The organism is Symbiobacterium sp., from assembly GCF_040797425.1.
GTDB lineage: Bacteria > Bacillota > Sulfobacillia > Symbiobacteriales > Symbiobacteriaceae > Symbiobacterium.
This window is the reverse complement of sequence record NZ_JBFNEH010000008.1, coordinates 1-55,954: the sequence shown is the minus strand read 5'-3', so window position 1 is coordinate 55,954 and position 55,954 is coordinate 1. Positions and strand designations below refer to the sequence as shown.

Annotated in this window: 60 protein-coding genes (1 of these 60 cut by a window edge); 52 read left to right on the top strand and 8 right to left on the bottom strand. The window is 69.5% G+C overall.

The genetic code is table 11. The annotated features are described in order from the left end of the window. From tdh to AB2385_RS04210, 16 genes are all read left to right on the top strand, one after another. Positions 1–800 carry the 3' portion of an L-threonine 3-dehydrogenase gene (gene tdh, locus AB2385_RS04285; protein WP_367653699.1) on the top strand. 256 nt of this gene lie to the left of the window's left edge, so only the last 800 of its 1,056 coding nucleotides appear in the window; its start codon lies off the left edge, out of view; its stop codon occupies positions 798–800. Between the two features lie 24 nt (positions 801–824). Next, positions 825–2,006, top strand: a complete 1,182-nt coding sequence (locus tag AB2385_RS04280) for a glycine C-acetyltransferase (RefSeq protein WP_367653698.1) — start codon at positions 825–827, stop codon at positions 2,004–2,006. 57 nt (positions 2,007–2,063) lie between these two features. Beyond that, on the top strand, positions 2,064–3,266 hold the full coding sequence (locus tag AB2385_RS04275; protein ID WP_367653697.1) for a rhomboid family intramembrane serine protease: 1,203 nt from the start codon (positions 2,064–2,066) through the stop codon (positions 3,264–3,266). A gap of 91 nt (positions 3,267–3,357) precedes the next feature. Further along, positions 3,358–3,801, top strand: coding sequence for a type II 3-dehydroquinate dehydratase (aroQ, locus tag AB2385_RS04270; RefSeq protein WP_367653696.1), 444 nt, complete (start codon positions 3,358–3,360; stop codon positions 3,799–3,801). A 12-nt stretch (positions 3,802–3,813) separates the two neighbouring features. Beyond that, a complete protein-coding gene (locus AB2385_RS04265; protein WP_367653695.1) occupies positions 3,814–4,887 on the top strand; it encodes a M24 family metallopeptidase in 1,074 nt (357 codons plus the stop codon). 78 nt (positions 4,888–4,965) lie between these two features. After that, a complete protein-coding gene (gene efp / locus AB2385_RS04260; RefSeq protein WP_367653694.1) occupies positions 4,966–5,523 on the top strand; it encodes an elongation factor P in 558 nt (185 codons plus the stop codon). A gap of 118 nt (positions 5,524–5,641) precedes the next feature. Beyond that, complete coding sequence (locus tag AB2385_RS04255) at positions 5,642–6,046, top strand: CD1247 N-terminal domain-containing protein (RefSeq protein ID WP_367653693.1); 405 nt, start codon at positions 5,642–5,644, stop codon at positions 6,044–6,046. 130 nt (positions 6,047–6,176) lie between these two features. Further along, positions 6,177–7,139: a stage III sporulation protein AA gene (gene spoIIIAA, locus AB2385_RS04250; RefSeq protein WP_367653692.1), complete on the top strand. Its 963-nt coding sequence runs from the start codon at positions 6,177–6,179 to the stop codon at positions 7,137–7,139. Next, positions 7,136–7,657 (top strand): stage III sporulation protein SpoIIIAB, encoded by a 522-nt coding sequence (gene spoIIIAB, locus AB2385_RS04245; RefSeq protein ID WP_367653691.1) that lies wholly within the window; start codon positions 7,136–7,138, stop codon positions 7,655–7,657. The genes spoIIIAA and spoIIIAB overlap by 4 nt, the downstream gene beginning before the upstream one ends. A 16-nt stretch (positions 7,658–7,673) precedes the next feature. Then, positions 7,674–7,871: a stage III sporulation protein AC gene (gene spoIIIAC / locus AB2385_RS04240; protein ID WP_367653690.1), complete on the top strand. Its 198-nt coding sequence runs from the start codon at positions 7,674–7,676 to the stop codon at positions 7,869–7,871. Between the two features lie 42 nt (positions 7,872–7,913). Further along, a complete protein-coding gene (gene spoIIIAD, locus AB2385_RS04235; protein ID WP_367653689.1) occupies positions 7,914–8,300 on the top strand; it encodes a stage III sporulation protein AD in 387 nt (128 codons plus the stop codon). A gap of 11 nt (positions 8,301–8,311) precedes the next feature. Next, positions 8,312–9,511 (top strand): stage III sporulation protein AE, encoded by a 1,200-nt coding sequence (spoIIIAE, locus tag AB2385_RS04230; protein ID WP_367653688.1) that lies wholly within the window; start codon positions 8,312–8,314, stop codon positions 9,509–9,511. 4 nt (positions 9,512–9,515) lie between these two features. Continuing rightward, positions 9,516–10,169 carry a stage III sporulation protein AF gene (gene spoIIIAF, locus AB2385_RS04225; protein WP_367653687.1) on the top strand — a complete coding sequence of 218 codons (654 nt, stop codon included), beginning with the start codon at positions 9,516–9,518 and terminating at the stop codon, positions 10,167–10,169. 4 nt (positions 10,170–10,173) lie between these two features. Continuing rightward, positions 10,174–10,806, top strand: a complete 633-nt coding sequence (gene spoIIIAG, locus AB2385_RS04220; RefSeq protein ID WP_367653686.1) for a stage III sporulation protein AG — start codon at positions 10,174–10,176, stop codon at positions 10,804–10,806. Next, entirely contained in the window at positions 10,796–11,446 is a 651-nt protein-coding gene (locus AB2385_RS04215) for a SpoIIIAH-like family protein (RefSeq protein ID WP_367653685.1), read from the top strand. Before spoIIIAG ends, AB2385_RS04215 begins: the two co-directional genes overlap by 11 nt. A gap of 231 nt (positions 11,447–11,677) precedes the next feature. After that, on the top strand, positions 11,678–12,538 hold the full coding sequence (locus AB2385_RS04210) for a hypothetical protein (protein WP_367653684.1): 861 nt from the start codon (positions 11,678–11,680) through the stop codon (positions 12,536–12,538). Here AB2385_RS04210 and AB2385_RS04205 read toward each other — a convergent pair. After that, on the bottom strand, positions 12,493–13,488 hold the full coding sequence (locus tag AB2385_RS04205; RefSeq protein ID WP_367653683.1) for a polysaccharide deacetylase family protein: 996 nt from the start codon (positions 13,486–13,488) through the stop codon (positions 12,493–12,495). The genes AB2385_RS04210 and AB2385_RS04205 overlap by 46 nt on opposite strands. 267 nt (positions 13,489–13,755) lie before the next feature. Between AB2385_RS04205 and AB2385_RS04200 the strand changes: the two genes are divergently transcribed. The 13 genes from AB2385_RS04200 (at position 13,756) to AB2385_RS04140 (ending at position 24,423) form a co-directional block, all read left to right on the top strand. After that, complete coding sequence (locus tag AB2385_RS04200; RefSeq protein WP_367653682.1) at positions 13,756–14,157, top strand: Asp23/Gls24 family envelope stress response protein; 402 nt, start codon at positions 13,756–13,758, stop codon at positions 14,155–14,157. Between the two features lie 14 nt (positions 14,158–14,171). Next, positions 14,172–14,717: an alkaline shock response membrane anchor protein AmaP gene (gene amaP / locus AB2385_RS04195; RefSeq protein WP_367653681.1), complete on the top strand. Its 546-nt coding sequence runs from the start codon at positions 14,172–14,174 to the stop codon at positions 14,715–14,717. 15 nt (positions 14,718–14,732) lie between these two features. Then, positions 14,733–14,957: a DUF2273 domain-containing protein gene (locus tag AB2385_RS04190; protein WP_367653680.1), complete on the top strand. Its 225-nt coding sequence runs from the start codon at positions 14,733–14,735 to the stop codon at positions 14,955–14,957. A gap of 20 nt (positions 14,958–14,977) precedes the next feature. Then, a complete protein-coding gene (gene nusB, locus AB2385_RS04185) occupies positions 14,978–15,439 on the top strand; it encodes a transcription antitermination factor NusB (RefSeq protein ID WP_367653679.1) in 462 nt (153 codons plus the stop codon). Next, positions 15,411–16,379 carry an O-sialoglycoprotein endopeptidase gene (locus AB2385_RS04180; RefSeq protein WP_367653678.1) on the top strand — a complete coding sequence of 323 codons (969 nt, stop codon included), beginning with the start codon at positions 15,411–15,413 and terminating at the stop codon, positions 16,377–16,379. The genes nusB and AB2385_RS04180 overlap by 29 nt, the downstream gene beginning before the upstream one ends. A gap of 54 nt (positions 16,380–16,433) precedes the next feature. Continuing rightward, positions 16,434–17,294, top strand: coding sequence for a bifunctional methylenetetrahydrofolate dehydrogenase/methenyltetrahydrofolate cyclohydrolase FolD (gene folD, locus AB2385_RS04175; protein WP_367653677.1), 861 nt, complete (start codon positions 16,434–16,436; stop codon positions 17,292–17,294). Positions 17,295–17,325: 31 nt separating this feature from the next. Beyond that, positions 17,326–18,708 carry an exodeoxyribonuclease VII large subunit gene (gene xseA / locus AB2385_RS04170; RefSeq protein WP_367653676.1) on the top strand — a complete coding sequence of 461 codons (1,383 nt, stop codon included), beginning with the start codon at positions 17,326–17,328 and terminating at the stop codon, positions 18,706–18,708. Then, positions 18,705–18,932: an exodeoxyribonuclease VII small subunit gene (gene xseB / locus AB2385_RS04165; RefSeq protein WP_367653675.1), complete on the top strand. Its 228-nt coding sequence runs from the start codon at positions 18,705–18,707 to the stop codon at positions 18,930–18,932. The genes xseA and xseB overlap by 4 nt, the downstream gene beginning before the upstream one ends. Before the next feature lie 3 nt (positions 18,933–18,935). Beyond that, positions 18,936–19,838, top strand: coding sequence for a polyprenyl synthetase family protein (locus tag AB2385_RS04160; RefSeq protein ID WP_367653674.1), 903 nt, complete (start codon positions 18,936–18,938; stop codon positions 19,836–19,838). 893 nt (positions 19,839–20,731) lie between these two features. Continuing rightward, positions 20,732–21,340 carry a hypothetical protein gene (locus AB2385_RS04155; RefSeq protein ID WP_367653673.1) on the top strand — a complete coding sequence of 203 codons (609 nt, stop codon included), beginning with the start codon at positions 20,732–20,734 and terminating at the stop codon, positions 21,338–21,340. Position 21,341: 1 nt separating this feature from the next. After that, complete coding sequence (dxs, locus tag AB2385_RS04150) at positions 21,342–23,276, top strand: 1-deoxy-D-xylulose-5-phosphate synthase (protein WP_367653672.1); 1,935 nt, start codon at positions 21,342–21,344, stop codon at positions 23,274–23,276. A gap of 112 nt (positions 23,277–23,388) precedes the next feature. Beyond that, a complete protein-coding gene (locus tag AB2385_RS04145) occupies positions 23,389–24,159 on the top strand; it encodes a TlyA family RNA methyltransferase (RefSeq protein ID WP_367653671.1) in 771 nt (256 codons plus the stop codon). 18 nt (positions 24,160–24,177) lie between these two features. Further along, entirely contained in the window at positions 24,178–24,423 is a 246-nt protein-coding gene (locus AB2385_RS04140; protein WP_367653670.1) for a hypothetical protein, read from the top strand. A gap of 75 nt (positions 24,424–24,498) precedes the next feature. On the opposite strand, the gene AB2385_RS04135 is transcribed toward AB2385_RS04140, so the two are convergent. Further along, positions 24,499–24,675, bottom strand: a complete 177-nt coding sequence (locus tag AB2385_RS04135) for a hypothetical protein (RefSeq protein WP_367653669.1) — start codon at positions 24,673–24,675, stop codon at positions 24,499–24,501. Positions 24,676–24,697: 22 nt separating this feature from the next. After that, positions 24,698–24,907: a hypothetical protein gene (locus AB2385_RS04130; RefSeq protein ID WP_367653668.1), complete on the bottom strand. Its 210-nt coding sequence runs from the start codon at positions 24,905–24,907 to the stop codon at positions 24,698–24,700. A 768-nt stretch (positions 24,908–25,675) separates the two neighbouring features. Here AB2385_RS04130 and AB2385_RS04125 point away from each other — a divergent pair. From AB2385_RS04125 to AB2385_RS04060, 14 genes are all read left to right on the top strand, one after another. After that, on the top strand, positions 25,676–26,527 hold the full coding sequence (locus tag AB2385_RS04125; protein ID WP_367653667.1) for an NAD(+)/NADH kinase: 852 nt from the start codon (positions 25,676–25,678) through the stop codon (positions 26,525–26,527). A gap of 126 nt (positions 26,528–26,653) precedes the next feature. Beyond that, on the top strand, positions 26,654–27,100 hold the full coding sequence (gene argR, locus AB2385_RS04120) for an arginine repressor (protein WP_367653666.1): 447 nt from the start codon (positions 26,654–26,656) through the stop codon (positions 27,098–27,100). Positions 27,101–27,116: 16 nt separating this feature from the next. Then, entirely contained in the window at positions 27,117–28,907 is a 1,791-nt protein-coding gene (locus AB2385_RS04115) for a DNA repair protein RecN (RefSeq protein ID WP_367653665.1), read from the top strand. Between the two features lie 155 nt (positions 28,908–29,062). Then, positions 29,063–30,412: a SpoIVB peptidase gene (gene spoIVB, locus AB2385_RS04110; RefSeq protein WP_367653664.1), complete on the top strand. Its 1,350-nt coding sequence runs from the start codon at positions 29,063–29,065 to the stop codon at positions 30,410–30,412. 96 nt (positions 30,413–30,508) lie between these two features. Further along, positions 30,509–31,285, top strand: a complete 777-nt coding sequence (gene spo0A, locus AB2385_RS04105) for a sporulation transcription factor Spo0A (protein ID WP_367653663.1) — start codon at positions 30,509–30,511, stop codon at positions 31,283–31,285. Between the two features lie 109 nt (positions 31,286–31,394). After that, positions 31,395–33,461, top strand: coding sequence for a sigma 54-interacting transcriptional regulator (locus tag AB2385_RS04100; RefSeq protein WP_367653662.1), 2,067 nt, complete (start codon positions 31,395–31,397; stop codon positions 33,459–33,461). Positions 33,462–33,746: 285 nt separating this feature from the next. After that, positions 33,747–34,820: a Glu/Leu/Phe/Val dehydrogenase dimerization domain-containing protein gene (locus AB2385_RS04095; RefSeq protein WP_367653661.1), complete on the top strand. Its 1,074-nt coding sequence runs from the start codon at positions 33,747–33,749 to the stop codon at positions 34,818–34,820. Between the two features lie 94 nt (positions 34,821–34,914). Next, positions 34,915–35,982, top strand: a complete 1,068-nt coding sequence (locus AB2385_RS04090) for a Glu/Leu/Phe/Val dehydrogenase (RefSeq protein WP_367653660.1) — start codon at positions 34,915–34,917, stop codon at positions 35,980–35,982. 62 nt (positions 35,983–36,044) lie between these two features. Further along, the gene (locus AB2385_RS04085; protein WP_367653659.1) at positions 36,045–36,569 is read left to right on the top strand and encodes an NUDIX hydrolase; all 525 of its coding nucleotides are present in this window, start codon (positions 36,045–36,047) and stop codon (positions 36,567–36,569) included. Continuing rightward, positions 36,547–37,782, top strand: coding sequence for an endonuclease Q family protein (locus AB2385_RS04080; RefSeq protein ID WP_367653658.1), 1,236 nt, complete (start codon positions 36,547–36,549; stop codon positions 37,780–37,782). Before AB2385_RS04085 ends, AB2385_RS04080 begins: the two co-directional genes overlap by 23 nt. A gap of 57 nt (positions 37,783–37,839) precedes the next feature. Further along, positions 37,840–38,484: a stage II sporulation protein M gene (spoIIM, locus tag AB2385_RS04075; RefSeq protein WP_367653657.1), complete on the top strand. Its 645-nt coding sequence runs from the start codon at positions 37,840–37,842 to the stop codon at positions 38,482–38,484. Between the two features lie 164 nt (positions 38,485–38,648). Beyond that, positions 38,649–39,767: an alanine dehydrogenase gene (gene ald, locus AB2385_RS04070; RefSeq protein ID WP_367653656.1), complete on the top strand. Its 1,119-nt coding sequence runs from the start codon at positions 38,649–38,651 to the stop codon at positions 39,765–39,767. Positions 39,768–40,012: 245 nt separating this feature from the next. Beyond that, a complete protein-coding gene (xerD, locus tag AB2385_RS04065) occupies positions 40,013–40,897 on the top strand; it encodes a site-specific tyrosine recombinase XerD (protein WP_367653655.1) in 885 nt (294 codons plus the stop codon). A gap of 152 nt (positions 40,898–41,049) precedes the next feature. After that, positions 41,050–42,222, top strand: coding sequence for a phosphopentomutase (locus tag AB2385_RS04060; RefSeq protein WP_367653729.1), 1,173 nt, complete (start codon positions 41,050–41,052; stop codon positions 42,220–42,222). A 247-nt stretch (positions 42,223–42,469) separates the two neighbouring features. On the opposite strand, the gene AB2385_RS04055 is transcribed toward AB2385_RS04060, so the two are convergent. Beyond that, positions 42,470–44,020, bottom strand: coding sequence for a hypothetical protein (locus tag AB2385_RS04055; RefSeq protein ID WP_367653654.1), 1,551 nt, complete (start codon positions 44,018–44,020; stop codon positions 42,470–42,472). Continuing rightward, positions 44,017–44,781 (bottom strand): ABC transporter ATP-binding protein, encoded by a 765-nt coding sequence (locus tag AB2385_RS04050; RefSeq protein WP_367653653.1) that lies wholly within the window; start codon positions 44,779–44,781, stop codon positions 44,017–44,019. Before AB2385_RS04050 ends, AB2385_RS04055 begins: the two co-directional genes overlap by 4 nt. 146 nt (positions 44,782–44,927) lie before the next feature. Here AB2385_RS04050 and AB2385_RS04045 point away from each other — a divergent pair, with 146 nt between their 5' ends. The 9 genes from AB2385_RS04045 to AB2385_RS04005 all read left to right on the top strand — a co-directional run bounded on the left by AB2385_RS04045 (position 44,928) and on the right by AB2385_RS04005 (position 53,327). Then, entirely contained in the window at positions 44,928–46,223 is a 1,296-nt protein-coding gene (locus AB2385_RS04045) for a D-alanyl-D-alanine carboxypeptidase family protein (RefSeq protein WP_367653652.1), read from the top strand. Positions 46,224–46,401: 178 nt separating this feature from the next. Further along, positions 46,402–46,740 (top strand): anti-sigma F factor antagonist, encoded by a 339-nt coding sequence (gene spoIIAA / locus AB2385_RS04040; RefSeq protein ID WP_367653651.1) that lies wholly within the window; start codon positions 46,402–46,404, stop codon positions 46,738–46,740. Between the two features lie 30 nt (positions 46,741–46,770). Further along, positions 46,771–47,220 carry an anti-sigma F factor gene (gene spoIIAB / locus AB2385_RS04035; RefSeq protein WP_367653649.1) on the top strand — a complete coding sequence of 150 codons (450 nt, stop codon included), beginning with the start codon at positions 46,771–46,773 and terminating at the stop codon, positions 47,218–47,220. A gap of 6 nt (positions 47,221–47,226) precedes the next feature. Then, positions 47,227–47,994, top strand: a complete 768-nt coding sequence (sigF, locus tag AB2385_RS04030) for an RNA polymerase sporulation sigma factor SigF (RefSeq protein ID WP_367653648.1) — start codon at positions 47,227–47,229, stop codon at positions 47,992–47,994. 71 nt (positions 47,995–48,065) lie between these two features. Continuing rightward, a complete protein-coding gene (locus tag AB2385_RS04025; protein WP_367653647.1) occupies positions 48,066–48,248 on the top strand; it encodes a hypothetical protein in 183 nt (60 codons plus the stop codon). Further along, positions 48,245–48,793 (top strand): stage V sporulation protein AE, encoded by a 549-nt coding sequence (locus AB2385_RS04020; protein ID WP_367653646.1) that lies wholly within the window; start codon positions 48,245–48,247, stop codon positions 48,791–48,793. Before AB2385_RS04025 ends, AB2385_RS04020 begins: the two co-directional genes overlap by 4 nt. Positions 48,794–48,942: 149 nt before the next feature. Next, a complete protein-coding gene (gene lysA, locus AB2385_RS04015) occupies positions 48,943–50,274 on the top strand; it encodes a diaminopimelate decarboxylase (protein WP_367653645.1) in 1,332 nt (443 codons plus the stop codon). A gap of 156 nt (positions 50,275–50,430) precedes the next feature. After that, on the top strand, positions 50,431–52,125 hold the full coding sequence (locus tag AB2385_RS04010) for an efflux RND transporter periplasmic adaptor subunit (protein ID WP_367653644.1): 1,695 nt from the start codon (positions 50,431–50,433) through the stop codon (positions 52,123–52,125). Further along, positions 52,122–53,327 carry an ABC transporter permease gene (locus AB2385_RS04005; RefSeq protein ID WP_367653643.1) on the top strand — a complete coding sequence of 402 codons (1,206 nt, stop codon included), beginning with the start codon at positions 52,122–52,124 and terminating at the stop codon, positions 53,325–53,327. The genes AB2385_RS04010 and AB2385_RS04005 overlap by 4 nt, the downstream gene beginning before the upstream one ends. A gap of 164 nt (positions 53,328–53,491) precedes the next feature. On the opposite strand, the gene AB2385_RS04000 is transcribed toward AB2385_RS04005, so the two are convergent. From AB2385_RS04000 to purE, 3 genes are read right to left on the bottom strand one after another with little or no spacing between them, the layout of a single operon-like run. Next, positions 53,492–54,097 (bottom strand): tetratricopeptide repeat protein, encoded by a 606-nt coding sequence (locus AB2385_RS04000; protein ID WP_367653642.1) that lies wholly within the window; start codon positions 54,095–54,097, stop codon positions 53,492–53,494. Further along, a complete protein-coding gene (locus tag AB2385_RS03995; protein ID WP_367653641.1) occupies positions 54,067–55,347 on the bottom strand; it encodes a 5-(carboxyamino)imidazole ribonucleotide synthase in 1,281 nt (426 codons plus the stop codon). The genes AB2385_RS04000 and AB2385_RS03995 overlap by 31 nt, the downstream gene beginning before the upstream one ends. Beyond that, positions 55,344–55,841 carry a 5-(carboxyamino)imidazole ribonucleotide mutase gene (purE, locus tag AB2385_RS03990; RefSeq protein ID WP_367653640.1) on the bottom strand — a complete coding sequence of 166 codons (498 nt, stop codon included), beginning with the start codon at positions 55,839–55,841 and terminating at the stop codon, positions 55,344–55,346. Before purE ends, AB2385_RS03995 begins: the two co-directional genes overlap by 4 nt. Between the last annotated feature and the right edge of the window lie 113 nt (positions 55,842–55,954).

Genomic DNA, 55,954 nt, shown 5'->3' with positions numbered 1-55,954 from the left:
GCGACTACGTGTCGGCGGAGAGCCACATCGTCTGCAACCAGTGCCCCCGCTGCCGGGTAGGGGAGTACCACCTCTGCGAGCACACCCGGATCCTGGGCGTGGACACCGACGGCGTCTTCGCCGAGTATGTGGCTATCCCGGAGCAGAACGTCTGGGTCAACGACAAGGACATCCCGTTCGAACTCCAGTCCATCCAGGAGCCGCTGGGCAACGCCGTCCACACCGCCCTGAGCGGCGACCTCACCGCCCGGTCGGTGCTCGTCACCGGCTGCGGCCCCATCGGCATCATGTCCGTGCCCGTGGCGAAGATGGCCGGGGCCGAGATCGTGATCGCCATGGACGTGAACGAGTACCGGCTGGAGCTCGCGGGCCGGCTCGGCGCCGACCTGCTGATCAACCCCATGCGGGAGGACCCGGTGGAAGTGGTCCGGGGGGCGACCCGGGGCTACGGCGCGGACGTGGTGCTGGAGATGTCCGGCAATCCCTCGGCCATCCGGCAGGCCCTGAAGGCGGCCCGCAACGGCGCCCGCATCTCGCTCCTGGGCCTTCCCGGCCGGCCGCTGGAGCTGGACCTGGCGGCGGACGTGATCATGCGCGGCCTGGTGCTGCAGGGCATTACGGGGCGCCGGATGTGGCAGACCTGGTACCAGGTGCGCTCGCTCTACCGGGCCGGGCTGGCGGAGCGGCTGCGCCCGCTCATCACGCACCGGCTGCCGCTGGAACAGGTGGATACCGCCATGGAGCTGATGGGTTCGGGCCGGAGCGGCAAGATCGTGCTCGTGCCCGACCTGAAGGCGTGATACCCGCACAGGAGGTGGATCCGCATGGCGCTGACCGATTTCCTCGTCGAGGAGCTGAACAGCCTCAAGCAGGCCGGGCTCTACCGCCCCCTGAAGGAGCTGCAGTCGCCCCAGCGGCCCCGGTCGGTCATCGACGGGCGGGAGGTCATCAACCTCTCCAGCAACAACTACCTGGGCCTGGCGGACGACCCGCGCCTCAAGGAGGCGATGATCGCCGCGACCGAGAAGTACGGCGCCGGGTCGGGCGCGGTGCGCACGATCATCGGCACCATGACGATTCACAATCAGCTGGAGCGGAAGCTGGCGGAGTTCAAGCACACCGAGGCCGCCGTGGTCTTCCAGTCGGGCTTTACCTGTAACTCCGGCGTGATCCCGGTGCTGGTGGGCGAGGGCGACGCCGTGATCTCGGACGAACTGAACCACGCCTCCATCATCGACGGCTGCCGGCTGTCGAAGGCGAAGATCCTGCGGTACAGGCACGCCGACATGGACGACCTGGCGCGGGTGCTGAAGGAGAGCGACGGCCAGTACCGGCGGCGGCTGATCATCACCGACGGCGTCTTCTCGATGGACGGCGACATCGCCCCGCTGCCCGCCATCGTGGAGCTGGCCGAGAAGCACGGCTGCATGACCTACGTCGACGACGCCCACGGCTCCGGCGTGCTGGGGCAGAACGGCCGGGGCACGGTGCACCACTACGGTCTCAGCGACCGGGTGACCGTGCAGGTAGGCACGCTGTCGAAAGCCGTGGGCGTGCTGGGCGGCTACGTGGCCGGCCCGCGGGCGCTGATCGAGCTGCTCTGGCACAAGGGCCGTCCGTTCCTGTTCTCGACCTCCCATCCCCCGGGAGTGGCGGCGGCCTGCCTCAAGGCCATCGAGATCATGGAGCAGGAGCCGGAGCGGATCGAGCGGCTGTGGGAGAACACGCGCTACTTCAAGCAGGGGCTGATCGATCTCGGCTTCGACACCGGCCATTCCCAGACCCCGATCACGCCCGTGATCGTGGGCGACGAGGTGAAGGCCATGCGCTTCTCCGACCGGCTCCTCGAAGAGGGCGTCTTCGCGCAGGGCATTGCCTATCCGACCGTGCCGCGGGGCAGGGCGCGGGTCCGCACCATCGTCACCGCGGCGCACACCCGGGCCGACCTGGACGAGGCCCTGGCCGCCTTCGCCAAGGTGGGCCGGGAACTGGGGCTCATCCCGTGACTGCAAATCCGTTCGGGCCCGAGCTGCGATGAGCCGGGCCCGGCTTGGAGGTGGGTCGTGAACTACGCAGCATACGTCAACACGGTATCGCAGCAACTGGCCGGGCTGGGCTTCGCCCCAGCCCCGGTGCCCGCGGACCTGGAGCCGCGGCTCTCCCTGGCGGTCTCCCGGAAGGAGCCGTGGGGCCTGCTCCTCCTGGCCCTTCCGTCTGGCCTGAACCTGGAGGCGCAGGAGGAGCGGGAGGCGCTGGTGCGGGACTGCGCCGCCTGGGTGCGGGACCGCCGGGGGGAGGAGTCGTGGCAACTGATCTTGCTCTTTCCCTTCGACCGTCCGGTCACGGAGGAGGAGGCGGCCGCCGTCGCCTCCCTGCGGGAGCAGGATCCGGAGGGCAGGTGGGGGGTGCTCCCCTGGAGCGCCGACCTGGACGTGGGGCTGCTGGACCAGCACAAGGGCTTTCCCCCGGTTGACCCCGAGATTGCGCGCATCCTCACCGAGGTGCCCGAGCCGCCGGCCGCCCCGGCGGCGCAGTGGGCGCGGGGGCAGGGGCCCGTGCAGGTGCGCCGGTGGATCGCTCCCCACGACTTTCCCGCCACACGGGTCATCCTGGCGCTGACCAGCGCGTACTACCTCTGGACCGTACTGCAGGGCGGCGGCCTGCCGGCGCTGGTCGACGGCCCCGACGCGCAGGCCCTGGTGCTGTGGGGTGCGAACTTCAGCGTGCTCACCCTGCTCGAGCGCACCCAGCAGTGGCGGCTGCTCAGCCACCTTTTCCTCCATGGCAACGCCATGCACCTGGCCTTCAACATGTGGGCCCTGTGGCAGGTGGGCCGCTACATCGAGGCGGCCTACGGTTCCGGGCGCATGCTCTTCATTTATATGGTGGCCGGCGTTGCAGGCGGCGCGGCGTCCGCCGCCCTGAGGCCCTCGTGGGTGCTCAGCGTGGGCGCCTCCGGGGCCATCCTGGGGCTGATGGGGGCCCTGGTCTACTTCGCCACCACGGTCCGGCACCGGCGGGTCGACTGGTACGGCATCCTGATGCCGGTGGCGATCAACCTGCTGTTCGGCCTCGTCTATGCCCGGGTGGACAACTACGCCCACTTCGGCGGTTTTCTGGGCGGCCTTGCCGCGGCGTTCGTGGCCGGCGTGCCCGGGGAGCGGGGCGGCTGGCGCCGCATCGCCATGCCGGCCGTCCTCGTGCTGGCGTTGCTGCTGGTGGCGGGCGTCATCCCGCTGCGGCACATCAGCCTGCTCTTCCCGTAGGCCCCGCCCGGCACCGCGGCGCCCCTTGCGCGCCGGTGCGATATTCTGGTACGATAATGCAGGTTTTGGATGCGGAGGAGGTTAGCGCCTGATGCGGATCCTGGTCATCCACGGGCCGAACCTGAACCTCCTGGGCACGCGTGAGCCCGAGGTCTACGGTTCCGTCACCCTGGCGGAAATCGACGGCGCCCTCCGCAGCCTGGGGGCGGAGCTGGGGGCCGAGGTGGACGCCTTCCAGTCCAACCACGAGGGGGCGATCATCGACGCCATCCACGCCGCCCGCGGCCGCTACGACGGCATCCTGATCAACCCAGGCGCCTTCACCCACTACTCCCTGGCCATCCGCGACGCTGTCGCCGCGGTGGGCCTGCCTGTGGTGGAGGTGCACCTCTCCAACATCTACAAACGTGAGCCGTTCCGGCACCGGTCTGTCATCGCCCCGGTGGCGGCCGGCACCATCGCCGGCTTCGGGGCGGATTCGTACCGGCTCGGTCTCCGGGCTCTGGTGAACCTGCTCCAGGCCGGACGCAGCTAGGGGGGATCGATGATGGCGGAGGACCGAATCGCCCGCCTCAGGGCAGCGCTGGCCGAGCGCGGCCTCGACGGGCTGGTGGTTGTCAAGCCCGAGAACCGGGCGTATCTCAGCGGCTTCACCGGCAGCGCCGGCGTGCTCCTGATCACCCCTGAGCGGGCGGTGCTGATCACCGACTTCCGCTACACGGAGCAGGCGGCGGCACAGGCGCCTGCCTTTCAGGTGATGAAGCCCGAGTCCACCGACGAGGCCCTGATCGCCCGGCTGGTGGACGAGTTCGGGCTGAAGCGCATCGGCTACGAGGGCGACCACCTGACGGTGGACCAGTTCCAGACTTACAGGCAGGCGGTTTCCGGCTGCGAGTGGGTCTCGGTCACCGGACTGGTGGAGACGCTCCGCATGGTGAAGGATCAGACGGAGATTGCCCGGATGAGGCGGGCGGCGGAGATTGCCGACGAGGCCTTCGCCCAGATCCTGCCGCTGGTGAAGCCTGGTGCGGTGGAGCGCGACCTGGCGGCCGAGCTGGAGTATCGCATGAAGAAACTGGGCGCGGAAGGCGTGGCCTTCGAGACCATCGTGGTCTCGGGCGTGCGCTCGTCGCTGCCCCACGGGCGGCCCAGCGACAAGGCCATCGCCGCCGGCGACCTGGTCACCTTCGATTTCGGCGCCCTCTACGAAGGCTACTGCTCAGACATGACTCGCACGGTCGTCGTGGGGGAACCTACGGACAAGCAGCGGGAGATCTACAGCATTGTCCTGGAGGCGCAGAAGCGGGGCGTTGCGGCCTGCCGGCCGGGCATCACCGGCAAGGAACTGGACGACGTCTGCCGCAGCTACATCAAGGAGCGCGGCTACGGCGAGTACTTCGGCCACGGCACCGGCCACGGCGTGGGACGGTTTATCCACGAGGGGCCGCGGGTGAGCCAGCGGGGCGGCGATGTGGTGCTGCAGCCGGGAATGGTCGTCACCATCGAGCCGGGCATCTACCTGCCGGGCTGGGGCGGCGTGCGGATTGAGGACATGCTGCTGGTTACCGAGTCGGGGGCGGAGGTCTTGACACGCACGCCCAAGGAACTTCTGATTCTGTAAGGCTGTTCGGTATTCGCCCCCTCGGCAGGGGCGTGAAAGAGATTCTGGCGCAAACCGTTGAGCGGAGGGGACAGACCAGTGATTTCCGTTAACGATCTCCGGAACGGCGTGACCATTGAGATGGACGGCACGGTCTATCAGGTGATCGAGTTCCTGCATGTGAAGCCCGGCAAGGGGGCGGCCTTCGTGCGCACGAAGTTGAAGAACGTGCTGACGGGCGGCGTGATCGAGACCACCTTCCGCGCCGGCGAGAAGGTGCCCCTGGCCAACGTGGAGCGGCGGGAGTACCAGTACCTCTACGAGAACCAGGGCTCGTACGTCTTCATGAACACGGAGACCTACGAGCAGGTCGAACTCACCCGCGACCAGGTGGGCAACGCGCCGAACTTCCTGCTGGAGAACATGCTGGTGCAGATCGTCACCTGGAACGGCCGGATCATCGGCGTTGATCTGCCCAACACCGTCGAGCTGAAGGTCGTGGAGACGGAGCCCGGGTTCAAGGGCGACACCGCTACCGGTACCTACAAGCCGGCCAAGCTGGAGACGGGCTACGTGGTGCAGGTGCCGCTCTTCGTCAACGTGGGCGACGTGCTGAAGATCGACACCCGCACGGGCGAGTACCTGTCGCGGGCGTAAGAGCGAGTGTTCGACGGAACGCAAGGCGAGCGCGAGTGTGCGTTCGCCTTGTTGTGTTTTCCGGTCAACCGGGGCAGACTACTGCGGGAGACCATGCTTGCGGAAGGAGGAGCACAGGATGAACGACCTTCGTTCCCGAGTGGCCTACCTGCAGGGTCTCGCGGAGGGGCTGGATCTGGACGTCGGCAGCGCGGAGGGCCGGGTCCTGAGCGGCATCCTCGAGGTGCTCGACGAGTTCGCGGCGGAGCTGGGCGAACTCGCCGAGTTTCACGGCCAGCTGGCCGATTATGTCGACGAGATGGACGACGACCTGTCGGCCGTGGAGGCCGAGGTCTACAACGACCAGGAGGTCATCTTCGTCCCCGAGGCGGCGCTGGTGGAGGATGAGGACGGTGTGTCCATGATCCGGTGCCCCGAGTGCGGTGAGACGGTGGGCGCAAGCGCCGGGCAGATGGCATCCGATGAACTGGAGGTGACGTGCCCGGTCTGCGGCTGCCGGATGGAGGCCGACGAGGACGACTAGAAGAAGACAGCGGGCGCGGCTCTCGAGGCGGGCGTACAGCCTGCCTCGTTCTGTTATCTTCCCCCGCGCGGGTTCTCATAACGCGGGACAGGCTGGCATAGCATTCCTCAGCAGAAAGGGGGGAGGAGCGATGGTGCCGGGGGCGCTGGAACGGGAGATCCTGCCCCTCATGGCCCCCCGCCTGGCGGAGCTCGTGCGGCGGGCGGTGCCGGCGCTGCTCGGGCCGCTGGAAGAGATTCGGGTGCGGGCCGAGCGGCCGATTCAGTTGGTCTACCTGGGGGGCGATGCCTTCATCGCACCCGGCGGGCACCTGACCGCCGACCCTGCCCGGGCAGAGCGGGCCACGCAGGACGACCTGTTCCGCACCTTCCAGCTGATGGCCAGGGGCTCCGTCTACGCCTGGGAGGAGGAGGTGCGCAGCGGCTTCCTCACGCTCGAGGGGGGCCACCGGGTGGGGCTCTGCGGCCGGGCCGTGACGGAGGGCGGACGCATCCGGACCCTGAAGCAGGTGGCCAGCCTGAACATCCGCGTCGCCCGGGAGGTGCCCGGGGCGGCGGACCCGCTTCTGCCGCATCTGGTGCGAGGCGGGCGCTTCCTCTCCACCCTCCTGATCTCGCCGCCCCAGGCGGGCAAGACCACCATGCTGCGCGACCTGGTGCGGCAGCTCTCCACCGGCGTCCCCCGCCTGGGCCTGCCGGGGCTGAAGGTCGGCCTGGTGGACGAGCGTTCCGAGGTGGCCGGCTGCCGGGGCGGGGTGCCCCAGCGGGACGTGGGGCCACGCACGGACGTGCTGGACGGGTGCCCGAAGGCGGAGGGGCTGATGCTCCTCATCCGGTCGCTGTCGCCGCAGGTGGTGGCGGCGGACGAGGTGGGGCGGCCCGAGGACGCGGAGGCTCTGATGGAGGCGCTGCACGCCGGCGTGGCCGTGCTGGTGACGGCCCACGGTTCGGGGCTGGCCGACCTCCGCAAGCGGCCCGCCGTGGCCGGTCTGCTCAAGTCCGGGGCCTTCGAGCGGGCGGTGCTGCTCAGCCGCCGACGCGGCCCCGGCACGGTGGAAGCGGTGCTCGACCTGGCGCGGGAGGGAGTGGCATGACGCTGAAGCTGATGGGCGCCCTGCTCACGCTGCTGGTGCCCAGCTGGATCGGCTTCCGCATCGCCGCCCGGTACGGGCGGCGCCCCGTGGAACTGCGGGCCTTCCAGAACGGGCTGGCGGTGCTGGCCACCGAGGTGGAGTACGGCGCCACGCCCATGCCGGACGCCCTGCTGAGCGCCGCCAGGGCGGCGGGCGGGATCGCCGGCGCCATCCTGGCCGACGCCGCCTACCGGCTCCTGGAAGGGGGCGGCATCACGCCGGGGGAGGCGCTGCGGGCGGCCCTGGAGCAGCACCGGGAGGCTACGTGCCTCACGCCGGCCGACCTGGAGATCCTCACCGCCCTCACGCCGGTGCTGGGCGCCTCCGACCGGCGTGACCAGGTGCGCCACCTGCGCCTGGCCCTGGAGCGGCTGGTGGGCGCCGAGGCGGAGGCAGCCGAGGAGCGGCGCCGGTACGAACCGATGTACCGTTACGTGGGGGTTCTCTCAGGCCTGGCCCTGGTGCTGATACTGATCTAGGCGGAGGGTGAGCCCAGTGGATGTGCAGCTGCTGTTCCGCATCGCCGGGGTGGGCATCATCGTGGCGGTGCTGGCCACCGTGCTGAAGCAGGCCGGAAAGGATGAGCAGGGCCAGATGGTGACGCTGGTGGGGGTCCTGGTGGTTCTGATGATGGTGGTCTCGCTGCTGGGCAAGTTCTTCAACCTGGTGAAGGCGACGTTCGGCATGTACTGAGCGCCGGTCCGTCCGGTCCTCACCGCACGGGAGGAACGACCTGTGGAGATCGTGCAGATCGTGGGACTCGGCCTGCTGGCCGGGATGCTGATCAGCCTGCTCAGGCAGCACAAGCCGGAACTCGCGATGCAGCTCTCCATCGCGGCGGGCGTGATGCTCTTCATGCTGATGGTGGCCCGCGTGCTCCGGGTGGTGGAGGTGCTGCAGACGCTGGCGAGCCGGGCCTCGCTGGAACAGGCGCACATGGACACGGTGCTCAAGATCATCGGCATCGCCTACGTGGCGGACTTCGGGGCCCAGGTGCTCACCGACGCCGGCGAGCGGGCAGTGGCCACCAAGGTGGAGATGGCGGGCAAGATCATCATCATGCTGATGGCCGTGCCGATCGTCCTCGCCGTGCTCGACTCGATCCTGAAACTGCTGGGTTAGAGGTGGGGGCCTTGAAGCGAGTACGCTGGTGGCTGGCCGCGCTGCTCCTTCTCTGGGCGGTGGGCCTGCCGCCCCCGGTGAGGGCCGGCGGCGCGGCGGGAAGCGCCGCCCCGGGCGCCGAGGCGCTGCTGCTGGAGCAGGCCGCGGCCCTCGATACCAGCGCCATCGAGCGCTTCCTGGAAGAGGTGAACCGCACTTGGGAGGGCTACGGACCGCAGATCACCCTGAATGACTTCCTGCGGTTCTACCAGGGCGATGAGCCGGCGGCCTTCTCCCTGCGCAGCATCCTGCACGGCCTCCTGCGCTACTTCGTGCGGGAGCTTCTGGCCAACGCCGACCTGCTACTCAAACTGGTCGTGCTGGCCATCGTCGCGGCCGTCCTGGGGCAGCTGCAGACCGCCTTCAACGCGGACGCCGCCGGCAACGCAGCCTACTGGGTGATCTACCTGCTGCTGGTGGGGCTCGCCGTCACGGGCTTCGGGCTGGCGGTGGCCGCCGCCCGGCAGGTGATGGAGAGCCTGAACAGTTTCATGCTGGCGATCCTGCCCACCCTGCTCGCAGTGCTGATCGCCCTCGGCGGGGCGGCGACCGCCGCCATCTTCCAGCCGCTGATGGTGACGGTGCTCAACCTCACCAGCAGCGTCATGGTGACGGTGGTCTTCCCCCTGGCCTTCCTGGCGGCGGTGGTGGAGATCGTTTCGGGCCTTCACGAGAAGTACAAGCTCTCCAATCTGGCCGGCCTCCTGCGCCAGGTTGCGATGGTGACGCTGGGGTTCACCGCGACCATCTTCCTGGGCACCGTGGCGGTGAAGGGGGCGGCCGGAGCCGTGGCGGACGGCCTGGCCGTGAAGACGGCCAAGTTTGTCACCAGTTCCTTCGTGCCGGTGATCGGCAAGACGCTCTCCGATGCCACCGACCTGATCGTCGGGTCGTCGCTCCTCCTCAAGAACGCCCTGGGCATGCTGGGAGCGGCGGCGATCTTCTTCATCGTCGCCTTCCCGCTGCTGAAGATCCTCAGCGTCGCCTGGGTCTACCAGGTGGCCGCCGCCCTGGTGGAGCCGGTCGGCGCGGGGGACGTCGCCCGGATGCTGACGACCATGGCCCGCTCGCTCCACCTGGTCTTCGCCTCCGTCGCCATGGTGGCCCTGATGTTCTTCATCCTGATCGTAGTCGTCGTGGGTGCAGCCAACGTGACGGTGATGGTGAGGTGAGCACATGGCAGCGGTGACCGAGTGGGTGCGGACCCTGGTGGTGCTGGTCGTCCTGGCCTCGCTGCTGGAGCTGCTCCTGCCCATGGGCTCCATGAAGCGGTTCGTCCGGCTGACGATGGGGCTTCTGATCCTCCTGGGCGTGGCGCGGCCGGTGGTGGGTCTTCTGGGCGGGGAGGTGGCCTTCGACCCCGACCTGCTGCGGGACTCCGCGGCCGGCCTGCCCAGCATGAACGAGATCATGGCGGAGGCCCATCGGTTCCAGGAGCGGAGCCGGGCCTTGCTGGCGGCGGAGGTGGAGGAGCGGCTCAGGCGGCAGGCCGAGTCGGCGGCCCGGGCGGTGGACGGCGTGGCCGAGGCCCAGGTCGCCCTCGAGATGGGAGGAGGGCCCGCCCTGGAGTCGCTGCGGGTGGAGCGGGCCACGGTGGTGGTGCTCCTGGGGTCGCGCTTCGGACAGGTGCGGCCGGTGGAGCCCGTGCGGATCGGCAGGGCGGACGACGTGGCCGGCGGGGGTGCCGACCGGGCCCGCACCCGCCTGCCGCTGCCGGCGGAGGCGCCCCTGGCGGAGGCGGTGCGCCTGCAGGTGGCGGAGCAGCTGGGGATCGCGGACCCACAGAACGTGACGGTGCTGATTGAGGGCAGGGAGCGTTCGGGGAGGTAGTGGCATGGCGGAGCAGAGGAAACCGCCCGAGCGCGGGACGGACGGGCCGCTCCGTTGGCTCGGGCTGGGGCTCACCAAGGAGCAGGCGCGGGTGGTGCCGCTGGTGGCAGTGCTCCTGTTCATCGGCATCCTGATGATGCAATCGGGAGAGCTCTTCGGGGTGGACAGCGGGACGACCCCGGCAGACCCGAGCCCCGGCGCCACACTGGTGAGCGCGGTGGAGGAGGACGAGCTTACCCGGCTGGAGCGGCAAAAAGCGGCCGAGTTGGAGCGCATGCTCGCGCAGATCGAGGGCGCCGGCCGGGTGCGGGTGATGGTTACCCTGGCCGCCGGGCCGACCATTGAGGTGGTGAAGAACACCACCATAGACCAGCAGACCACTACGGAGGAGGCGGCCGACAGCTCCACCCGGCGGACGGAGTCGACCAACACCCGGGAGGACCACCTCTTCGCCCGGAGCGGTTCCGCGGAGCAGCCGGTGGTGGCCCGGACCAGCGCGCCGGAGATCGCCGGCGTGCTGATCGTGGCCGAGGGGGCCCGTGACGTACGCATCAGGGCGCGCCTCATGGACGCGGCGATGGTGGCCCTGAACATTCCCGCCAACCGCATCGAGGTGGTGCCGGCGAATGGGGGGTAGCGCGGTGTTCGTGGTGAAGCGGGGGTCAGACCTGCTCCGTTTCGGGCTCTTCCTGCTGGTGGTGGCGTCGCTGGTGTGGTATGTGGTGGGCCGCTTCGGGGAGTGGCGGGCGGCGTCGGGCCCTGCGCCCGAGCCCCCGCAGAGCCCCCTGCTGACGGACGGCGGCCCTTCCGACGCCGGTCAGGAGGGCGGGGCGGAGGGCCCGGCGTGGCGTTCCACCGGGGAGGGGCCGTCGGCCGCTGAAGGCCTGGCGGGCGCCTCGCCTGCCGCGGCCCTGGGCATGGAAGGGCGCGACTACTTCGCCGAGTTCCGGATCGAGCGGGAGCGGATCCGGGGCGCCCTGGGCGACCGGCTGAAAGAGGTGATGAACAGCGGGGGCGCCACGGAGGAGGTCAAGGCGTCGGCAGCCGCACAGTACCTGGAACTGGGGCAGCGGGCCGCCCTGGAGAGCCAGGCCGAGGCCATGGTGAAGGCCCGGGGCTTCAGCGACGCCATCGTGCATCTCTCCGAGGGCTCCGCCCAGGTGGTGGTGAAGGCGCCGCAGCTCTCGCAGCAGCAGGTCGCCCAGGTGATCGACACGGTGAGCCGCATCACCGGGGTGAAGGCGACGGCCATCACCGTGACGGCCAGGGAACGCTGAGCGGAGCGAGTGCGTGGGGGGCGTGGAAGACCCCCCACGACACGTTTTCTCCGGGTGGCGGCCTTGTGCAGGGTGCCGGGCAGTGATGGCGGAGAAAATGAGAGGGATTCGAAAGGTGTTAGCGTAAGGAATGGAAAGGTGGTCGGAACCGGTTCGTACCGCGTCCGGCGTCCCGGCGGGCGTTCGGGGCGATCTGCCCGGGGCGGTCCGATCACCGGACGGAGGTGGAGGATGAGCGCACACTTGATGCAGGAGTTGATCCGCCGTCTTCAGCAGGAACCCGCTGTCGAAGCCCTTTGGGCAGCGGGGGAGTCTGCGCAACCGGGAGCGGCTGCCCGGGTGGTGCTGCACGTGGCCGGCGAGGCCGGCGCTCTCGCCCGCGTCGGGGCGTGGGCCCGGGAGTGGGAAGGCTGCGTCTACAGCGGCCCGGAGGCCGGGGGCTGGTGCCTGATCACGGCCGACGGGTCGGAGTGGCTGCTTTGGCTGCATCCCCCCGGCGAGGCGCCGTCCGGCGCCGGGCTCACGGCCCTGTTCGACCGGCGGGTATCATCCATGGGTCCGGCGTCGGCCGACGGAGACCAGGAGCCAGCGAGCCGCCCGGCTGCCGACGGGTACGGAGCGGCGGCAGAAGGTTCCGGCGGGACCGCCGTCGGCCGCGGGGTCCCAGTCGACCTCTCCGCCCTGATCGGCGACTTCTGGCGCGACCTGTTCCGGGCGGCGCGCGCCATCCGGCGGGAGCAGACGCTCACCGCCCACCGCTGGCTCTTCGCCTGCGGCGGGCGGTTGCTCGACGTCTACCGCCTCGCCCTGGCGCCGGGGACCGCCGGCACGGGCTGGGAGGGCGCTGACGATGTGCCGGGGCTGCCCGCCGCACTGGAGCGGGTACGTCCCGCGCTCGCTGCTCCTCTCGACTTGCGGGCGCAGCGCAGCGCCGCCCGCCGGTTGGCGGAGGCGTTCGAGGGGCTCGTTCTGCCCCTCTGCGAGCGGCTGGGACTGGCCTACCCGATGGCGCTGCGCAGCCTGGCGTTTCAGGAGCTGGACGCGGGCTACTTGCCGGTGGGCGAGGGCGGCGGCAGCGGCACGAAGGTGTAACCTTCTTCCTTGAGCCGGCGGATCAGGTCGCGCAGCACGTCGAGGGTCTGCGGCCTCTCGTGGATGAGGATGATGGCGCCGGGGCGCACCTGTTCCATCACATTGGCCACGATCTGCTGCGGGTTGTCCGCCAGGGCCCAGTCGCGGGAATCCACATTCCAGAGCACGGTCGTCATGCCGTGCGCCGCGGCGGTGGAGAGCACGAAGGGGTTTTGCTCGCCGTAGGGCGGCCGGAAGTACAGGACGGGAGCGCCGGCGGCTGCCGCGAGGGCGGCCTGCGACTGCAGGATCTCGTCGGCGGCGACGGCGGGTGAGAGCCGGGGCAGCCGGGGATGGGACACGGAATGGGTTCCCAGCTGGTGGCCCCGGGCCACGACCTCTGCCGCCAGGCTCACGTTCCTGTTGCCGGTCAGCCAGAAGAAGACGGCCGGGACTTCCTCCTCTTCCAGGAGCGCGAGGAAGTCGCGCGTCAGCCCGGAGGGGCCGTCGTCGATGGTGAGCACAATCTCGCGGCCGGTGAAGGGGATCGAGTAGACGGGCTCCCCGAGGGGCAGCCCCGGTACCAGTGCAGCCGGCCCGGGGTCGGGCGCAGGCTCCTCTCCGAGGGGCGCGGTCCCTGCGGGTAGCGTTGCGTCGGGAGCCCCGACCTCAGGGTCCGGCCGGGTGGCCGCGTCGGGCGGCGCGGGCTCTGGCTCGCCTCCGCCGGCGGGCGGTGCCGCCTCTTCCCCGTCGCTTCCGTCCGGCCCGTCGGGTACGGGGAGCGCGGCACCGCCAGGGACCTGCGCCGCGGTTCCGCCGGGCACTTGTGCGGCGACCTCCCCGGCGGCCTCCTGCCGGTGCCCCGGTGGCACCCGGGCGTCTGCCGCGGCGATGAGCTGAACCGAACCGGCATGGGCCAGGAGCGTGAGCACGAGCACCGCCTTGGCTAGATGGAAGAACACGGAGCCCATGTGTCTCCACCTCTTCTGCCTGTGGATCCTCTCCACGGAATTTAACGCACGAAGAGGCGGAAAAGTTGCGCAGCAAACGAGCCGGTTTGCTCAGCAGGCGCGCAAGTAGGGGCGGCAGCCTTCCAGGCCGCCGCCGGCGCTGCTGGCATGACAAACCCTGGCAAACTGTGTTAAGATGGGCATGCAGACGGCCACGGGCTCCCACCGCTGTATCCCGGCGGCAAGATCCTGGAATACTACATAACGTGCGGCGGAGGCGAGGTGCGGATGTCGGTGGACAGGGAACCCAGAGAGGGCGGGGAACCGCAGGTCGAGTCCTCGATTCGCATCGCTGATGATGTGGTGGGCACCATTGCCGGCATCGCCGCGATGGAGGTAGACGGGGTTGCGGGCATGAGCGGCGGCTTCGCAGCGGAAGTCGGCGAGCGCATGACCGGCAAGAAGAACCTCTCCAAGGGCGTCAAGGTCCAGGTGGGGGAGAAGGAGGTCGCCATCGACCTCTACATCATTGTCGAGTTCGGCGTGCGCATCCCGGAGGTCGCCACCCGGGTGCAGGAAGCCGTGAAGCGTGCCGTGGAGTCCATGACCGGCCTGGAGTGCGTCGAGGTCAACATCCACGTCCAGGGAGTTTCGTTCAACGAGCCTGAGGACGACTATCGTGTACGCTAAGGGGTGCTTGCCACGTGGGAATCATCGACCGTATTGTACTTTCGATTTATACGTTCTCGCTGGCGATCATCTCGGGCCTGATGATTCTGGTGGCCATCGCCCCCGAGTGGCTCCAGGTGCACATCTGGCTGCAGGATGCGCTGCTGACCGGGCGCGGGCGCGTGATCATCGGCCTGGTGGGCGGCGCGTTTTTCGCCGTGTCCGTGCGGCTGATCCTGTTCGCCTTCACGCGGCAGGGCGGTGGACAACCCGTCATCTACGAATCCGCAATGGGCGAGGTCCACATCTCCCTGGGCGCGGTGGAGTCGCTGGTGAAGAAGACCGCCCGCTCCGTGAAGGGCGTGCGCGACATGAAGGCGGTCATCACCCACGCGCCCGACGGCCTCCACGCGCACCTGACGGGTACCGTCTCCCCGGACGTCTCCATCCCGGAGGTGTCGGAGGAGATCCAGTCCCAGGTGCGGCAGTACGTGAAGCGGGTCGTCGGCGTGGACATGGCGGAGGTGCGCATCGAGATCGAGAACATCGCGACAGACGGCCGCACGCGCCGCCTGGACTGATTGGGGGGCCATTCGGTGAACTGGGAATGGCTCAGGGAGGTCGCAGGTGAGCACCGCTACAAGATCATCGGCGGGCTGGGCGGGTTTGTTTTCGCCCTGCTGGTGGTCCGCTTCGGCTGGTGGGCACTGTTTATTCTCTTCTGCACTGGGATAGGGTACTGGATAGGCAAGCGGCTCGACGAAGGGCCGGAGTCGCTGGTGCAGATTCTCGAGCGCCTGCTGCCGCCCGGTGGGCGTTGAAGCGCGGGAGGAGTCGGAACGTGAGCAGAAGAAAAGCCAGGGAACTCGCCCTGCAGGCGCTGTTTCAGATAGACGTGGCGGGCACCGACCCGGAGACGGCCGTCTTTCAGGCCCTTACCCGCGAGGTGGAGCCCGAGTGGTCGCCCGGCCGGCTGGACGAGGATGACAAGGAGTTCGCCCGCCGCCTCGTGACGGGTGCGTGGCAACGGCGGGAGGAGAGCGATCAGCTGATCGCCCGGTACGCCCGGGACTGGTCTGTGGGCCGCCTCGCCGCGGTAGACCGGGCCATCCTCCGGATGGCCGTCTACGAGATCATTCACAGCCCCGACGTGCCGGACAGCGTGGCGGTGGCGGAGGCGGTGGAGCTGGCCAAGGCCTTCTCCACGGCCGATTCGTCGCGGTTCATCAACGGAATTCTGGGGTCTGTCATTCGCGAGGTAAAGGGTGCTGCCGGTGCGGAAGAAGCTCTATCTCGGGATTGACACGAGCTACTACACTTGCTCGCTGGCGCTTGTGGATGATGCCGGGCGGCTGCTGGAGGACCAGCGCCGCCCGCTCGCCGTGGCAAGGGGAAAGCGGGGCGTGGCTCCCCAGGAGGCGGTCTGGGCCCACCTGAACGCCCTGCCGGAGCTGGCCGAGCCGCTGCTCAGGACCCACGGGCCCGACGTGGTGGCCGTGGCCGCGTCGGTGAAGCCCCGGCCCGTGGAGGGCTCATACCTGCCGCCCTTCCGGGTGGGCGAGGGTTTCGGGCGCGCCCTGGCGGCCGCGCTGGGCGTGCCTTTTTACCCCACCACGCACCAGGAGATGCACATCCAGGCCGGGCTCTGGTCCGCCGACAACCCGCCAGAGGGCGGCGAGTTCCTGGCCATCCACCTCTCCGGGGGCACCACCGAACTGGTGCGGGTCACCCGCCGGCCGGGCGGTTTTGCGGAGACGCTCCTGGGCGGCACCCAGGACCTTCACGCCGGCCAGTTCGTGGACCGGGTCGGGGTGGCCCTGGGCCTGCCCTTCCCCGCCGGCCCGCACCTGGAGAAGCTGGCCCGGGCGGGCACGCCGGGGCGGGTGACGCTGCCGTCGTCCGTCCGCGGCTACAACCTCTCGTTTTCAGGGCCCGAGAGCGCCGCACAGCGGCTGGTGGGTCAGGCGGAACCCGCTGACCTCGCGCTGGCCGTACTGTATGCCGTGGCCAAGAGCCTGGAGAAGTGGCTGCTGCACGCGATCGCGGAGACGGGACTTCGAGAGATCCTGATCGTCGGCGGCGTGGCCGCCAACCAGATCCTGCGCGAGCGGCTGCGGACGCGGCTGGAGCACCCTGCGGTGGGGGCGCGCCTGGCCTTCGCCGATCCGCGTCACAGCACCGACAACGCCGTGGGAACCGCCCTGCTGGCCCGGGCCTGCCACACCGCAGATGCGCAGGACTGAGGGGGGCAGGCAGCGAAAGGGAGCTTAGGGAACCCAGGAAACGGAGGCGATCACGTGAGCGCAACGGTCATCGACGGCAAGCAGGTCGCGGCCCGGGTGCAGGAAGAGGTGGCCCGAGAGGTCGCGCAGCTGAAGGAAGAGGGCCTGACGCCGGGGCTCGCGGTGGTCCTGGTGGGCGACGACCCCGCCAGCCAGGTCTACACGGCCAACAAGGAGCGGACGGCCCGTGAGCTGGGCATGCACTCCGTGCTGCACAAGCTCCCTGCCACCGCCAGCCAGGACGAGGTGGCCGAGCTGGTGCAGCGGCTGAACCGCGATCCGGCCATCCATGGCATCCTCGTCCAGTCGCCCCTCCCGGAAGGGCTGGACATCGACGCCGTGGTGCGGCTGATCGACCCGCTGAAGGACGTGGACGGCTTCCATCCCGAGAACGTGGGCCGCCTCTGGCTGGGTCAGGACGGGCTGGTGCCCTGCACGCCGGCCGGGGTGATGCGGCTGCTCCAGGAGTACGGCGTTGACCCGAAGGGTAAGCACGCCGTGATTGTGGGCCGCTCCAACATCGTCGGCAAGCCGATGGCCGCCCTGCTGCTCCGGGCCCACGCCACGGTCACCGTCTGCCACTCCCGCACGGTCGACCTGAAGGAGACGTGCCGCCGGGCCGACATCCTGGTGGCGGCTGTGGGCAAACTCCAGATGATCACCGGCGAGTACATCAAGCCGGGCGCGGTGGTCATCGATGTCGGCATCAACCCGGTGCCGGGCTACAAGCGGCGCATCCGGGGCGACGTGGACTTCGACAGCGCTGCCGAGGTGGCCAGCCTGATCACGCCCGTTCCCGGCGGCGTGGGGCCGATGACGATCGCCATGCTGATGGCCAACACCGTGAAGGCAGCCAGGCTGCAGTGCGGCCGGTGAACGCCCGGCCGCCCATGGAGGAGGCGAAAGGGTGCAGATCGCGCCGGAGGCAGAGAGCGACCGGCAGGTGCTCACGGTTCGTGAGCTCACGCGCTATGTGAAACGGATGCTGGACAGCGACGGGCTGCTCCAGTCGGTCTGGGTGGTCGGCGAGATCTCCAACTTCAAGTGGCACCAGTCGGGCCACATCTACTTCACGCTGAAGGACGAGGTCTCGCAACTGAAGGTGGTGATGTTCCGCTCCCATGCCAACCGGCTCCGCTTCCGGCCGGAGAACGGCATGCAGGTCATCGTGCAGGGGAACGTGACGGTTTACGAGCGGGACGGCGTCTACCAGCTCTACGCCGTCACGATGGAGCCCGCCGGCCTGGGCGGCCTGCACCTGCAGTTCGAGCAGCTGAAGCGACGGCTTGCCGCGGAGGGGCTCTTCGACCAGGCCCTGAAGCGGCCGCTGCCCCGCCTGCCCCGCTGCGTCGGGCTGGTCACCGCACCCACCGGCGCCGCCGTGCGGGACATGATCACCGTCTCGCGGCGTCGTTTCCCCGGGATCCGGCTCATCCTGGCCCCCGCCCTGGTCCAGGGACCGGGCGCGGCGGAGAGCCTGATCCGGGCCCTGAACCGTCTGGCCCGCGTGCCCGAGGTTGAGGTGATCATCATCGGGCGCGGCGGCGGGTCGCTGGAGGATCTGTGGGCCTTCAACGACGAGGGGCTGGCCCGGGCCATCCGCGCCTGCCCGGTGCCGGTGGTCTCGGCCGTGGGCCACGAGACCGACTTCACCATCGCCGATTTCGCCGCCGACGTGCGGGCGCCCACGCCGTCGGCCGCGGCCGAGCTGGTGGTGCCTTCCCGCTCGGAGCTGCAGGGGCTGGTGGACGGCCTGCGCATCCGCCTCGCGGCGGCAGCCCGCCGGGCCGTGGTGCAGAAGCGCTCCCGCCTGCAGGCGCTGGCCGACCGCCCGGTGCTCCGGCGCCCGCAGGGCCGGCTGCTGCAAGACCGGCAGCGGCTGGACCAGCTCGCCCAGCGGCTGGAGGCAGCCACCCGGCGGACGGTGGAACGGAAACGCCTGCGGCTGCAGGCGCTGGCGGAGCGGCCGGTGCTGCAGCGTCCCCAGGGCCGCCTGATCCAGGACCGGCAGCGGCTGCAGGAACTGGCCCGGCGCCTGAGTTACCTGGGCGGTAACCTGATCGGGGCGCGGCGGCGCGAGCTCAGCGGGCTGGCGGGAAGGCTGCAGGCGCTTTCGCCGCTGAGCGTCCTGGCCCGGGGCTACGCCATCGCCCGCACGGCGGAAGGGCGCGTGGTGAAGGAGGCGGCGCAGGTGCAGGTGGGCGACCGGCTTGACGTGCTCCTGCACAGGGGTTCGCTGCGTTGCCAGGTGGAAGAGGTCACGGGCGGAACAGGGGAGGACACAACATGACGGAGAACCTGAGCTTCGAGGAGGCCATCCGGCGGCTGGAGCAGGTCGTCAAGGAACTGGAGTCCGGCGACCTGCCGCTGGAGCGGGGGCTGGAACTGTTTCAGGAAGGGATCGCACTGACCCGCCACTGCAACGCGCTGCTGGACGGGGCAGAGGCCCGCATCGAGCAGCTCTTGGAACAGAACGGCGAGACGGTGATCGCCCCGTTCGAGCCGGAGGAGTAGGGAGTGGACAAGCCGATGCACGATCTGCGGCAGTACCTCGCCGACCGGCGCAGGCTGGTGGACGCGGCGCTGGACCGCTACAGCGCCGGCCCTGACTGGCCGCCCCGGCTGGCGGAGGCCATGCGCTACAGCCTGCTGGCGGGGGGCAAGCGGCTGCGGCCGATTCTGGTGATCGCGGCGGCCGAGTTGTTCGGCCTCACGGCGAACGACGTGATGCCCACGGCCTGCGCCCTGGAGATGATCCACACGTACTCCCTGATCCACGACGACCTGCCGTGCATGGACGACGACGACCTCAGGCGCGGCCGGCCCACCTGCCACAAGGTCTACGGGGAGGCCATGGCCGTCCTCGCCGGGGATGCGCTTCTCACCCAGGCCTTCGCCGTGATGGCGGAGCAGGCCTTCGTGGAGCGCGTCGGGCCCGAGCGGGCGCTGCGGGCGGTGGCCGAGGTGGCTCGGGCCGCCGGGGCGGCCGGCATGGTGGGCGGCCAGGTGGAGGACCTGGAGTGGGAAGGCCGCCGGGCGGGGGAGACGCAGCTTCGGCGCATCCACTCGTTGAAGACCGGCGCCCTTTTCCGGGCGGCGGTACGCGCCGGCGGGCTGCTCGCGGGCGCCGCCGACGCCGACTTGGAGCGCCTCGACCGGTACGCGGCGCAGTTCGGGCTGGCGTTCCAGATCTGGGACGACGTGCTGGACGTGGCCGGCGACGCGGCGAAGACCGGCAAGGGCGTGGGACGCGACGCGAAGCAGCAGAAGTCCACGTACGTGTCGCTCTATGGCCTCGATGAGGCCCGCCGGCGGGCGCGGGAGGCCGCAGCCGAGGCCTGTGATGCGCTCTCAGTCTATGGCGAAAATGGGTGGGTTCTCCGGTCTCTGGCAGAATATGTCGTTGACCGTGAGAGCTAATCGATGCTATGATTGCATGGTGACAAAGGACGTTCACTCGGATTATGGGTGGCGCAGTATCCTAGTCAGTACTACCTTTTCTGAAGGCGGGCCTAAAAATCCGTCGATGGGCACAACGATGACGTCTCTGGTGCTGGCCGCCGATGCCCAATCGGGGGCTGGTGCTGGGGGCTCAGCCAACCGGGCCAGAAGGCCTGGAGCTGCCGGACTGAGGGCGACCCGCAACGGCATGCGGGCGAACGACCCTCTTTCCGTGGAGGCCTGCACGCGTGGCGGTTGCACCAATGCGAGCAACAGGGCTACGGTGCAGTGAACACCTGCACGCGGTACTGAAACATGGTGAGGTGCTGGGTGCAGCGTAGCCTGCCTTGAGTGGGTGAGGCGGATGTAGCAGAGGGCCTGCGAGGCCCGAAAGCCCCGGTCCGACGCCGGCCAGCAGACGACGGGGGCGACGGCTACTGAAACCCAACCTGCAAAAGAGGCTAGGAAAAGGTGTGTTGTCGAAGAAAATTCCTAGGCTGCTCGCAAGAGGTCTGGCAAGGATTAAAGTGCGGTCTAATTGCCAATCCAGGCCTGCCGATGGCAACACGGCAGCTTGGCCATAAAGGGAAACCGCCGTGGCGGCGACGCTGCGGAGGCCTCGGGGAAATCCTGCTGGACCTAAGCCGCAAGGTTTACTTGCCAGGCTGCCACCCATAACCTTTTGAACCGCACAGGCGGATGCCCCCCGGGGCATCCGCCTGTACGCGTTTGCCCTCCTCACTTCGTGCGGCTTCGCCGCTGGCGTTGTTGGCCAAAAGGTGGTATGGTAGTATCGAAATATCCGGGTCGTTTTCGGGATACGTACTGCGCCACCCGGATAGTAGTTTGTACATCAGGAGCGTTTCCCAGACATGGCCAAGGAGCCTCCTCCATCAGTTCCCGGATGGCGACGTGCGGTCCGGGTCGGCGTCTTCTCATTCGTGCTGGCGGTGCTGGTGAACTGGGGGTCCAGCGCCGCGCTGAATCGGGTCCACGCCGTCATCGCCTTTGTGATCGTTCTTCTGCTCATCGCGGTGAACATCGTCTTTGACGTCCTCGGAACGAGCGTGACGGCCGCCGAGTTGGCCCCGTTGAACTCGATGGCGGCCAAGAAGATTCCGGGCGCGAAGCAGGCGTTGTGGCTGGTGCGCAACGCCGACGCTGTGGCCAACTTCTGCAACGACGTGGTGGGAGACGTGGCCGGCGCCGTCACCGGCGCTGCCGGCGCCACAGTGGCCCTGAACCTGACGCTGGCCATGGAAGGCAGCCCCTGGACGGAGCAGGCGCTCAGCCTGCTCATCATCGGCCTGATCTCCGGCCTGACGGTGGGCGGCAAGGCTGCCGGCAAGAGCTTTGCGATCAGTCAGGCCACGGCGGTGGTCATGGCCGCCGCACGGGTGATCTACTGGGCCGAACAGATCACGGGGCGTTCGTTCACGGGCGGCCGGTCCTCCCAGAACGGGCGAAGGAGGAACTCATAAGATGCACCTGCGGGACCTGACGGGTCCGGAGCAACTGAAAACGCTGACTCCCGCCGAGTTGACGGAGCTCGCGGCAGAGATCCGCCGGGTCATCCTGGAGACGGTTGCCCGCAACGGCGGCCACCTCGCACCCAACCTGGGCGTCGTCGAGCTGACCCTGGCCCTGCACCTGGTCTTCGACAGCCCGCGGGACAAGATTCTGTGGGACGTATCGCACCAGAGCTACGTACACAAACTGCTCACGGGGCGGTACCACCAGTTCCACACGCTCCGCCAGTACGGGGGGATCGCCGGCTTCACCGATCCCCAGGAGTCGGTGCACGACCACTTCCACTGGGGGCACGCCTCCACGTCGATCTCGGCGGCCGTGGGGCTGGCCAAGGCCCGCGACCTTGCCGGCGAGAGCTACGAGGTCGTGGCGGTGATCGGAGACGGGGCGCTCACCGGCGGCATGGCCTACGAGGCCCTGGATCACGCCGGGCAGGACAAGACGAAGCTGATCGTCGTGCTGAACGACAACTCCATGTCCATCGCCCCCAACGTGGGCGGCATCTCCAACTACCTCGCCCGCATCCGCACCCTGCCCTCCTACCAGCGGGTGAAGCACGACGTGGCCGAGGCCCTGCGGCAGATCCCCTTCGTCGGCCTCCAGGCGCTGGATCTGGTCGACCGGTTGAAGGAAGGCGTGAAGCACCTGCTGGTGCACAACATGTTCTTCGAGGACCTGGGCTTCACGTACCTGGGCCCGGTGGACGGCCACAACATCGCGGCCCTGCAGGAGGTGCTGCGGCAGGCCCGGGCCTACCCGGGTCCCACCGTGGTCCACGTGGTCACCACCAAGGGCAAGGGCGTTCCGTACGCGGAGGAACTGCCGGACAAGTTCCACGGCGGCGGCCCCTTCGACGTGGCCACCGGGAAGGCGAAGCCCGGCGCCCTCACCTACAGCGAGGTGTTCGGGAACACCATCGTGAAGCTGGCCGCGCAGGATCCGCGCGTGTGCGCCATCACCGCGGCGATGCCGTCGGGCACGGGCCTCAGCCGCTTCGCCCGGGAGTTCCCCGACCGCTACTTTGACGTCGGCATCGCCGAGCAGCATGCCGTGACGTTCGCGGCCGGCCTGGCCAAGGGCGGGATGCGGCCGGTGTTTGCCGTCTACTCCACCTTCCTGCAGCGTGCCTACGACCAGGTGATCCACGACGTGGCGCTGCAGAACCTGCCGGTCACCCTGGCCATTGACCGGGGCGGCCTGGTGGAGGATGGCGCCACGCACCAGGGCGTGTTCGACGTGGCGTTCTTGCGCACCATCCCCCGGATGGTGGTGATGGCCCCGAAGGACGAGAACGAGCTGCAGCACATGCTCTACACCGCCCTGCAGCTGGACGGCCCGGCGGCGTTGCGCTACCCGCGGGGCAAGGCCCAGGGGGTGCCGCTGGACGAGCAACTCCGCACCCTCCCCATCGGCAAGGGCGAGGTGCTCCGGCAGGGCGAGGACGTGGCCTTGATCGGTCTGGGCACCATGGCGCCGGTCTGTCTGGAGGCAGCCCGGCTGCTGGAGGAGAAGGGCATCTCCGCGCGGGTGATCAACCCGCGGTTCGTGAAGCCGCTGGACGCCGAACTGCTCGTCCGGTCGGCGCGGGAGGTGGGCGCCCTGGTCACGGTGGAGGAGGCCTGCCTCGCCGGCGGGTTTGGCTCGGCCGTGCTGGAGCTGCTGAATGAGCACCGGGTTCCCGTCCCCGTGTTGCGCATGGGGATTCCGGACGAGTTCGTCCCGCACGGCAACCCGGTGCGGCACCTGGCGCGGTATGGGCTGACGCCCGACGGCATCGCCCGGCGCGCCGAGGAGCTGGTGCTGCGGCTCCGCTCGGAGCTGAGCGCGGCGCCGGCCGGCCGGCGGGTGCGGCGGCGTCCCGGTACCCGGGCTGCGGGGGACGAGTAGCGCCTGCGGAAGGGTCGCACACGGGGCCCGGGGTGGAGCGAGAAGGAGCAGCGGAGCGCCTTCCTGCGGGGAAGGGGCTCCGTTTCTGTGCACGGAAAAGGGGGAACCGCGCATGCAGCGCCTCGACGTCGCCCTGGTGGCGGGTGGCCACTTTCCTTCCCGGGAGCGTGCCCAGGAGGCGATCGCCGCCGGGCTGGTGCGGGTGAACGGACAGGTGGTCACGAAGGCCGCCCACAAGGTGGGGCCCGCAGACGCGCTGGAGGTCACGGGCGATCCCATCGGCTACGTGGGGCGGGGCGGGCTCAAGCTGGAGGCAGCGCTCGACCGTTTCGGCATCCGCCCGGCGGGCCTCGTCTGCCTGGACGTGGGCGCCTCCACCGGCGGCTTCACCGACTGCCTGCTCCGGCGCGGCGCCCGCCTGGTCTACGCGGTGGACGTGGGCCGCGGCCAGCTGCACCCGAGCCTCCGGGCAGACCCGCGGGTGGTGGCGATGGAGGAGACCGACATCCGCAGGGTAGAGCGCCTGCCCGAGGCGCCGGCCCTGGCCGTGGTCGACGTTTCGTTCATCTCGCTCACCCTGGTGCTGCCGGCCGTGGTGCGGCTGCTCGCCCCCGGCGGCCAGATCGTGGCCCTGATCAAGCCACAGTTCGAGGTGGGCCCGGCCGGGGTGGGCAAGGGCGGCATCGTGCGCGACCCGCGCCAGCACAGGCGGGCGGTGGAGCGCGTGCTGGGCGCCGCCACGGCGCTGGGGCTCGTGGGCCGGGAGGTCATCGAATCGCCCGTGCGGGGCGGCGACGGCAACCGGGAGTTCCTGGCCTGGCTGCTGCCCGCGGAGAATCCGGGGCGGAAAGCAGGAAGCCAGTCCTCAGACCGGGAATCATGAAGGTGAGGAGGTGCGTTCGTGGCCATCGAAGTGGAATGCGCTCATTGTGGCAACAAGAAGCTCGCCCAGGTTCCCGGAGTCTGGACGCCGCTGGCGCTCAACGAGAAGAATCAGCCCGTGCCGGGGCCTGCAGTGCCCGTGGTGATGCTGGGGTGCCCGGCTTGTGGTTATATCCAGATGTTCTCCCCGCAAGCGATCAAGCCGAAGCCTTTCCCGGAAAGGCCCGCCGAGGAGCCGAAGGCTGAGGCCAAGGATACCCAGTAAGTCCAGGCGTCAGCGAGCCCTGCCGACCTGAGGGTCGGCCGGGCGCTTTTCGCGCCGCCCGTCCGGGCGCCGGCGCTAGATGCCGCCCGGGAAGGGCGTGGTCGCGATGGTGGTGTTGGGTACGGCCGAACTGAATCCCGTGGACTTCGTCGCGGGAAAACCTTTGCCGAAGAAGGGTTTCTGGAAGAAGGGGCTCCCGATGAAACCGAAGGGCTTACCGAAACCGAAGGGTTTTCCAAAGCCGTAGTACATCGCCATATCCCCCCGGCCCAGCCTATGCGCCGGGGCCCGTGGCGGTCACCGTGCGCGGGCCGCTTCCGGGACCGGGGCCGGCGGGTGCGGGCACGATCAGCGCGGCGATGGCGAAGGGATTGGGGAAGCCATGCGGCAGCGGGCAGGGGGGCAGGCCGGGTAGCGGGTGCGGCCCGCCGGCCGCGGCCGGCGGCGGAACGGCCGCCACCGGCATCATGGCGACGCCGAGCACCCCGGTGCGGCGCCCCCCCTGGACCCGGGACGGACCGAGCCGGGCCGGGCCCGGCATGGGCAGGATGGTGGGGGGCCAGGGAACCGGTGTGCCGGGGAGCGCGGCCTGTGGCCCCTGCCAGGTGTGCGGAACGGCCGGCTGGGCACCGGCGCTGGGCTGCCCCGTTCCGGACGACCTCGGGGAAGCCGAAGACGCGAACGCCGGAGGGGCTGCTCCGAGGGGGAGCGCGGCAAGGTTGGACGGCATCGTGGCGCCGGTGAGCACGGGCAGGCACCTCCTTTCACAGCTGCTGCCGTGCGTTCTACTGTGCACCAGTCTACGCAGGGGAATGCCCGCGTGACCATGACCGGGTGCAACCGGAGTCTCACGCTGCCTCAACCCGCCGGTCTGTGACACTGGTCCCGACGGGGCCTGGCGCTTCCTACCGGCGGCGGGAACGTCAAAATCCGTCATCCCCCCTGCGGTCGGGTGTGCTGGATTCTGACATTCGCTCCCGCGGTTGACTGTGGCTACGACTTCCGCGACAGTTTCAAACCGGTTCAACCCGAACCAGACCCGTCTCCAGGGCCGCCGGAGAAGGTTGCGGCTCCATCGTCTGCGGCGGGAGTGTCAAGATCCAGTACACCCCTGGCGAGGGAGAGTGCAGGACTTTGACACTCGAGGGCGTGTGGGCCCGGCGGAGGACCCGGGACCCGGCACACAAGAGGAAGGATGAGGAAGGAGGCGAATACTAACTTGGAAATTACGCCTCGGGGAGGCCGGGCCTGCATGCGCAAGGTCGCGATGGTCTTGAATGGGGAGAAGCCGTCGACGCTGGAGACGGGCGCGCAGATTCTGGAGCGGCTCCAGGCCCGCGGGGCCGAGGTCTTGCTGGCGCCGTCTGCAGCCCGGCACCTGGGGCGGCCGGACCTGGCCATGGCCGGAGAGCAGGCGTGGGCCGCAGTCGATGTGCTGATCGTGCTGGGCGGCGACGGCACCCTCATCCGGGCGGTCCAGCGGGTGGCGCCGTACGGCGTACCGGTGCTGGGCATCAACACCGGGCACCTGGGGTTCCTCACCGCCATGGAGAGCGGCGAGGCGCTCTCCCGCCTCGACCGCGTGCTGGACGGCGAGTATGTACTGGAGGAGCGCGTGATGCTGCGGGCCGCCGTGGAAAGGGAGGGCGTGCCGGTGTCGGAGCTCTCGGCCCTTAACGACGCCGTCATCTCCAAGGGTCCCCGCGCCCGGATGGTGCACCTGGAGGTGTCGGTGGGCGAGACGCAGGTCGCCCGCTATCGCGCCGACGGCGTGATCGTGGCGACGCCGACGGGCTCAACGGCCTACTCCCTTTCGGCCGGGGGGCCCGTGGTCGATCCCACGGTCGACTGCTTCCTGATCACCCCGATCTGCCCCCACACCATGAGCGCCCGCTCCATTGTGGTGGGCGCCGACGATGCGGTGGCCATCCGGGTGGTCGCGAGCCCCGGTGAGGTCGGCCTCTCGGCCGACGGTTCCGACCCGTTCCCCCTGGTTCCGGGCGATGTGGTGCGGGTGGAGCGGGCGCCGTATCCGGCCCGGCTGGTGCGGCTCCCGGGCTACCGGTTCTATGACGTGCTCCGGCAGAAACTCTCGGGCGTGTAGGGCGATACAGCACTGCATATACATGGTTTGCGGATGATTATGCAGGGATCGGCGGGGGCGCCGCCGAATCCGCAGGAAAAGGCCGCCCCCGGTGGGTGCGCAGATTGGCGTGATGAGGTGACGACCGTGAAAGCACGACGACAGGCCAAGATCTTGGAAGTAATCAAGACCCGTGTGATCGAGACGCAGGAAGAGCTGGCTGCCGCCCTGGCTGCAGAGGGCATTCCGGTCACCCAGGCGACGATCTCGCGCGACATCAAGGAGCTGCAGCTGAACAAGGTGCCCACCCCCGACGGGCGGTACCGCTACGCCCTGCCGGAGGAGCCCGCGGGCTCCTGGGACAAGCGCCGGCGCATCTTCAAGGAAGCCGTGCTGAGCATCGACTTCAGCGGCAACCTGGTGGTGCTGAAATCGCTGCCCGGGACGGCGCAGGGCGTGGCCGCGGCCGTCGACCACCTCGATGTGCGGGAGATCATCGGCACCGTGGCCGGCGACGACACGGTGATCGTGGTGGTGAAGCCGGCCGATGCCGCCGGGGAGGTGGCCGAGCGGCTCCGGGGGCTGATGCGGTAAGAGGGAGGGGCGTCGTGTGCTCGTCGAGATCGCAATTGAACAGTTCGCCCTGATTGACCAGATCCGGCTCCAGTTCACCGAGGGGCTGAACGTTCTGACGGGCGAGACCGGCGCCGGCAAGTCCATCATCCTGGACGCGGTGCAGGCGGTGCTGGGCGGCCGCACCTCGGCCGACGTGGTACGGGCCGGCGAGGAGCGGGCCGTCATCGAGGCCGTCTTCGACCTGACCGATGCGCCCGAGAGCCGCGAGGCGCTGCGGTCCTTGGGCATTCCTGTCGCAGAGGACGGCCTCCTGGTGGTGCGGCGGGAGATCGCGCGTACCGGCAGGGGCGTCATCCGCCTGAACGGCCGCACGGTGACGGCGGGCATGCTGCGGGAGGCCACGCAGGGGCTGGTGGACCTGCACGGACAGCACGAGCACCAGTCGCTCCTGCAGGCGGAGAAACACCTCGACCTCCTGGATCAGTACGGCGGGTCGCTGCTTCAGACGGCCGGCAAGCCGCTGGAGCTGCTCGACCGCTACGCGCGGCTCGACCTCTCGGACCTGCGCGCCCGCATGGCGGAGCTGGTGCAGGAACTGCACCGGGTCCAGGCCGAGCTGAAGGAACTGGTCGGCGACGAGCGAGACCGGGCCCGCCGGGAGGACCTGCTCCGCTTCCAGGCGGAGGAACTGCGGTCGGCGCGCCTCCGGGTCGGCGAGGAGGAGGAACTGGAAGCCGAGCACCGGCTGCTCGCCAACGCCGAGAGACTGAAGCGGGTCGCCGCCGAATCGTACGCCGCCCTCTACGAGGGTGCGCGCGGGCAGGAGAGCGTGGTCGACGTACTGGGGCGGGTGCGGGCGGAACTGGAGGACGCCCTGCGGCTCGATCCTGGCCTCGCCGAGGCGCTGGAAATGGTGTCGGCCGCGCTGGTGCACGCCCAGGAGGCCAGCCACGCCCTTGCCGACTACCAGGAGCGGGTCGATCTGGACCCTCGGCGCCTGGCCGAGGTGGAGGGCCGACTCGACCAGCTTTCCGGGCTGAAGCGGAAGTACGGTGACTCCATTCCGGAGATGCTGGCCTATCTGGAACAGGTGGAGCAGGAGCTGAACCGGCTCGAGCACAGCCAGGAGCTGATTGCGGAGCTCACGGCCCGCGAGGAGGAACTGGGGCGCGAGGCCGAGGCGGTGGCGCGGGCGCTGAGCGCCGCCCGCAAGGAGGCTGCCGCTCAGCTGGGCGAGCGGGTCGCGCAGGAGCTGGCCGACCTGGGCATGCCTTCGGCCCGGTTCGTGGTGGCGGTGGAGCAGCCGCCCGAGGCCAGCTACAGGGCGCTGACCCCGCGGGGCTGGGACCGGGTGGAGTTCCTGTTCTCGCCCAACCCCGGTGAGCCGGTAAAGCCCCTGGCGAAAATCGTTTCCGGCGGCGAGATGAGCCGCATCATGCTGGCGCTGAAGGCGATTCTGGCGCGTGTCGATAACATCCCGAGCCTCGTGTTCGACGAGGTGGACACGGGCATCTCGGGCCGGGCCGCGCAGGCCGTGGGTGAGAAGCTGGCCCGGATCGCCGGCGACCGGCAGGTGCTCTGCGTGACGCACCTGCCGCAGGTGGCTGCGCTGGCCGACCGCCATTTCCGCATCGAGAAGGCGACGGAAGGCGGCCGGACGACGACGCGCTGCCAGCTGCTGGACGACGACGGGCGCGCCGGCGAAATCGCACGCATGATCGGCGGCGCGGAGGTGACGCAGTACACCATGGCGGCCGCCCACGATATGATTCGCACGGCTGCGCAGCTGAAGGCGTCGCTCAGGAGCGCCGCCGCGTCGGTTTAGGTGGCCAGGTTGCATAATCCGGTACGCGTCAGGGTAACTTAATGTGCACAGAAGGCGGCGAGGTCAACTACGCCGCCCGTTCTTTCGAGAAGTGAGAGACCAAGCGGAGGAAGGGGCCGCCCTGGGGTAGAGAAGCTTCAGGGAGGGACGCCCCGATGTCAACCCGGGAGAAGTGGCGGAGGGCCGCCGGCCTTCTGCTGGTCGTCCTGATCCTTGCGATCGCTGCGACTCCGGAGTTCCGCACCTTCGTGACCCTGCCCGATCACCTGCGCCTCCCCCAGGGACAGGCCCACGAACTGTCGCTGGGCATCCCCTTCAGCACGGCCGTGCAGACGGCCGGCGGCTCCGGCCTGGGAGTGGGCGGGACCAGCCCGGTGAGCCTGGCCGCTGAGGAGACCGGCCGCTACACCCTGGACGTGAAGCTGTTCGGGCTGATCCCCATCCGCCGGATGACGGTGGACGTGGTGCCGCAGATTCGCGTGGTGCCCGGCGGCCACTCCATCGGGGTGCGGCTGCGAAGCAAGGGCGTGCTGGTCGTCGGCTTTGCGGCCGTGAAGGACAGCGACGGCCAGGTGCACCACCCGGGCCGCGAGGCCGGGATTCAGATCGGCGACGCCATCGTCGCCATCGACGGCAAGCCGGTGCGGGGGGAGGAACACGCTGCGCATCTGTTCCAGGAAGCCGGGCGGAAGGGACGTCCCGTGACGGTTACGGTTCGCCGCGGCGGCGAGAGCCTGGAACGCACCGTGACACCGGTCCAGGACGGAGAGTCCGGCCGGTGGCGGGTGGGCCTCTACATCCGTGACGGCGCGTCCGGCGTGGGCACGCTCACCTTTTACCATCCGGCCAGCCGCAAGTTCGGCGCCCTCGGCCACGTCATCGCAGACGGCGAGACCAAGCGGCCGTTCGAGTTCGCTGAGGGTCACATCACCGCTGTGGACGTGGTCAAGATCCAGAAAGGCAAGCGGGCCGCGCCCGGCGAGAAGATCACCAACCAGTTCGAGTCGGGCGGCCGGCTTGGAACGATCGAGAAGAACACGCGCTTCGGCATCTTCGGACGGCTCTCCGCCCCTGTACGCAACCCGCTCTACCCTGAGCCGTTGCCCGTGGCCATGGCCAGCCAGGTGAAGGAAGGCCCGGCCGAGATGCTCACCGTGGTGGAGGGCCAGAAAATCGAGCGCTTTCAGATCGAGATCGTGCGGCTCATGCGCCAGCCGACGGCCGAGGGGAAGAACATGATCGTGCAGGTCACGGACCCGCGGCTCCTGGAAGCGACGGGCGGTATCGTGCAGGGAATGTCCGGCAGCCCCATCATCCAGGATGGCCGCGTGGTGGGCGCGGTGACGCACGTCTTCGTCAACGACCCCACCCGGGGATACGGGGTGCTGATCGAGTGGATGCTCCAGGAAGCGGGCATCCTGAAGGCTGAGACCGATGACGCCGGCCTCCGGGAGGAAGGACTCTCCCGGAGGCTTCCCGTTCTCCCGGCGGTAACGGGCGGGTAACACCGATATGAGTATATGTATAATGGGAGGTGGGCGGAGGGGGTCGCTCCGTTTTCCGTGGGGCAATGGTCCAGCTGGTTATGGGGGTGACGGAACGTGGCTTCGGCCGGAATCCGCGTTCTCGTGTGCGACGACAATCGCGAGTTCTGCGCGCTGCTGAAGGAGTACTTCGCCTCCACGCCGGACATCGAACTGGTCGGGGAGGCTCACAACGGCCTCGACGCGCTGCAGGCCATCAACGAGACCCGACCGGACGTACTGATCCTTGACCTGATCATGCCCTATCTGGACGGCATCGGGGTGCTGGAGCGACTGGGCCAGACGGGGCTCAAGGCGCGTCCCAAGATCCTGGTGCTGAGCGCGCTGGGGCAGGAGTCGTTCGCCCGGCGCGTGTTCGAGATGGGCGCAGACTACTACCTCGTGAAGCCGTTCGATCTGGACCTGCTGGGCACGCGCGTGCGCGAGCTGGCGGCGGGGAAGGTGGCGCCAGGGACGACTCGGATGGCGCCCGGGGCGCAGGCTGGCTACCGGTCGCTGGAGGAAGTGCACCAGCTCATCCGCGAGCTGGGCGTGCCGCCCCATGTGAAAGGCTATCGTTACCTGGGCGACGCCGTCCTCATGGTTCTGCAGCAGCCCGAACTCCTGGGCGCCGTCACCAAGGGTCTCTACCCGGCGGTGGCGCGGCACTACCGCACCACGGCGAGCCGTGTGGAGCGGGCGATCCGGCATGCGATCGCACTGGCCTGGGACCGGAGCAGCGACCGGCTGAGCGCGGCCCTGGGCCACCTGGACGGCAGCAGGGCCAAGCCCACCAACTCCGAGTTCATCGCCCTGGTCGCCGACCGGCTCCGGGCCGGGTACAAGGCGAGTTGACGTTGAGACCGACGACCCCGCCTGCGGGCGGGGTCGCTCCTTTTCTGCAGGAAACTGCAGGGTAGCGGCAGAAGGGATAGGCAAGTCTCAATTCCCAGAGGTGACGCGCATGCTGAACCTGGTGATCATCGGCGCGGGCAAGGGCGGCTCCTCCCTGCTCACCGCCCTGGTGAGCACGCCGCGCCAGGTGCGCGTCCTCGGGGTGGCCGACCGGAACCCGGCCGCGCCGGGCATCGCGCTGGCCATGCGCCACGGCATCCGCACCACCATCGACTACACGGAGCTGATCACGCTGCCCGAGGTGGACATCATCGTGGACGCCACGGGGGAGGCGGGGCTGGTCGAGGAAGTAAAGCGAAGGAAGCACCCCCGCGCCGTCATCATCGAGGGGCTGGCCATGAACCTCATGCTCAGCTTCGTGGACGAGAGCCTGCGCCTGCTGCGGGAACTCGAGGCGCGAGAGCTGGAGCGCGACGTGATGCTCGATTCCACCCACGACGCGATCGTGGCGGTAAACGCCGAGGGGGCGATCACGCTCTGCAACCGCGCGGCTGAGCAACTGCTGGGCGTGAACCGGGAGCAGCTGCTCGGCCGGCCCGCCGCCGAGGTCATCCCCAACACCCGGCTGCACGTGGTGCTGGCCACGGGGAAGGCAGAGCTGAACCAGCAGCAGGAGGTGGGCAAGACCACCATCGTCACCAACCGGGTGCCGGTGCGGTCCCGGGACGGGCAGGTGGTGGGGGCCGTAGCCGTCTTCCGGGACATCACCGAGGTAAAGGCCCTGGCTGAGGAGATCACGGGCCTCCGGGAGATGAAGGTGCTGCTGGAGGCGATCTTCAACTCGACCCAGGACGCCATCTCGGTGGTGGATGAGAACGGCATCGGCTGGATGGTCAACCCCGCCTACACCGCGCTGACGGGGCTGAAGCCGGAGGAGGTGATCGGCAAGCCGGCAACGGTGGACATCGACCCGAGCCAGGAATCCATGCACCTGCAGGTGCTGCGCACCCGGCGGCCGGTGCGGAACGTGCCCATGCGGGTGGGTCCGCACAAGCGGGAGGTGATCGTGAACGTCGCCCCGATCCTGGTGGATGGGAAGCTCAAGGGCTCGGTGGGCGTGGTACGCGACGTGTCGGAGATCGCGCGGCTCTCGGCCGAACTGGAGCAGCAGCGGAAGCTGATCCGGCGTCTTACCTCGACCTACACCTTCAGCGAGATCATCGCCGACAGCCCCGTGATGCAGCAGGCGGTGGAGCAGGCCCGCAGGGCGGCGGAGACGCCGGCCACCGTGCTGCTCCGGGGGGAGAGCGGCACGGGCAAGGAGCTGTTCGCCCACGCCATCCACAACGCCTCCAGTCGAGCCAAGGGGCAGTTCATCCGAGTCAACTGTGCCGCCATCCCCGAGGCCCTGCTCGAGTCGGAACTCTTCGGCTACGCAGAGGGCGCGTTCACCGGCGCCCGCAAGGGCGGGAAGCGGGGGCTCTTCGAGGAGGCCGACGGCGGCACCATCTTCCTCGACGAGATCGGCGAGCTGCCGCTGGGGCTGCAGGCGAAGCTCCTGCGGGTGTTGCAGGAGAAGGAGATTGTGCGAGTGGGCGAGGCGAAGCCGGTGAAGGTGGACGTACGCGTGATCGCCGCCACCAACGCGCCCCTGGAGGACATGATCGCAAGGGGAAAGTTCCGGGAGGACCTCTACTACCGCCTGAACGTGGTCCCGATCGTCATCCCGCCGCTCCGCCACCGCCAGGAAGACATCCCGCGGCTCGTGGCGCACCTCATCGCCAAGCTGAACGAAGAATACGGCCGCAACGTGCGTGACATTGCCCCCGACGCTCTTCAGGTGCTGCGGGAGTATCACTGGCCGGGCAACGTGCGGGAGTTGGAGAACATCATCGGCCGGGCCATGATCGCAATGGCGGTGACCGACACCACCATCGAGCGGCGCTTCCTGCCGCCCCTGGGGAGCGCACCGTCGCCGGCGGCGCCTCCGACCCCTCCGCCGGAGGGGCAGGGCCGGCGGACCCGGCCCCTGCACGAGGTGGTGGCCGAGGCCGAGAAGTCAGCGCTCATGCGTGCCCTTGCGGAGACGAAGGGGAACAAGACGGAGGCGGCGCGGCGGCTACAGATCGCTCCCCGTACGCTGTATTACAAGCTGGAGCGGTACGGGCTGATGTAGGGGCGCGCGGCTGCGCCGTCTTCGTCGGGCCGGAAGCCTGCGAGTTTGTGCAGGCATAGTTCTGCAGAGACTTGCAGGAAGGTGCGCAGTGCCCCCAACCGCCGCATCCGGACATTTTTCCCAGGGGCGGCCTGGGGTTTGACCTGGCAACCCCTCGGAGCCGTGCCGGCCCGGACCGCTGCGGTCCGGGCCGACTAACGCGGAACCCCGGGCCAGGGACTGCCCCCTGCTGGCATGGATGTTGCACCTACGGGTGCTCGTCAGAGACGCAGGGGGGGAGCCTGCATGGGCGTGTTCGAGCGCATGATGAGCGACGGCCACGAGCAGGTCGTCTTCTGCTACGACCGCGCCACCGGCCTGCGCGCGATCATCGCGATTCACGACACGACGCTGGGTCCCGCGCTGGGGGGCTGCCGGATGTGGCCCTACCCGAGCGAGGCGGCCGCCCTGGAAGACGCCCTCCGCCTGGCCCGGGCCATGACCTACAAGTCTGCGGCCACGGGGCAGAACCACGGCGGCGGCAAGGTGGTCATCTGGGGAGACCCGGCCGCCGAGAAGTCCGAGGCGCTCTTCCGGGCCCTGGGCCGCTTCGTGGGCACCCTGGGCGGGCGCATCGTCACGGGCACCGACGTGGGCACAGACAAGCAGGACTTCGTCTGGGCGAAGCAGGAATCGCCGTGGTTCGTCGGTCTGCCGGAGGAGGAAGGGGGTTCCGGCGACACCGCCGTCCTCACGGCCTATGGCGTCTGGCTGGGCATGAAGGCGGCTGCTCGCTTCGTCTGGGGCGACGACTCCCTGAGGGGGCGGCGCGTGGCCCTGCAGGGGCTGGGCAAGGTGGGCACCCGCCTCCTGGGCCACCTGCTGGAGGAAGAGGCGCGCGTCACGGTGACCGACATCCGTCCGGAGCGGGTGGCGGAGATCTGTGCCACCCATCCCGGGGTGGCCGCCGTGGCGCCGGACGCGATCTACGACCAGCCCTGCGACATCTTCTCGCCCTCGGCCCTGGGCGGCGTGCTGAACGACGAGACGATCCCGCGCCTCCGCTGTGCGATCGTCGCAGGGTCCGCCAACAACCAGCTGGCCGAGCGGCGCCACGGCGACCTGCTGTACGAGGCGGGCATCCTCTACGCCCCGGACTACGTGATCAACGCCGGCGGCCTGATCCAGGTGGCCGACGAGCTGCTCGGCTTCCACCCGGAACGGGCACGGCGCAAGGTGGCCGCCCTTTACGACCTGCTCCTCCGGATCTTCGCCATCAGCCGGGAAGAGGGGATTCCCACCTGTCTGGCGGCCGACCGCCTGGCGGAGCAGCGCATCGAGCAGATCGGTCGGCTGGGTCGCATCTACGTGCCCGAATAGGGGCCCCGCAGTGCGCTCTCGCTCCCGCTCCTGAAGCGGCCCTTGCCGCCGCTGCCTGAATACTCTGCAGCATCACAAAGGGGAGGTTCATCGCATGGGAATCTTTGGCCAGATGGAGCAGTACGGGCACGAGCAGCTCGTCTTCTGCTACGACAGGTCCACGGGCCTCAGGGCCATCATCGCCATTCACGACACCACGCTGGGCCCGGCCCTGGGCGGGGTCCGTATGTGGAAGTACGAGCGCGAGGACGACGCCGTCACGGACGTGCTGCGCCTCTCCCGGGGCATGACGTACAAGAACGCGGCCATGGGCCTCAACCTGGGCGGCGGCAAGGCCGTCATCTGGGCCGATCCGCGCACGGAGAAAAGCGAGGCGCTGCTGCGGGCCTTCGGCAAGTTCGTGCAGTCGCTGGGCGGGCGGTACATCACCGCCGAAGATGTGGGCACTACTGTGGAGGACCTGACCTACGTGCAGATGGAGACGCGGCACGCAGCCGGGCGGGCGGAGGCATCGGGAGACCCGTCTCCCGTGACGGCCTACGGCGTGTTTGAGGGAATCAAGGCCTGCGCGCGGCAGGTATTCGGGTCGGAAGACTTGAAGGACAAGAAGGTGGCCGTGCAGGGGCTGGGGAAGGTTGGCTGGGCGCTCTGCGGTCACCTGCACGAGGCGGGCGCCCGCCTGATCGTGACCGACATCCACCCGGAGCTTGTGGACCGGGCGGTCAGGGAGTTCGGGGCGACGCCCGTGGCCCCGGCGGAAATCTACGGCGTTGCCTGCGATATCTTCGCCCCCTGCGCCATGGGCGCCGTGCTGAACGACGAGACGATTCCCCAGCTCAAGTGCCGGATCGTCGCCGGGTCGGCCAACAACCAGCTCAAGGAGCCCCGCCACGCGGACATGCTGCGGGAGCGGTCGATCCTCTACGCGCCGGACTTCGTGATCAACGGCGGCGGCGTGGTCAACGTGGCGGAGGAGTTCCATCCGGTCGGATACAGCCGGGAGCGGGCGCTGGCCCGGGTGGCCACGATCTACGACAAGCTGCTCCGGGTGTTCCAGATCGCGGAGGAGCGGAACATCAGCACGGCGCAGGCGGCCGAGGTGCTCGCCGAGGAACGCCTGCAGCGGATCGGGCAGCTGAGCCGGCTGTACGTGGCCGAGTAGGGATGACAGTCGATCGCCCGGCCCCTGTGCGGCAATGAAGCAACAAAGGAGCATGGCTAGCCATGGAGATGAAAGTGGTCAAGCGCGACGAGATCTTCCGGGGCCGGGTGATCACGGTCCGGCGGGACCTGGTGGAACTGGACGGGCGCGAGCGCACGTGGGACGTGGTGGCGCACCCGGGCGCAGTGGTGGTGCTGGCGGTGGATGGCGACGACCTGCTCTTCGTGCGCCAGTACCGCTACGCCGCGGGCGAGGAGTTGCTGGAACTGGTGGCAGGCACGTGCGAGCCGGGCGAGGACCCGGCGACCACCGCCGAACGGGAGCTGCAGGAGGAGGCGGGCTTCAGGGCCCGCCGGCTGACGAAGCTCTGCGAGTTCTACAGCGCCCCCGGGTTCTGCACCGAGAAACTGCACCTCTTCCTGGCGGAGGAGCTGGAGCCCTCCCGGCTGCCCATGGACGAGGACGAGCAGATCGCCCTCGTGCGGCTCAGCCTGGACGAGGCCCTGCGGATGGCGCTCGCGGGCGAGTTGCGGGACGCCAAGACGCTGGCGGGGGTGCTGCTCTATGCCCGGCGCCGCGGCCGCTGAGCCCCTGCAGGTGGTCTACGCCGACCTGCACGTGCACCTGGGGTGGGCCGGCGACCCCGGCGGTCCCGTGAAGATCGCGGCCGCGCGGTCGCTCACCCTCGAGGGCATCCTGGCCGAGGCCCGCGACCGGAAGGGCATCCGGCTGGTGGGGGTGATCGACGCGGCGACCGGCGGCGGCCTCGCGGATCTGGAGCGGCTGGTCGCGGAGGGGCGGGTGTCCGAGCGGCCGGGCGGGGGCCTGGCCTACGACGAGGTGACGCTCATCCCGGGCGCCGAGGTGGAGGTGGTCCATGGGGGGCGACCGGTCCACCTGCTCTGCTACTTCCGCGGCCTGGAGCCGCTGCGCGCGTTCGCAGGGTGGCAGGCCGGGCGGGTGCGAAACCGGCAGCTCTCAACCCAGCGCCTGCACGGCGCGGGCGCACCGGAAGTGGTGGCGACGGTGGCGGGGCTGGGAGGCGTGGTGATCCCGGCCCACATCTTCACGCCCCACAAGTCCGCCCTGGGCGCCGCCCCCGCCATATCCGAGGTGATTCCGCCCGATCTCTGGGGGGCGGTTCCGGCGGTGGAGCTGGGGCTTTCGGCCGACACGGCGCTGGCGGACGAGATTCCCGAGCTCAGCCGCTTTCCGTTTCTGGCCAACTCGGACGCCCATTCCCTCGGCCGCATCGGCCGGGAGTACAACCAGCTGCTGGTGGCTGAGCCCAGCTTCGACGAGTGGCTCCTGGCCCTGCGGGGGGAGCGGGGCCGGGCCGTTCTCGCCAACTACGGGCTCGACCCGCGCCTGGGAAAGTACCACCGCACCTTCTGCCTCACGTGCGGCCGGCGGGTGGAGGGCGACCCGCCGGTGCTCCGCTGTTCGGTGGACCCGCATCACCGCGTGGTGCTCGGGGTGCTCGACCGCATCCGCCACTACCGGGCCTGGCAGGAGGGGCGGTTCGTCCGCGTGGAAAGGGAGCGGCCGCCCTATGTGCACCAGGTGCCCCTCAGCTTCGTGCCCGGCCTCGGCCGGCGGGGTCTCGAGCGGCTGGTGGCGGCGTTCGGCACCGAGATGGCCGTGCTGCACCGGGCGTCGGAAGAAGAGCTGGCCGAGGTGGTGGGTGCGCGGCTCGCCCGCCTGGTGGTCCTGGCGCGGGAAGGACGCCTGGACATCGAGTCGGGCGGCGGCGGGGTCTACGGCCGCGTGATCGTTTGTGACGACCCTTCCGCGACATAATTGCCCGCCCTGTCCCATAGACTCCCCGTGAGTCTATGGACAAGGGTGGGGCGGGGAATGCATCTGTACGAGGCGTGGCGCGAAAACCTCGAAGACCTGGTGATCCGGCGGGGCAATCTGGTGCTCCTGCACGCGGGCCTGTTCGTCATCGGGCTGCTCTTCGGCGCGCTCGCCGTGCGCAGCCTGGACCTGGAGACGCGGCAGGAACTGGTGCGGATGCTCTCCGACTCGATGCAGGCGCTGGCGGTGGGGCGCGGCCCGTCCGCAGGGGAACTGCTGCGGGATGCGCTGCTGCGGCAGGCCCGGCTGGTCTCGCTGATGTGGGTGCTTTCTATTTCTCTGGCGGGCGCCGTCGCGGTGCCGGCGCTGCCGCTGGTGCGCGGCTTCACCTCTGGCTTTGCAGTCGCGTACCTCGCCGCGGAATTGGGCACACGGGGGGTCCTGGTTGCGGCCGCCGGGCACCTGCCGCAGACCGTGCTGGAGGTGCCGGGGCTCATCCTGGCGGCGTCGGCCTCCGTAGGGTTCGTCCTGGAGGTCGCCACCTCGTGGCGGGTGCGGCGGCGGCTCTCCGGATACTACGGCGCCCTGGCCGGCTACTCCAACACCCTGCTCTCCGCGGCCGTGCTTCTCGTGGCCGCCGCCCTCGTGGAAGCCTACGTGTCGCCGCACCTGCTCCGGCTGGTGGCCCCTGTGGGGCAATAGTGACGCACTCTTCCCAAAGGACCCAAAGTCGGGCTTGGCGGAACATGCGCACCATGGGATAATATGGGTCAGAAGGGGCAAGCATCATCGTTCGTTCTCGGTGCACGCATCCACAAGGCGTCTTGGCGCCTTGGCGGCGCCGGGGCGGGGAAGGAGTGAACGCCGTGAGGGTAGGGGTTGTACGGGAACTGAAAGCCTACGAGAACCGGGTCGCCATGACCCCGGCTGGCGTGAATGCCCTCGTGAAGGCTGGTCACGAGGTGCTGGTGGAACGGGACGCCGGCCGGGGTTCCGGGTTTGAGGATGCCGAGTACACGGCCGCGGGCGCCAAAGTGGTGGCCTCCAACGAGGAGGTCTGGGCAGCGGCGGACATGATTGTCAAGGTGAAGGAGCCCCTGCCGCCGGAGTACGACCTGATGCGGGAGGGGCAGATCATCTTCACCTACCTCCACCTGGCGGCCGAGCCGGAGCTTACTCGCCAGTTGCTGGACCGCGGGGTCATCGCCGTTGCCTACGAGACCGTACAGCTGGCTGACCGGTCGTTGCCGCTGCTCACCCCGATGTCCGAGGTGGCGGGGCGCATGGCGGTGCAGATCGGCGCCCACTACCTGGAGAAGGCGCACGGCGGGCGGGGCGTGCTCCTGGGCGGCGTGCCCGGCGTGGCCCCGGCCAACGTGGTGATCATCGGCGGCGGCACCGTGGGGACCAACGCGGCGAAGATCGCGGTGGGGATGGGCGCCCACGTGACGATCATCGACATCAACACGGAGCGGCTGCGCTACCTGGATGACATCTTCAGCGGCCGCATTCAGACCCGGGTGTCCAACGAGTACGTGATCGCCGCATCGGTCTCCAGGGCCGACCTGGTGATCGGCTCCGTCCTCATCCCGGGCGCCCGGGCGCCGAAGCTCGTGACGGCGGAGATGGTGAAGCAGATGGCGCCCGGAGCGGTCATCGTGGACGTCGCCGTCGACCAGGGAGGCTGTATCGAGACCATCGACCGGGTGACCACGCACCGGGACCCCGTGTACGAACGGTTCGGCGTGATCCACTATGCCGTGCCCAACATCCCCGGCGCCGTGCCGCGTACGTCGACCTACGCCCTGACCAACTCCACGCTGCCCTACGTGCTGAAGCTGGCGAACCTGGGCTGGCGGGAAGCCCTGAAGAGCGACCCCGCGCTCGCCAAGGGCGCCAACGTGGTCGCCGGGCGTATCACTTATCCGGCGGTGGCGCAGGCCCTCGGGCTGGAGTACGTGTCACTGGAGACGGTCCTCGGCTAGGCGGGAAGCAGCGGTCCCGCGTCCCTCAGGATGCGGGGCCGTTTCTGTGTGTGCCAGGCATAGGCGCGCACCGGTCGTCATAAGGTGATTTCGCAGGGAACCGTTTGGGGTGGCCCCGGGCGGGCCGGGAACAGGAGGGGATGGACCCCGTTCCGTGGAATTGACAAAATCGGTCAGGTGTGACGCATAATCCTCCCCGATATGCGAGAGAATGATTACCACTACTGGCGCGAAGGGGATGCGACATGAACAACCTGATCCATGAGTTCATCAACTACCTGAGCGTGGAGCGGGGCCTGGCGACGAACACGCTGGAGTCGTACGGCCGCGACCTGCGCCAGTACTCCCAGTTCCTCGGGGAGGACGAAGCAGACCTGGACGCCGTCTCTCGCACCACCATCATCAACTACCTGCGCCACCTGCAGAATCAGGGGAAGGCCACGGCGACCATCGCCAGGCGCCTGGCAGCCCTGAAGGCGTTCTATCAGTTCCTGGTGCGGGAGAAGCGCATTGAGACCGACCCCACGGCCAACCTGGAGTCGCCTAAGCTGGAGAAGCGGCTGCCGCGGGTGCTGACCGTGGCGGAGGTGGAGCGCCTCCTGGCGCAGCCGGACCCGTCGCAGCCGTCAGGGCTGAGGGACCGGGCTATGCTGGAGCTGCTCTACGCGACAGGCATCCGGGTGTCGGAGCTGGTCTCGCTCAACCTGCCCGACGTGAACCTGGACACCGGTTACATACGCTGCACCGGCAAGGGGTCGAAAGAGCGCATCGTGCCGCTGGGCACCATCGCGATCCAGTCGGTGAAGGAGTACCTGGAGCACGGCAGGCCGAAGCTGGTGAAGAACCGGGAGGAGGATGCGCTCTTCGTCAACCACCACGGCCACCGGCTCACGCGCCAGGGCTTCTGGAAGATCGTGAAGAAATACGCCGAAGACGCGCACATCGACAAGGAAATTACGCCGCACACGCTGCGCCACTCCTTCGCCACCCACCTCCTCGAGAACGGTGCCGACCTGCGCTCCGTGCAGGAGATGCTGGGCCACGCGGACATCTCCACCACGCAGATCTACACTCACGTCACCAAGGGCCGGCTGAAGGAAGTCTACGCCCGCACCCATCCGCGGGCGTGAGAGGCCGCCCCGGGCCCGTGCGCCCCGGGGTGGGGCCCCCTGTCGACGGGACCGGCGGGCTGCCCAAGAGGCGGCCTGCCTTTTCCATGTCTCGCCAAGGTGCTATATTGGGACCGTAGAGTCCAGATAAAGGAGCAAGGGACATGGCAAACATCGAGCGCGTGGTACTGATCGTCATCGACAGCGTGGGGATCGGTGCGATGCCCGACGCCGCCGAATGGGGCGACGCCGGCGCGAACACCGTGGGCAACATGGCGCGAAAGCGCGGCGGCTTGCCGCTGCCCAACCTGGGCCGGCTGGGCCTGGGCAACCTGACGGAGATCGTGGGCACGCCGCCGGTCGACCGGCCGGCCGGGGCGTACGGCCGCATGGCCATCGCCTCCCAGGGGAAGGACACGATGACCGGCCACTGGGAGATGGTGGGCATCCGGCCGGAGGCGCCGTTCCGTACGTATCCCGACGGCTTCCCGCCCGACCTGATTGCGGAGTTCTGCCGCCGGGCGGGCGTGCCCGGGGTGCTGGGCAACAAGGTGGCCTCGGGCACCGAGATCATCAAGGAGCTGGGCGAGGAGCACCTCCGCACCGGCTATCCCATCGTCTACACCAGCGCCGATTCGGTCTTCCAGGTGGCGGCCCACGAGGAGCGCTTCGGGCTCGACCGGCTCTACCACGTCTGCGAGGTGGCCCGGGAACTCCTGCAGCCGCCCCACCGGGTGGGCCGGGTGATCGCCCGGCCGTTCGTGGGCACGAACGCCTCAGACTTCACCCGCACGGCCAACCGGCGCGACTACGCCCTGGAGCCGCCGCGGATGCTGCTGGATGAGGTGAAGGACGCCGGGTACGCCGTTTTGGCGGTGGGGAAGATCGGCGACATCTTCTCGGGCCACGGCATCACCTGGGGCGAGCACACCAAGTCCAACGCCGACGGCATCCGCATGATCCACGAGTGCATGGACCGGCACGAGCCGGGGCTCATCTTCGCCAACCTGGTCGACTTCGACATGCTCTACGGCCACCGGCGGAACGTGGAGGGGTACGCGCAGGCCTTGATCGAGTTCGACGAAGCCCTGCCGGGTCTCATGGCGAAGCTGGGCCCGCGGGACGTGCTGGTGGTGACCGCCGACCACGGCAACGACCCGACGCACCACGGCACCGACCACACCCGGGAGTACGTGCCCGTGCTGCTCTACGGCCAGCCGATCCGGCCGGGGGCCTACGTGGGCACCCGCGCCTCCCTGGCCGACCTGGGGGCCACCGTGGCCGACCTGCTGGGCGTGCCCGGCACGGGCTACGGCGAGAGCTTTGCGAAGGAGATTCTGGCGTAACCCGCGAGCTTGTGTGCACCCAGAACTTGGGGGGAGCGCCCGGAACCACCTGACCGGCGCGGAGACGGTGTGGGAGGTGGGCGGTGACGTGCGCAACATCTGGCTCGGGCGAGACCACCTGTTCATCGTGCTGGCGGACCGGCTGGTGCAGGTGCCGTACGGCAAGACGATGGTGCCGGCGGGGGCAGCGTGATGAAGCGGGGGGCGCACTCCGGTGCGCCCCCCGCACGCATCTGAGACTGCTGCCTCACCCCCGCCACGTGCGCAGCATCACGCCGACGCCGCCCACCAGCAGGGCGGCGGGCAGGCCGAGGGCGAGGGTCCAGGCGAGCGGGGCCGGCACGGGCAACCAGGGCCGCCCGGCCGCGGCCCAGAGGGGCAGGGCGGTGGAAAGGGTGAGGCCCAGGGTCCGCGCCAGCGGGGACCACATACCCGCCTGGGCCAGGGCCGAGCCTCCCTGCTCGACCCGTGGGGCGCCGGGCGCCTCGGGCTCCTCCGGCTCCTGGTTGGCGAAGGCCGCCGCCACGCCGAAGCCGCCCGCCACGCCGCCCAGAAGCGCCAGCTCCGTCCAGAGGAGCAGTTCCAGGGCCCCGGCGGGGGGTAGGCGGGCGGCCAGGCTCCCCACGGCCGTGGCGACCGCCACCAGAAGGCCCGACGGCACCGCCACTGCGATCAGCTTCGCCACGACGAGCCGGGGGGTGGGCACGGCGGCCAGGCGGTAGAGGGCCACCGTGACCCGCTCGCTCTGGAAGACCCGGGACACGAAGTGGCCGAAAGCGTTGAACCAGGCCAGGACCGAGAGCGCCCCGACCGAGCCCACCAGCCGCTCCATGGGGGCGTCCGCCACGCCCCGCCCGGCGACGAAGACGCCCACCACGCCGGCGACGAAGATGAGCAGCTGCGTCCGGACCATCTTGGACCGGGCCATCTGGAGCCATTCCCGGGAGAGCACGGCCCTGAGCCCGCCGTCGCCGAGCGGCAGCCAGTAGGAGCGCCCGGGGCGGTCGGTGTCCTGCTCGCCCAGTTCCAGCACCCGGTAGAGGCCAATCCGGTAGTGCTCCTCCAGCCAGTGGGGCCGCACCAGGAGCGCCCCGGCCAGCGCGAGGCCCGGGATGCCGGCCACCAGGGTCACCGCGGCCATCACGGTGCGGCGGGACTCCCGCATGACGAGGGCCAGTTCGGTGGCGGTGCCGCCCGTGCCGAGGTAGATGATGGCCGCCGTCAGCAAGGCCATGGTGAGCACGGCGAAGAGCGTGTTGCCGTGGCGCATGGTGCGGGGGTGGAAGCGGCTCCAGAAGGTAAGGAGCAGCAGGCCCGCCAGGTGGGCTGCCATCCCCGCCGTGAGGCCGGTCAGCCAGAGCAGCGCCAGGGCCGTCCACCGGCCCTGCGGAGGGATGACCGCAGAGTAGGCCCAGGCCCAGAGCAGGGTGGTCCAGGCCCGGCCCGGAACCGCCTCGATCACGCGCCCCACCACGAAGGCCAGGGGCCGGGCGGGTGTGATCTGAAACAGAGGCACGAGCAGGCCCTGGTAGAGCCGCATCTGCCCCCTGGAGAAGCCGTTCATCAGGCCGAACCAGCCCATCTGCGCCGCCATGAGGGCGAGGGCGCCCACAAGGCCCGCCTGGGCGGCGTCTTCCGCCACTGCCGGGGCGCGGCGGGCGACGACCAGAGCGAAGAACCCCTGCAGGGCCAGCCAGATCAGGCCCGCCTTCATGCGGGAGAAGCGGAACATGCGGTTCCACGTCGCCCGCCAGCCCGAGCGGGCGATGGCGAGCGAGAGCGTGAGGAGCCCGCTCATGGCGTCTCCGCCTCCGCAGGCCGCTCGCCCTCGGTAAGGGCGAGGAAGCTCTCCTCCAGGTTGGCGCCCGGGCGGCCGGCCTGGCGGGCGAGTTCGACCACCGTGCCCTGGGCGATGAGCCGGCCCTTGTGGATGAGCCCGATGCGGTCTGCCAGTTCCTCCGCCACCGACAGGATGTGCGTGGTGAGCACCACGGCCACCCCTTCCCGGGCCCAGGCCTTCACGAGGTCCTTCACCTCGCGGGCGGCCCGGGCGTCGAGGCCGTTGGTCACCTCGTCCAGCAGCAGGACCTGTGGGCGGTGCAACAGGGCCGTGGCGATGGCCATCTTCCGCTTCATCCCGAGGGAGAAGTCGCGGATCAGGCGGTCGGCGTGGGCGGTGAGGCCCATGAGCGCCAGCAGCTCCTCCGTCCGGGACTTGCCCTCGGCGCGGGAGAGGCCGTAGAGGTCGGCCATGAACCAGAGGAACTCCCGGGCCGTGAGCAACTCGTGGAGGATCGGGGTGTCCGGCACGTAGCCGATGGTCCGCTTGGCCTCCCTGGGAGAGCGCCACACGTCCCACCCGCGGATGAGCACGCGCCCGGACGTGGGCGGCAGCAGGCCCACCATCATCTTCATTGTCGTCGTCTTGCCCGCTCCGTTGGGCCCCAGGAAGCCGAAGATTTCCCCGGGCTGCACGGCCAGGTTCAGTCCCTGCACCGCAGGGACGTTTTCGTAGTTCTTCGTGAGGTTCTCCAGCAGGATCGCGGGTGTGGTGGACAACGGGCACCTCACTCCACTTTTCGCAAAAGTCTACTACAAATTTCGGACGACCGGCCGGACGGGCCGGATTCGGCCTCTGTCTGCGCAAGTATGGGCGCGCTGGGGGCAGACTACCTGCAGAGTCTGTGCGAGGAGGCAAGTGAGAAATGTGGAGGAACTGCGTGCGCCGCACCACGGCGCTGTTCTGCGCCATCCTGATCCTCGCTTCGGCCGGCCCGGCCCGGGCGGAGGGCGAGCGCTGGCCGCCCGCGATCGGCGCGGAGGACGGCGACCACCTGCTGCGCACCACGGAGACCCCCGGCGCCGACGAGGCCGAGCAGGCCGCCGCATCCCCTGCTGACGCCGGGCCCAACGACCCCGTGAAGATCACGGCGCCTTCCGCGGTGCTGATGGAGCCGCTGAGCGGGCGGGTGATTTATGAGAAGAACGCCCACGAGAAGCGCCATCCGGCGAGCGTCACCAAGATCATGACGCTCATCGTCGCCTTCGACGCGCTGCGGGACGGGAAGGTGAAGCTGAAGGATCCCGTTACCATCTCCGAGGAGGCGAAGCGGCAGCCCGGGACCACCATCTTCGCCGACGTGGGGGAGACGTTCACCTTTGAGGAGCTGCTGCTCTCCGTTGCGGTGGGCTCCGCCAACGACGCGGCCGTCGCCGTGGCCGAGCACGTGGCGGGCTCGACGGAGGCCTTCGTCGCCCTCATGAACAAGAAAGCCCAGGAGCTGGGCATGAAGAACACCCACTTTGTCAACCCGACCGGCCTCACCGCGGAGGGGCACCTGACCACCGCCTACGACATCGCCCTGATGAGCCGGTACGCGGTGCTCAACTACCCGGAACTGGTAAAGCTGACCGCCATCTACGGCGCCGAGCTGAACGTGCCGTGGCGGAAGAACGGCCCCAAGTTCCAGCTCTGGAACAACAACAAACTGCTCACCTGGTACAAGGGGGCGGACGGCCTGAAGACCGGCTGGACCCAGGCCGCGGGCTACTGCCTGGCCGCGACGGCGGTGCAGGGGGGGACCCGCATGATCGCGGTGGTGATGGGGTCCGAGAGCGCCAAGCAGCGGAACATCGAGGTGGCCCGGCTCCTGGACTACGGCTTCGCCAACTACGCCGCGGTGGAGATCGCACCGGCCGGGAAGAAGTTCGGTCCGGTGCGCGTGGTGCGGGGCTCCGTGGCCTCCGTTGAGCCCGTGCCGCGGTCGGCCTTCGGCGTGAGTGTCCCCAAGGGCTCGCAGGAGAAAGTAAAGTGGGAGGTGAAGCTGCCCCGGCAGGTGGCGGCGCCGCTCAGGGAGGGACAGACCGTGGGCGAGATCGTGGCCACCCTGGACGGAGAGGTGGTCGGCCGGATGGACCTGGTCTCACCCGTGGCCGTGGGCAAGGCCAACCTGTGGCAGACCATCGTGCATTCGGTGCGCGGCATCTTCAGCTTCGAGTGAGTGGACCGGGAAGGCCCGCCGGCACGTGCCGGGCGGGCCGTTTCGCGTATTCTGTCGAATCTTGTTGACAGAATATATGGATAGAACGGCAGGAACTGGCAGGCATGGCAAAGAATTTGAGGGGCCGAGGTGCGCCCGCGCGGCGCCGAGCAGAACGGAGTGAAGGGAGAGACTCGCCATGTCGGCGATGGAGTACGAGCTGGTGGGGCAGAGCCTGATCGTGCGGCTCGCCGGCGAGCTGGACATGGTGGCCGCCGCCCGGTTCAAGGAGACGGTGGAGGAAGTTCTGGATCGCCGACCGGTCCGCCGCGTGTACGTCAACCTGGAGCGCGTCACCTTCGTCGACAGCGCCTTCCTGGGGTCAATGCTGGGCCGGTACCGGCGCATCAGCCGCGAGGGCGGCCGCATGGGCATCATCGGCGTGCCGCCGCAGGTGAGGCCGGCGCTGGAGCTGTCGGGCATCTTCCGCACGATGGACGAGTTCAAGTCCGAGCAGGAGGCGCTTGCCGCCGGCTAGGCGGCTGGGCTCGCGAGAGGGGGGCAGCTTGTGGTCGCACGCAACCGGGTCATCGTGGAACTGGCCGCCATACCGGAGAACGTGGGCGTCGCGCGCCTGATGGCGGCCATGGTCGCAGCGCAGGGGGAGTTCACCGTCGCCGAGGTGGACGAGGTGAAGCTGGCCGTGTCGGAGGCCGTCACCAACGCGATCGTCCACGGCTACCGGGGCGACGCCGGGCAGATGGTGCGCCTGGAGGCGACCCTGAGCGACGGGGTTCTGGAGATCGTCGTGGCCGACCGGGGCCGCGGCATCGAGGACGTGGAGCTGGCCCGGCAGGCCGCGGTCACGTCGGACCCCGAGCGCATGGGCCTGGGCTTCTGCTTCATGGAGGCGCACATGGACGAGGTGCGGGTCGAGTCGGAGGTCGGCCGGGGCACGCGCGTCACCATGACCAAGCGGCCGGCGGCCAAGAGCGCGGCTTCCGTCAAGGGTGGCTGATCAGCCATGGCTCGTGGGGAGACGCTGGAGGAGCGCGGGTGGCCCGACGACGAGGTCCGGAAGCTGCTGGCGCGGGCCCGGGCCGGCGACAAGGAGGCCCGGGACCGGCTGGTGGAGGAGAACCTCCGGCTGGTGCGGTCGCTCGTGGCGCGTTTCAGCGCCTCGGGGGCCGACCCGGAGGACCTCTTCCAGATCGGCTGCATCGGCCTCCTGAAGGCCATCGACCGGTTCGACCTGAACTACGACGTGCGCTTCAGCACCTATGCGGTGCCCTTGATCATGGGCGAGATCCGGCGCCACCTCAGGGACGACGGCCCGATGCGGGTGAGCCGGAGCCTGAAGCAGCTGGCGGTGCAGGCCCGCCGCGTCCGGGAGCAGCTGGCGAACGAGCTGCAGCGGGACCCGACCGTCCACGAGGTGGCGGCGGAACTGGGGGTGCCGCCGGAAGAGGTGGTGGCGGCGCTGGACGGTGTCCGCACACCCGCTTCAATCCACCAGACGGTGCACGAGGGGAACGGCGACCCCATTTACCTGCTGGACCAGTTGGCCGCGGCGGATGACCAGCGGGAAGGCCTGTGGCTCGACCGCGTCGCCCTCCGGGAGGGACTGAAGCAGCTGGACGAGCGGGAACGCACCGTTATCCTGCTCCGGTTCTTCCGCGACAAGACGCAGACGGAGGTCGCCTCGATCCTCGGCTGCAGCCAGGTCCAGGTTTCGCGCCTGGAACGGCGGGCCCTGGAGCGGATCCGGAACTACGTGAACGCCACCCGGTGACGGCGGTCGCTTCGAAAAGGGCTGAAATCGGCGCGGCCGCGTTGGGCATGCTACTCCCAGGGGTGGGGTGGATGACGCTCAACACGGGACCGGAGCGGCGGCTGCGCTGGGGACTGCTCATCATCGGCCTGCTCTTGCTGGCCGGCGCGGTCAGCACCTGGCGCTGGTACGCGGCACGGCCGCGGCCGGCGCCGTCGGGGGCCACGCTGGTCCTTGCCGGGGGTGAGTGCGCCTGGAGACCCCGGTCCGTGTGATCCTGCTGACCGACGGCGACGACGTGGCCCGGCAGGCGGCCGAACTGGCCGCCCGCCGCCTGGGTATGCGATGCATCTCCGCCTCCGCCGGGAACCCGACGCCCTTTACCGGCCCGGAACTCGTGGAGCTGATCAAACAGGCCGCGCATGACCCCGTGCTGGTGATGGTCGACGACCGGGGCGATCCCGGCATGGGCCCGGGCGAGGAGGCATTGGCTTACATCTGCCGCCACCCGGAGATCCGCGTGCTGGGCGTCGTGGCCGTGGCCTCGCACACGAGCCGGGCCCGCGGCGTCAAGGTGGACCTCTCGGTCGACAGCCAGGGCCGCATCTGGCCGGGCCCGGTGGACAAGGACGGCCAGCCCCGCCGCCACAAGCGCCTGCGGGGCGACACGGTGGATGTGCTCAACTGGCTGGACGTACCGCTCATCGTCGGCGTGGGCGATCCGGGCAAGATGCTCGGGGCCGACGGCCTGGAGAAGGGCTGCGAGATCACCACGCGGGCGATCCAGGCGATTCTGGAGCGGTCAGGGATGGAGCTGTAATGGGTCCGGTCGCAACGGGCGTCCGGGCCCTGCTTCCCTTTGCCCTCCGTGCAGGCGCGTTCGTTGACAGCGAAAACGCAGGGGTGTTAGTGTAAATAGTATTTAAGGGACAGCACAGTACAGGCCGCCTTCCGGAGGGAGAACTTGCCATGCACTTCTACGGAACCGCAACGCGCAATGCCCGGGGACACCTTGCGGTGGGCGGGGTCGACGTGGCCGACCTGGCGAGGGAGTTCGGCACGCCGCTTTACATCATGGACGAGGCGCTGATCCGCCGGAACTGCCGCGCCTACGTGGAGAGCTTCCGGGAGCATTACCCTGACTTCGACGTGGCCTATGCGTCGAAGGCGTTCCTCTGCACGGCGATGGTAGCGCTGGCCGAGCAGGAGGGGCTCGCGCTGGACGTGGTCTCCGGCGGTGAGATCGCGACCGCGCTTCAGGCGGGCTTCCCGATGGAACGCACCTACTTCCACGGCAACAACAAGAGCGGGGAGGAGATCCGGCTGGCGCTGGAGGCGGGCGTCGGCCGCCTTGTGGTGGACTCGACCCACGAGTTGCACCTGCTGGAGGCCGTCGCGGCCGGCGCGGGCCGGCGAGTGCGCATTCTCCTGCGCGTGACGCCGGGGGTGGAGGCCCACACGCACGAGTACATCAGCACGGGACAGCTGGACTCCAAGTTCGGCATCCCCATCGCCGGGGGCCTCGCCCTCGCGGCGGCCCGGGAGGCGCTCGCACTCCCTCACGTGGAGCTGATGGGGTTCCACTGCCACATCGGGTCGCAGATCTTCGACCTGCAGGGGTATCGCGTCGCTGCCCAGCGCATGCTGGACCTGATGGCCGCTTTCCGGAGCGAGACGGGCAGCGTCGCCCGGGAGCTGAGCCTGGGCGGCGGCCTGGGGGTGCGCTACGTCGAGGGCGACCGGCCCACGTCGCCGGCCGAGCTGGTGGCGTGCATCAGCGCCGCAGTGCGCGCCGGTGCGGCGGAGCGGGGGCTGCCCCTGCCGCGGCTCATCGTCGAGCCGGGGCGGTCCATCGTCGCCGAAGCGGGCACCACGCTCTACACCGTGGGCAGCATCAAGGAGATCCCGGGGGTGCGGACCTACCTGGCGGTGGACGGCGGCATGGGCGACAACATCCGCCCGGCCCTGTACCAGGCGGAGTACGAGTGTGCGGTGGCCAACAAGCTCGACTCCCCGCGCACGCGGGTGGTCACGGTGGTGGGCCGTTACTGCGAGTCGGGCGACGTCCTGCTGCGGGACGTGGCCGTCGCCGGCGACGTGGCGCCCGGCGACCTGCTGGCCGTCTTCGCTACGGGCGCCTACAATTTCTCCATGGCCTCGCACTACAACCGCTTCCCCCCGCCCCCGGTGGTCTTCGTGCGCGACGGCCGGGCCGACCTGGTGGTGCGGCGGCAGAGTTTCGCCGAGATGGCGGCCCTCGACCTCCTCCCGGAGCGCCTGCGGTCGCGCACCGCCCGGTAGACAGGACGCCTGGCAAACAGGGGCAGGAACCCGAATGGGTCCTGCCCTCTTGCGTTCCGGCGGAGCGTCTTCGGGGCGGAGGCGCAGGAAAGTGGAACCAACTTGGAAGTTCGAGCGGTCTAACCTATGACAGGCTTGCTTAACGAGGTGAACCCCTTGAAGAAGCGCAAGATGGCGATTACCATTCTGGTGCTCGTGGCCGTCGCCGCCGGTGGGTGGTACGGCTACAAGCGGTTCTTTGCCGCGCCCGCGAGCGCCGACGTCGTGGCCGAGGGTCCGGAGGGCGCGCCCGTGGTGCAGGTGCAGCCCGTGGTCCGGCAGATGCTGGTGCAGGAGGTCTTCGCGCCCGGCACGGTGAGGGCGGGCAACTTGCAAGAGTACAAGGCCGCCGTGGCGAGCCCCAGGGTGACCCTGCTGGTGGAGGTCGGCCAGCAGGTGGAGGAGGGGCAGGTCCTGGCGGAACTGGACGCGACGGAGCTGCTGGAAGAGGTAAAGGCGAAGGAGCGCGATCTCCTGCAGGCGCAGCGGCGGCTGCAGGAGCTGCAGCGCAGCGTCGAGAGCGCGCCGCTGCAGCTGGAGCGCCAGCTGGAGGAGGCGCGGCGGCAGCTGATTGAGGCCCAGAACCAGCTGGTGAAGGCGCGCGCGGGAGGCGGCACCGGCGAAAGCAGCGAGGTGGCGGCCGTGCGCGAGAAGATCAACCAGCTTCGGAACCAGGTGACGCAGGCGCAGCAGGCGGTCGACCAGGCTCGCGCCGCACTGGCCGCGGCTGAGGCCGCCTACCTGGCCAACCCGGGCGACGCCGAGGCCGAGCGCAACTACCGGAACGCCGAGGCGGCCTACCGGCAGGCGGTGGAGAAGAACCAGGAGACCGCCCGTGAGACGGCCTCCGCACTGGCCCAGGCCGAGGCCGAACTCGAGTCTCTCCTCTCCGGGGAGGGACAGGATGAGGACAGTGAGGAAAATCGGATTCGGCTCCTGGAGATTCAGGTACGGCTGGCCGAGGTGGCGGTGAAGGAGGCCGAGGAGGCCGTGCGCCGCGGCCCTGACATGGGCCAGATCGAGGTGGCCCAGGCCGAGGTGGAGGCCGCACAGGCCACCCTGGAGAAACTGCGGAACAATCTGGACTCCACCCGGATCGTCGCGACGGCGCCGGGCACCGTCCTCTCGCTGGGCGTGAGTAACGGTGACCCCGTCCAGGCGGGCATGGTCATCGTGCGGGTGGGCGACATGGAGCGGATGGAACTGGTGGGCCAGGTGGAGGCGGTAGACCTGGACAGCCTTGAGCCCGGGCAGACCATCATGGTGACCTCCGCCCTTCTGCCGCTGGCCAGCTTCGAAGGCGTGGTCACCGGCGTGGCGCAGCAGACCCAGCAGAGCCAGGACCCGTCCTACCCCGGCATGTACTATGGGGAGAACGTGACCTTCGAGGTGCGGGGTGTGGTGGATAACCCCGAGGGCCGCCTGAAGAGCGGTATGTCGGTGGAGATGCGCATCGAGACCGCCCGCAAGGAGAACGTCATGGTGGTGCCGCTGCTGGCCGTGCGGGAGGAAGCCGGCCAGGCCTTCGTGCTGGTGGTGAAGGACTACACGGTCGAACTGCGCCCGATCCAGACCGGTCTCGTGACGAACATGGAGGTCGAGGTCATCTCGGGCCTGGAGGAGGGTGAGATGATCATCACCTCGCCGTTTGGGCTGATCGAGACCCTGCAGGATGGCGACCAGGTGCGCATCGAGGTGATGCCCGGCATGGAGGGCGGCATGTTCCCCGCCGGGGCCGGCAGGCGCATGCCCGGGCGGGCACGGGCGATCACGGTCCCGGTGGGCCTCCTGGCGGGAGGCGCACAGCGATGAACCTGCTGGAGACCTTCAGCATCGCGCTCTCGGCCCTGTGGGCCAACAAGCTGCGCTCGGCCCTGACGATGCTGGGGCTGATCATCGGCGTGGGATCGGTCATCGCCATCATCGCCATTGGGCGGGGCACGCAGAAAGCGGTGGCCGCTGAGCTGGACGCGATGAACGGCGGCGTGTTCCAGCTTCTCGCCACCGGCGGCTGGACGCCTGACGGCCAGCAGATGGCCAAGCAGCGCTCCTTCCGCGACGAAGACATCGAGATCCTGAAGCAGGCGTTGCCGGAAATCGAGCTGATCGACCCGCAGGTGGGCATGGGCGTCCAGATTTCCTTCCACCGCGACAGTACGTGGGAGTATGTTCGCGGCGCGGGCACCGACACCCAGTCGCTGCTGAACATCCAGCTCTCCTCCGGCCGCTGGTTCACCGAGGAAGAGATCCGCCGGGGCGACCGGGTGATGGTGGTCTCGGCCAACCGGCTGTCCTACCTGCTCGGCGAGGGCGTCGACCCCCTGGGGATCGAGCTGATGCTGAACGGCTACCCCTTCCGGGTGATCGGCGTGATCGCCCCCAACACGGGCATGCTCTCGCAGTTGCTGGGCGGCGAGGGCGGCGACTTCTACATCCCCCGCAGCTACATCACCCGGGCCACGGGGCAGAACAGCTACTATCACCTGACGGCGCGGGTGCGTGACGGCGCCGACCCGGTGGTGGTCAAGGACCTGGCCGTAAAGGTGATGGAGAAGGTCTACCCGGGAACCGCGTATGAGGCGCACATCTGGACGGACTTCATGAGCGGTTTCAACGAGGTGCTCTCCATCGTCACCCGCGTGATGGCGGCCATCGCCGGCATCTCGCTGGTCGTGGGCGGCGTGGGCATCATGAACATCATGATGGTCTCCGTGACCGAGCGGACGCGGGAGATCGGCCTGCGCAAGGCCATCGGCGCCCGCCGGCGCGACATCCTCATGCAGTTCCTGGTGGAGGCCCTCACGCTCTGCCTGATCGGCGGGGCCATCGGGATCGGGCTAGCGGCGGGGCCGGTGATGCTGGCGGCGAAGTACCTGCAGGCGCCTCTCAGCATCGACTGGTACGCCATCACGCTGGCACTGGGCTTCTCCGCGGCGGTCGGCCTGATCTTCGGCGTGTATCCCGCGGTGAAGGCCGCCCGGATGGACCCCATCGAGGCGTTGCGGTACGAGTAGGAACCTGGGCGCGGGCGCCGTGTGCACGTGAGGCGCGGCGGTGCGACAGGAAGGACTCTGCTCGGGCGGGATGGACCGGCCGGCATGGAACGAGGGGCGGTGCAGATGGCGCACCGCCCCTCTTGTCGATATCGCTTTTCTCCTGGCACCGCGCGCAGACGTCTCTATTGCTTCGGCCCACCCGCCGCGGGCCGGGCCGTGCGGAGTCGGGCCGCGATCGCCTGCGCCCTCCGGGTGACATCGTTCATGCCGCCGCCCGGGAAGCCCAGCCGCGCCGCCTCGGCGAGGTGGCGTTCCGCCGCGGTGCGGTCTCCCCGCACGGCGGCGAGCACCGCCCGGTTGTAGTGGGGGACCGCGAAGAGCGGATCCTGCGCCAGGGCTTCCCGGAAAGCCTGCTCGGCCTCGTCCAGGTGCCCGGCGCTCAGGTGGGCCGAGCCGATGTAGTTCAGCAGCATCGCATCGGCGCTGGGCGTATAGAGCGACACCCGCACGAACCAGCGGAGCCGCCAGGGCTCCGCCTGCAGGCGGGCGCGGCAGCGCCGGAAGAGCTCGAGGGCCTCCTCAGGCCGGCCGGCAGCCAGAAGGCGCCGGCCCTGGAAGAACTCCCGCAGCACGCGCCGCTGGACCGTGCGGATGGCGAGGGCCAAAGCCAGTACGCCGAGGAGTACTGGCAGGGCGAAGTCCGTCACCACGGCCAGGGCGACCGTGCCGCCCGCGACGACGATCACCACCAGCAGGATCAGAAGCTTGGTCCGGGCCACGCGCGACATCCCTGTTCCTCCCTTACACCGTGTTCCCCTTCTCGAAACCCCTGCCAGTCCATGACCAGCTGCCGATCCACCGGCGCTATCTGCCGCCCGGCGATGGCCGCCTTGGCAGCCCGGGCGCGCTCCAGGGCCTCGTCGGCGCTGGCCGCGAGCGCGTTCAGGTGGCCCATTTTCCGGTGCGGCCGGGCCTCCCGCTTGCCGTAGAGATGCAGTTTCACGCGGGGGTCGGCCAGGGCGGCGCCCACGTGGAGCGGGAAGTCCTCGCCCATCACGTTCACCATGCAGACGGGGCTGAGCAGGTCCACCGCACCCAGCGGCAGGTTGCAGACCGCACGGACGTGCTGTTCGAACTGCGACGTGAGGCATGCGTCCTGGGTGTAGTGGCCGGAGTTGTGGGGGCGGGGGGCCAGTTCGTTCACCAGCAGGCGCCCGTCGGGCAGGCAGAACATCTCCACCCCCAGCAGCCCGACCAGGCCGAGCCCCTCGGCGATGCGCACGGCGAGGCTGCGGGCAGCGTCCTGCACGGCCGGAGGGACCCGCGCCGGGACGATGGAGTAGGCGAGGATGTTGAGTTCGTGAATGTTCTCGGCGACGGGGAAGGCTGCCACCTGGCCGGAGGGACTGCGGGCGACGATCACGGAGAGTTCGCACTGGAAGGGAACGAAGCCTTCCAGCACCAGCGGCCGGGCGCTCGCGTCACTGCCCTGCGGCTGAGCGGCCAGCGCCTGCGGCTGGTGGGAGAGCGCGGCGTACGCGGCCAGCGCTTCTGCCGCCGTGTGGACGACGGCCTGCCCCTTGCCGTCGTAGCCCATGGTGGCGGTCTTCAGCACCGCGGGCAGACCGACGGCGGCAATCGCCTCCCTGAGGTCGGCCTCCGAATGCACGGGGCGCCAGGGGGCGACGGGGATTCCCAGCCGCTCCATGGCCCGCTTGTCGGTGATGCGGTTCTGGCACGTGCGCAGGATCTCCACCCGCGGGTGGACCGGCCGCTTCGCCGCCAGCCGCTCGAGGACCGCGGGGTTGATGTTCTCGAACTCGTAGGTGATCACGTCGGCCACGTCCGCGAGAGGCAGCAGGGCGTCGGGGTCGCTGAGGGCGCCCACGACCACCCGGTCGGCCACGGGGGCGGCGGGGCAGTCGGGGTCCGGGTCGGCCACGGCGACCCGATAGCCCATCGCCCGGGCCGCCAGGGCCGACATACGGGCCAGCTGGCCGCCGCCGACGATGCCCACCACGCTGCCCGGCAGGATCATAGCTGGCTCTCCTCCACCTGTTGCCGCAGATAGGACCGGTACTCGGCCAGCGCCGCCCGGAACTCGGGGTACTGCAGCGCCAGGATCTGCGCCGCCAGGAGCCCGGCGTTCTTGGCGCCGGCCTTGCCGATGGCGAGCGTGGCCACGGGCACGCCGCCCGGCATCTGCACGATGGAGAGCAGCGAGTCGAGCCCGTTCAGAGCGGAGGTCTGAACCGGGACCCCGATCACCGGCAGGAGGGTCTTGGAAGCCACCATGCCCGGCAGGTGGGCCGCACCGCCGGCCCCGGCGATGATAACCTTCAGCCCGCGCTCCTCCGCCGCTTCGGCGTAGGCGAACATCGCATCGGGCGTGCGGTGGGCCGAGACCACCTTCATCTCGTAGGGGACGCCCAGCTGATCCAGTACGTGGGCCGCCTCCTGCATGGTTTCGAGGTCGGAGCGACTCCCCATGATGATTCCAACCAGCGGCTGCGCCTTCTCGCTCTGCCCCATCTTGTGCTGACCTCCCGTGTGCGTTCTTCGCTCTGCGCGGAAAAGCCTGACAGCGGCCAGTGTGGGCCGCTGCCAGCAATTTGGTGGGCGGTACTGGGATCGAACCAGTGACC

Excerpts from the sequence above, each read along its gene's own strand:
- spoIIIAF (WP_367653687.1), top strand. The coding sequence starts at position 9,516 with ATGGCAGCGGTGACCGAGTGGGTGCGGACCCTGGTGGTGCTGGTCGTC.
- spoIIM (WP_367653657.1), top strand. The coding sequence starts at position 37,840 with ATGCATCTGTACGAGGCGTGGCGCGAAAACCTCGAAGACCTGGTGATC.
- AB2385_RS04055 (WP_367653654.1), bottom strand. The coding sequence starts at position 44,020 with ATGAGCGGGCTCCTCACGCTCTCGCTCGCCATCGCCCGCTCGGGCTGG.
- AB2385_RS03995 (WP_367653641.1), bottom strand. The coding sequence starts at position 55,347 with ATGATCCTGCCGGGCAGCGTGGTGGGCATCGTCGGCGGCGGCCAGCTG.
- AB2385_RS04200 (WP_367653682.1), top strand. The coding sequence starts at position 13,756 with ATGTCGGTGGACAGGGAACCCAGAGAGGGCGGGGAACCGCAGGTCGAG.
- xerD (WP_367653655.1), top strand. The coding sequence starts at position 40,013 with ATGAACAACCTGATCCATGAGTTCATCAACTACCTGAGCGTGGAGCGG.
- AB2385_RS04000 (WP_367653642.1), bottom strand. The coding sequence starts at position 54,097 with ATGTCGCGCGTGGCCCGGACCAAGCTTCTGATCCTGCTGGTGGTGATC.
- AB2385_RS04095 (WP_367653661.1), top strand. The coding sequence starts at position 33,747 with ATGGGCGTGTTCGAGCGCATGATGAGCGACGGCCACGAGCAGGTCGTC.
- AB2385_RS04265 (WP_367653695.1), top strand. The coding sequence starts at position 3,814 with ATGGCGGAGGACCGAATCGCCCGCCTCAGGGCAGCGCTGGCCGAGCGC.
- AB2385_RS04280 (WP_367653698.1), top strand. The coding sequence starts at position 825 with ATGGCGCTGACCGATTTCCTCGTCGAGGAGCTGAACAGCCTCAAGCAG.
- AB2385_RS04100 (WP_367653662.1), top strand. The coding sequence starts at position 31,395 with ATGCTGAACCTGGTGATCATCGGCGCGGGCAAGGGCGGCTCCTCCCTG.
- AB2385_RS04145 (WP_367653671.1), top strand. The coding sequence starts at position 23,389 with ATGCAGCGCCTCGACGTCGCCCTGGTGGCGGGTGGCCACTTTCCTTCC.
- AB2385_RS04085 (WP_367653659.1), top strand. The coding sequence starts at position 36,045 with ATGGAGATGAAAGTGGTCAAGCGCGACGAGATCTTCCGGGGCCGGGTG.
- sigF (WP_367653648.1), top strand. The coding sequence starts at position 47,227 with ATGGCTCGTGGGGAGACGCTGGAGGAGCGCGGGTGGCCCGACGACGAG.
- AB2385_RS04045 (WP_367653652.1), top strand. The coding sequence starts at position 44,928 with ATGTGGAGGAACTGCGTGCGCCGCACCACGGCGCTGTTCTGCGCCATC.
- AB2385_RS04205 (WP_367653683.1), bottom strand. The coding sequence starts at position 13,488 with ATGGGCTCCGTGTTCTTCCATCTAGCCAAGGCGGTGCTCGTGCTCACG.
- AB2385_RS04125 (WP_367653667.1), top strand. The coding sequence starts at position 25,676 with ATGCGCAAGGTCGCGATGGTCTTGAATGGGGAGAAGCCGTCGACGCTG.
- AB2385_RS04215 (WP_367653685.1), top strand. The coding sequence starts at position 10,796 with ATGGGGGGTAGCGCGGTGTTCGTGGTGAAGCGGGGGTCAGACCTGCTC.
- spoIIIAB (WP_367653691.1), top strand. The coding sequence starts at position 7,136 with ATGACGCTGAAGCTGATGGGCGCCCTGCTCACGCTGCTGGTGCCCAGC.
- AB2385_RS04135 (WP_367653669.1), bottom strand. The coding sequence starts at position 24,675 with ATGTACTACGGCTTTGGAAAACCCTTCGGTTTCGGTAAGCCCTTCGGT.
- spoIIIAA (WP_367653692.1), top strand. The coding sequence starts at position 6,177 with ATGGTGCCGGGGGCGCTGGAACGGGAGATCCTGCCCCTCATGGCCCCC.
- AB2385_RS04025 (WP_367653647.1), top strand. The coding sequence starts at position 48,066 with ATGACGCTCAACACGGGACCGGAGCGGCGGCTGCGCTGGGGACTGCTC.
- spoIIIAG (WP_367653686.1), top strand. The coding sequence starts at position 10,174 with ATGGCGGAGCAGAGGAAACCGCCCGAGCGCGGGACGGACGGGCCGCTC.
- AB2385_RS04255 (WP_367653693.1), top strand. The coding sequence starts at position 5,642 with ATGAACGACCTTCGTTCCCGAGTGGCCTACCTGCAGGGTCTCGCGGAG.
- AB2385_RS04090 (WP_367653660.1), top strand. The coding sequence starts at position 34,915 with ATGGGAATCTTTGGCCAGATGGAGCAGTACGGGCACGAGCAGCTCGTC.
- lysA (WP_367653645.1), top strand. The coding sequence starts at position 48,943 with ATGCACTTCTACGGAACCGCAACGCGCAATGCCCGGGGACACCTTGCG.
- aroQ (WP_367653696.1), top strand. The coding sequence starts at position 3,358 with ATGCGGATCCTGGTCATCCACGGGCCGAACCTGAACCTCCTGGGCACG.
- AB2385_RS04155 (WP_367653673.1), top strand. The coding sequence starts at position 20,732 with ATGGCCAAGGAGCCTCCTCCATCAGTTCCCGGATGGCGACGTGCGGTC.
- xseB (WP_367653675.1), top strand. The coding sequence starts at position 18,705 with ATGACGGAGAACCTGAGCTTCGAGGAGGCCATCCGGCGGCTGGAGCAG.
- AB2385_RS04210 (WP_367653684.1), top strand. The coding sequence starts at position 11,678 with ATGAGCGCACACTTGATGCAGGAGTTGATCCGCCGTCTTCAGCAGGAA.
- spoIVB (WP_367653664.1), top strand. The coding sequence starts at position 29,063 with ATGTCAACCCGGGAGAAGTGGCGGAGGGCCGCCGGCCTTCTGCTGGTC.
- AB2385_RS04080 (WP_367653658.1), top strand. The coding sequence starts at position 36,547 with ATGCCCGGCGCCGCGGCCGCTGAGCCCCTGCAGGTGGTCTACGCCGAC.
- dxs (WP_367653672.1), top strand. The coding sequence starts at position 21,342 with ATGCACCTGCGGGACCTGACGGGTCCGGAGCAACTGAAAACGCTGACT.
- AB2385_RS04005 (WP_367653643.1), top strand. The coding sequence starts at position 52,122 with ATGAACCTGCTGGAGACCTTCAGCATCGCGCTCTCGGCCCTGTGGGCC.
- spoIIAA (WP_367653651.1), top strand. The coding sequence starts at position 46,402 with ATGTCGGCGATGGAGTACGAGCTGGTGGGGCAGAGCCTGATCGTGCGG.
- purE (WP_367653640.1), bottom strand. The coding sequence starts at position 55,841 with ATGGGGCAGAGCGAGAAGGCGCAGCCGCTGGTTGGAATCATCATGGGG.